This is a genomic window from Dactylosporangium aurantiacum (assembly GCF_000716715.1).
In the GTDB taxonomy this organism is placed as follows: Bacteria; Actinomycetota; Actinomycetes; order Mycobacteriales; family Micromonosporaceae; genus Dactylosporangium; species Dactylosporangium aurantiacum.
The window spans coordinates 56,379-114,049 of the sequence record NZ_JNYJ01000015.1 but is presented as its reverse complement, the minus strand read 5'-3'; the positions used below and the strand labels follow the sequence as shown (position 1 = coordinate 114,049).

Annotated in this window: 50 protein-coding genes and 1 pseudogene (2 of these 51 cut by a window edge); 26 read left to right on the top strand and 25 right to left on the bottom strand. The window is 72.7% G+C overall.

Annotation, left to right across the window (positions count from 1 at the left end):
• From OP18_RS19025 to OP18_RS19010, 4 genes are all read left to right on the top strand, one after another.
• A protein-coding gene (locus OP18_RS19025) for an AMP-binding protein (RefSeq protein WP_033360272.1) crosses the window boundary here: on the top strand, positions 1-944 show its 3' portion. 403 nt of this gene lie to the left of the window's left edge; only the last 944 of its 1,347 coding nucleotides appear in the window; its start codon lies beyond the left edge, outside the window; its stop codon occupies positions 942-944.
• Positions 945-990: 46 nt separating this feature from the next.
• Positions 991-1,422 carry a cold shock domain-containing protein gene (locus OP18_RS19020; protein WP_245635444.1) on the top strand — a complete coding sequence of 144 codons (432 nt, stop codon included), beginning with the start codon at positions 991-993 and terminating at the stop codon, positions 1,420-1,422.
• A gap of 1 nt (position 1,423) precedes the next feature.
• Entirely contained in the window at positions 1,424-2,404 is a 981-nt protein-coding gene (locus OP18_RS19015; RefSeq protein ID WP_033360271.1) for an SDR family oxidoreductase, read from the top strand.
• Between the two features lie 67 nt (positions 2,405-2,471).
• Positions 2,472-3,563, top strand: coding sequence for a phosphotransferase family protein (locus OP18_RS19010; RefSeq protein ID WP_033360270.1), 1,092 nt, complete (start codon positions 2,472-2,474; stop codon positions 3,561-3,563).
• Between the two features lie 68 nt (positions 3,564-3,631).
• Here the strand turns inward: OP18_RS19010 and OP18_RS19005 are convergent, their stop codons facing one another.
• The 3 genes from OP18_RS19005 to OP18_RS18995 form a co-directional block, all read right to left on the bottom strand.
• The gene (locus OP18_RS19005) at positions 3,632-5,653 is read right to left on the bottom strand and encodes a cell wall-binding repeat-containing protein (RefSeq protein ID WP_162189806.1); all 2,022 of its coding nucleotides are present in this window, start codon (positions 5,651-5,653) and stop codon (positions 3,632-3,634) included.
• 74 nt (positions 5,654-5,727) lie between these two features.
• Entirely contained in the window at positions 5,728-7,047 is a 1,320-nt protein-coding gene (locus tag OP18_RS19000; protein WP_033360268.1) for a sensor histidine kinase, read from the bottom strand.
• A complete protein-coding gene (locus OP18_RS18995) occupies positions 7,044-7,757 on the bottom strand; it encodes a response regulator transcription factor (RefSeq protein WP_033360267.1) in 714 nt (237 codons plus the stop codon). The genes OP18_RS19000 and OP18_RS18995 overlap by 4 nt, the downstream gene beginning before the upstream one ends.
• A gap of 284 nt (positions 7,758-8,041) precedes the next feature.
• Here OP18_RS18995 and OP18_RS18990 point away from each other — a divergent pair, with 284 nt between their 5' ends.
• The 3 genes from OP18_RS18990 (at position 8,042) to OP18_RS18980 (ending at position 11,652) form a co-directional block, all read left to right on the top strand.
• Positions 8,042-8,620, top strand: a complete 579-nt coding sequence (locus OP18_RS18990; RefSeq protein WP_033360266.1) for a hypothetical protein — start codon at positions 8,042-8,044, stop codon at positions 8,618-8,620.
• A 365-nt stretch (positions 8,621-8,985) separates the two neighbouring features.
• Entirely contained in the window at positions 8,986-9,885 is a 900-nt protein-coding gene (locus OP18_RS52725) for a DUF305 domain-containing protein (protein ID WP_052386946.1), read from the top strand.
• 150 nt (positions 9,886-10,035) lie between these two features.
• On the top strand, positions 10,036-11,652 hold the full coding sequence (locus tag OP18_RS18980; protein ID WP_389251877.1) for a cellulase family glycosylhydrolase: 1,617 nt from the start codon (positions 10,036-10,038) through the stop codon (positions 11,650-11,652).
• Positions 11,653-11,709: 57 nt separating this feature from the next.
• On the opposite strand, the gene OP18_RS18975 is transcribed toward OP18_RS18980, so the two are convergent.
• From OP18_RS18975 to OP18_RS18960, 4 genes are all read right to left on the bottom strand, one after another.
• Positions 11,710-12,306, bottom strand: a complete 597-nt coding sequence (locus tag OP18_RS18975) for a TetR family transcriptional regulator (protein ID WP_033360265.1) — start codon at positions 12,304-12,306, stop codon at positions 11,710-11,712.
• A 10-nt stretch (positions 12,307-12,316) separates the two neighbouring features.
• A complete protein-coding gene (locus tag OP18_RS18970; RefSeq protein ID WP_033360264.1) occupies positions 12,317-14,464 on the bottom strand; it encodes a YhgE/Pip domain-containing protein in 2,148 nt (715 codons plus the stop codon).
• Positions 14,461-15,033 carry an ATP-binding cassette domain-containing protein gene (locus OP18_RS18965; protein WP_245635438.1) on the bottom strand — a complete coding sequence of 191 codons (573 nt, stop codon included), beginning with the start codon at positions 15,031-15,033 and terminating at the stop codon, positions 14,461-14,463. The genes OP18_RS18970 and OP18_RS18965 overlap by 4 nt, the downstream gene beginning before the upstream one ends.
• 334 nt (positions 15,034-15,367) lie before the next feature.
• A complete protein-coding gene (locus tag OP18_RS18960) occupies positions 15,368-16,267 on the bottom strand; it encodes a LysR family transcriptional regulator (RefSeq protein ID WP_033360263.1) in 900 nt (299 codons plus the stop codon).
• 71 nt (positions 16,268-16,338) lie between these two features.
• Here OP18_RS18960 and OP18_RS18955 point away from each other — a divergent pair, with 71 nt between their 5' ends.
• Positions 16,339-17,562, top strand: coding sequence for an MFS transporter (locus tag OP18_RS18955; RefSeq protein ID WP_156089617.1), 1,224 nt, complete (start codon positions 16,339-16,341; stop codon positions 17,560-17,562).
• On the opposite strand, the gene OP18_RS18950 is transcribed toward OP18_RS18955, so the two are convergent.
• From OP18_RS18950 to OP18_RS18935, 4 genes are all read right to left on the bottom strand, one after another.
• A complete protein-coding gene (locus OP18_RS18950; protein ID WP_156089616.1) occupies positions 17,537-18,178 on the bottom strand; it encodes a DUF305 domain-containing protein in 642 nt (213 codons plus the stop codon). The genes OP18_RS18955 and OP18_RS18950 overlap by 26 nt on opposite strands.
• A 914-nt stretch (positions 18,179-19,092) precedes the next feature.
• Positions 19,093-19,980, bottom strand: coding sequence for an aminoglycoside phosphotransferase family protein (locus OP18_RS18945; protein WP_033360351.1), 888 nt, complete (start codon positions 19,978-19,980; stop codon positions 19,093-19,095).
• Between the two features lie 83 nt (positions 19,981-20,063).
• A complete protein-coding gene (locus OP18_RS18940) occupies positions 20,064-21,107 on the bottom strand; it encodes a LacI family DNA-binding transcriptional regulator (RefSeq protein WP_033360261.1) in 1,044 nt (347 codons plus the stop codon).
• A gap of 114 nt (positions 21,108-21,221) precedes the next feature.
• A complete protein-coding gene (locus OP18_RS18935) occupies positions 21,222-24,689 on the bottom strand; it encodes a galactose-binding domain-containing protein (protein WP_052386945.1) in 3,468 nt (1,155 codons plus the stop codon).
• A gap of 257 nt (positions 24,690-24,946) precedes the next feature.
• On the opposite strand from OP18_RS18935, the gene OP18_RS18930 reads away from it, so the two are divergent.
• Positions 24,947-26,350 (top strand): GH1 family beta-glucosidase, encoded by a 1,404-nt coding sequence (locus tag OP18_RS18930; protein WP_156089615.1) that lies wholly within the window; start codon positions 24,947-24,949, stop codon positions 26,348-26,350.
• Between the two features lie 109 nt (positions 26,351-26,459).
• Here the strand turns inward: OP18_RS18930 and OP18_RS18925 are convergent, their stop codons facing one another.
• Positions 26,460-26,915, bottom strand: a complete 456-nt coding sequence (locus tag OP18_RS18925; RefSeq protein WP_033360259.1) for a response regulator — start codon at positions 26,913-26,915, stop codon at positions 26,460-26,462.
• A gap of 99 nt (positions 26,916-27,014) precedes the next feature.
• Between OP18_RS18925 and OP18_RS18920 the strand changes: the two genes are divergently transcribed.
• The 5 genes from OP18_RS18920 to OP18_RS18900 all read left to right on the top strand — a co-directional run bounded on the left by OP18_RS18920 (position 27,015) and on the right by OP18_RS18900 (position 30,529).
• A complete protein-coding gene (locus OP18_RS18920; protein WP_033360258.1) occupies positions 27,015-27,350 on the top strand; it encodes an STAS domain-containing protein in 336 nt (111 codons plus the stop codon).
• Positions 27,351-27,434: 84 nt separating this feature from the next.
• A complete protein-coding gene (locus tag OP18_RS62330; protein WP_313900958.1) occupies positions 27,435-28,661 on the top strand; it encodes a zf-HC2 domain-containing protein in 1,227 nt (408 codons plus the stop codon).
• Between the two features lie 411 nt (positions 28,662-29,072).
• A complete protein-coding gene (locus OP18_RS18910) occupies positions 29,073-29,318 on the top strand; it encodes a hypothetical protein (RefSeq protein WP_033360257.1) in 246 nt (81 codons plus the stop codon).
• A 57-nt stretch (positions 29,319-29,375) separates the two neighbouring features.
• Positions 29,376-29,945, top strand: a complete 570-nt coding sequence (locus OP18_RS18905; protein ID WP_033360256.1) for a TetR/AcrR family transcriptional regulator — start codon at positions 29,376-29,378, stop codon at positions 29,943-29,945.
• A complete protein-coding gene (locus OP18_RS18900) occupies positions 29,945-30,529 on the top strand; it encodes a DUF4865 family protein (protein ID WP_033360255.1) in 585 nt (194 codons plus the stop codon). Before OP18_RS18905 ends, OP18_RS18900 begins: the two co-directional genes overlap by 1 nt.
• Here OP18_RS18900 and OP18_RS18895 read toward each other — a convergent pair.
• The gene (locus OP18_RS18895; RefSeq protein ID WP_052386942.1) at positions 30,526-30,972 is read right to left on the bottom strand and encodes a DUF309 domain-containing protein; all 447 of its coding nucleotides are present in this window, start codon (positions 30,970-30,972) and stop codon (positions 30,526-30,528) included. The two genes, OP18_RS18900 and OP18_RS18895, sit on opposite strands and share 4 nt — an antisense overlap.
• Before the next feature lie 56 nt (positions 30,973-31,028).
• On the opposite strand from OP18_RS18895, the gene OP18_RS18890 reads away from it, so the two are divergent.
• Together OP18_RS18890 and OP18_RS18885 are read left to right on the top strand one after the other, a co-directional pair.
• Positions 31,029-31,292 carry a hypothetical protein gene (locus OP18_RS18890; protein ID WP_033360254.1) on the top strand — a complete coding sequence of 88 codons (264 nt, stop codon included), beginning with the start codon at positions 31,029-31,031 and terminating at the stop codon, positions 31,290-31,292.
• A complete protein-coding gene (locus tag OP18_RS18885) occupies positions 31,292-32,110 on the top strand; it encodes a phosphotransferase enzyme family protein (protein WP_052386941.1) in 819 nt (272 codons plus the stop codon). Before OP18_RS18890 ends, OP18_RS18885 begins: the two co-directional genes overlap by 1 nt.
• A 1-nt stretch (position 32,111) precedes the next feature.
• On the opposite strand, the gene OP18_RS18880 is transcribed toward OP18_RS18885, so the two are convergent.
• Positions 32,112-35,855, bottom strand: coding sequence for a SpoIIE family protein phosphatase (locus OP18_RS18880; protein ID WP_033360253.1), 3,744 nt, complete (start codon positions 35,853-35,855; stop codon positions 32,112-32,114).
• A gap of 206 nt (positions 35,856-36,061) precedes the next feature.
• Here OP18_RS18880 and OP18_RS18875 point away from each other — a divergent pair, with 206 nt between their 5' ends.
• Positions 36,062-36,757, top strand: a complete 696-nt coding sequence (locus OP18_RS18875; RefSeq protein WP_052386939.1) for a GntR family transcriptional regulator — start codon at positions 36,062-36,064, stop codon at positions 36,755-36,757.
• A gap of 60 nt (positions 36,758-36,817) precedes the next feature.
• Here the strand turns inward: OP18_RS18875 and OP18_RS18870 are convergent, their stop codons facing one another.
• Both OP18_RS18870 and OP18_RS18865 read right to left on the bottom strand, forming a co-directional pair.
• Positions 36,818-37,669 (bottom strand): DUF2127 domain-containing protein, encoded by an 852-nt coding sequence (locus OP18_RS18870; RefSeq protein ID WP_063745540.1) that lies wholly within the window; start codon positions 37,667-37,669, stop codon positions 36,818-36,820.
• Positions 37,670-37,706: 37 nt separating this feature from the next.
• Positions 37,707-38,531 carry a phosphatase PAP2 family protein gene (locus tag OP18_RS18865; protein WP_052386938.1) on the bottom strand — a complete coding sequence of 275 codons (825 nt, stop codon included), beginning with the start codon at positions 38,529-38,531 and terminating at the stop codon, positions 37,707-37,709.
• A gap of 200 nt (positions 38,532-38,731) precedes the next feature.
• Here OP18_RS18865 and OP18_RS18860 point away from each other — a divergent pair, with 200 nt between their 5' ends.
• Positions 38,732-39,523, top strand: a complete 792-nt coding sequence (locus tag OP18_RS18860; protein ID WP_033360252.1) for a maleylpyruvate isomerase family mycothiol-dependent enzyme — start codon at positions 38,732-38,734, stop codon at positions 39,521-39,523.
• A 121-nt stretch (positions 39,524-39,644) separates the two neighbouring features.
• Here the strand turns inward: OP18_RS18860 and OP18_RS52715 are convergent, their stop codons facing one another.
• The 3 genes from OP18_RS52715 to OP18_RS18845 form a co-directional block, all read right to left on the bottom strand.
• Positions 39,645-39,977: an LppU/SCO3897 family protein gene (locus tag OP18_RS52715; protein ID WP_052386937.1), complete on the bottom strand. Its 333-nt coding sequence runs from the start codon at positions 39,975-39,977 to the stop codon at positions 39,645-39,647.
• Between the two features lie 143 nt (positions 39,978-40,120).
• Complete coding sequence (locus OP18_RS18850; protein WP_033360251.1) at positions 40,121-42,343, bottom strand: M4 family metallopeptidase; 2,223 nt, start codon at positions 42,341-42,343, stop codon at positions 40,121-40,123.
• Positions 42,344-42,477: 134 nt separating this feature from the next.
• Complete coding sequence (locus tag OP18_RS18845; protein WP_052386936.1) at positions 42,478-43,182, bottom strand: HAD family hydrolase; 705 nt, start codon at positions 43,180-43,182, stop codon at positions 42,478-42,480.
• A gap of 70 nt (positions 43,183-43,252) precedes the next feature.
• On the opposite strand from OP18_RS18845, the gene OP18_RS18840 reads away from it, so the two are divergent.
• Positions 43,253-43,654 carry a hypothetical protein gene (locus OP18_RS18840; RefSeq protein WP_156089614.1) on the top strand — a complete coding sequence of 134 codons (402 nt, stop codon included), beginning with the start codon at positions 43,253-43,255 and terminating at the stop codon, positions 43,652-43,654.
• 51 nt (positions 43,655-43,705) lie between these two features.
• Positions 43,706-44,839, top strand: coding sequence for a magnesium and cobalt transport protein CorA (locus OP18_RS18835; protein WP_245635437.1), 1,134 nt, complete (start codon positions 43,706-43,708; stop codon positions 44,837-44,839).
• A 17-nt stretch (positions 44,840-44,856) separates the two neighbouring features.
• On the opposite strand, the gene OP18_RS18830 is transcribed toward OP18_RS18835, so the two are convergent.
• Entirely contained in the window at positions 44,857-45,066 is a 210-nt protein-coding gene (locus OP18_RS18830) for a hypothetical protein (protein ID WP_033360249.1), read from the bottom strand.
• Positions 45,067-45,308: 242 nt separating this feature from the next.
• Here OP18_RS18830 and OP18_RS18825 point away from each other — a divergent pair, with 242 nt between their 5' ends.
• From OP18_RS18825 to OP18_RS60645, 4 genes and pseudogenes are all read left to right on the top strand, one after another.
• On the top strand, positions 45,309-45,800 hold the full coding sequence (locus OP18_RS18825; protein WP_033360248.1) for a hypothetical protein: 492 nt from the start codon (positions 45,309-45,311) through the stop codon (positions 45,798-45,800).
• 889 nt (positions 45,801-46,689) lie between these two features.
• Positions 46,690-47,502: an AraC family transcriptional regulator gene (locus tag OP18_RS52710; RefSeq protein WP_052386935.1), complete on the top strand. Its 813-nt coding sequence runs from the start codon at positions 46,690-46,692 to the stop codon at positions 47,500-47,502.
• 115 nt (positions 47,503-47,617) lie between these two features.
• Positions 47,618-48,241 carry a dihydrofolate reductase family protein gene (locus OP18_RS18810; RefSeq protein ID WP_245635436.1) on the top strand — a complete coding sequence of 208 codons (624 nt, stop codon included), beginning with the start codon at positions 47,618-47,620 and terminating at the stop codon, positions 48,239-48,241.
• 5 nt (positions 48,242-48,246) lie between these two features.
• A pseudogene (locus OP18_RS60645) lies at positions 48,247-48,702 on the top strand (dihydrofolate reductase family protein); the annotation flags it as partial.
• Here OP18_RS60645 and OP18_RS59680 read toward each other — a convergent pair.
• The 3 genes from OP18_RS59680 to OP18_RS18790 all read right to left on the bottom strand — a co-directional run bounded on the left by OP18_RS59680 (position 48,615) and on the right by OP18_RS18790 (position 54,387).
• Positions 48,615-49,157, bottom strand: coding sequence for a VOC family protein (locus OP18_RS59680; RefSeq protein ID WP_211273593.1), 543 nt, complete (start codon positions 49,155-49,157; stop codon positions 48,615-48,617). The pseudogene OP18_RS60645 and the gene OP18_RS59680 sit on opposite strands and share 88 nt — an antisense overlap.
• Before the next feature lie 662 nt (positions 49,158-49,819).
• Entirely contained in the window at positions 49,820-52,306 is a 2,487-nt protein-coding gene (locus OP18_RS18795; RefSeq protein WP_033360245.1) for a DNA gyrase/topoisomerase IV subunit A, read from the bottom strand.
• 23 nt (positions 52,307-52,329) lie between these two features.
• Positions 52,330-54,387 carry a DNA gyrase/topoisomerase IV subunit B gene (locus OP18_RS18790; protein WP_033360339.1) on the bottom strand — a complete coding sequence of 686 codons (2,058 nt, stop codon included), beginning with the start codon at positions 54,385-54,387 and terminating at the stop codon, positions 52,330-52,332.
• Between the two features lie 241 nt (positions 54,388-54,628).
• On the opposite strand from OP18_RS18790, the gene OP18_RS18785 reads away from it, so the two are divergent.
• Positions 54,629-56,269: a methyl-accepting chemotaxis protein gene (locus OP18_RS18785; protein ID WP_211273591.1), complete on the top strand. Its 1,641-nt coding sequence runs from the start codon at positions 54,629-54,631 to the stop codon at positions 56,267-56,269.
• Here the strand turns inward: OP18_RS18785 and OP18_RS57275 are convergent.
• Positions 56,252-56,428, bottom strand: coding sequence for a hypothetical protein (locus tag OP18_RS57275; protein ID WP_156089613.1), 177 nt, complete (start codon positions 56,426-56,428; stop codon positions 56,252-56,254). The two genes, OP18_RS18785 and OP18_RS57275, sit on opposite strands and share 18 nt — an antisense overlap.
• Entirely contained in the window at positions 56,404-56,952 is a 549-nt protein-coding gene (locus tag OP18_RS18780) for a hypothetical protein (RefSeq protein ID WP_156089612.1), read from the bottom strand. Before OP18_RS18780 ends, OP18_RS57275 begins: the two co-directional genes overlap by 25 nt.
• Positions 56,953-57,036: 84 nt before the next feature.
• Between OP18_RS18780 and OP18_RS18775 the strand changes: the two genes are divergently transcribed.
• Positions 57,037-57,671: the 5' portion of a sulfite exporter TauE/SafE family protein gene (locus OP18_RS18775; protein ID WP_081970879.1), read on the top strand. It continues 334 nt past the right edge of the window; the window shows 635 of its 969 coding nt (coding positions 1-635); the start codon lies at positions 57,037-57,039; its stop codon lies off the right edge, out of view.

Genomic DNA, 57,671 nt, shown 5'->3' with positions numbered 1-57,671 from the left:
CGAAGGGCGTCGTGCACACGCACGGGTCGCTGGAGGCCGGCGTCGACGCGGTCGCCGAGGCGTGGGACTGGACCGCCGGGGACCGTCTGGTGCACGGGCTGCCGCTGTTCCACGTGCACGGGCTCGTCCTCGGGGTGCTCGGTGCGCTGCGGGCCGGCTCGCCGCTGGTACACACGGCGAAACCACACCCCGAGCGCTACGCGGCCGCCGGCGGGACCCTCTACTTCGGGGTGCCGACCGTCTGGTCCCGCATCTGTGCGCAGCCCTCGGCCGCCCGGGCGCTGTCCCGCGCGCGGCTGCTCGTGTCCGGCAGCGCCGCGCTGCCCGTGCCGGTCTTCGAGCGGCTGTACGCGCTGACCGGGCACCGGCCCGTCGAGCGCTACGGCATGACCGAGACCCTGATCACGATCAGCAGCCGCGCCGACGGCCCCCGCCGCCCGGGCCACGTCGGCTTCCCCGTGCAGGGCGTGCAGACCCGCGTCGACGCCGAGGACGGCGGCATCGGCGAGCTGTGGGTGCGCGGCCCGATGTTGCTGCGAGGGTACGTGCACCAGCCCGCCGACCTCGTCGACGGCTGGTTCCGTACCGGCGACATCGCCCGCAAGGACCCCGACGGCTGGCACCGCATCGTCGGGCGGGCCTCGACCGACCTGATCAAGTCCGGCGGCTACCGCATCGGGGCCGGCGAGGTCGAGGACGCGCTGCTGGCCCACCCGGCGGTCCGCGAGGCGGCCGTCATCGGCACCCCGCACGCCGACCTCGGCGAGGCCGTCACCGCCTACGTCGTGGTCTCCGCCGGCGTCGGCGAACACGAGCTGCAGGACTTCGTCGCCCGTCACCTGTCCGTGCACAAACGCCCACGCGTCGTGCACCTCGTCGACGCACTGCCCCGCAACGCCATGGGCAAGGTGCAGAAGAAGCGACTCGGTGGTCCTATGCTCTGAGTGCCGGCCCAGCGGACGCCGGACGGTTCGATGGCTGGTGGTGGTCGTGGTGGAGACAGGAAGAATCCTGCGGTTCGACGAGGTGCGCGGATACGGGTTCATCGCCCCCAACGCGGGCGGCGAGGACGTGTTCGTCCATGCCAACGACTTCGGCGACCAGCGGCACCTCGTGCACCCCGGCATGCGCGTCGAGTACGAGGTCGAGGAGGGCGAGCGCGGCCTGAAGGTCGCCACCGTGCGCATCCTGGACGCCCCGGCCCGCCGCGAGCACGCCCGCCCCAGCCGCCCCGTGCACGACGACGACGCCGAGCCCGGCGAGGACGACGGCCTCTGCGACGTGCTGAGCAGTCGCGAGTTCTCCGCCGAGGTGACGGAGCTGCTCATCCAGCACGTCCCGTCGCTGACCGGCAGCCAGATCGCGCAGGCCCGCCAGCACCTGGTGAGCTTCGCACGTACGCACGGATGGGTGGAGAGCTGATTTGAAGGTCCTGTTCATCGGCGGCAGCGGCATCATCAGCTCCGCCTGCTCCGAGCTGGCCGTGCGGCGCGGTATCGACCTGCACGTGCTCAACCGGGGCACCAGCACCACCCGCCCGCTCCCCGACGGCGTCACGGTCCTGCGCGGCGACATCCGCGACCCCGACTCGGCCCGCGCCGCCCTGGCCGGCCACACCTTCGACGCCGTCGTGGACTGGGTCGCCTTCACCACCGACCACGTGCGGGCGGACATCGAGCTGTTCCGCGGCCGCACCGGGCAGTACGTGTTCATCAGCTCCGCCTCGGCGTACCAGACCCCGCCGGCCCGGCTGCCCGTCACCGAGTCCTCGCCGCTGCGCAACCCGTTCTGGCAGTACAGCCGCGACAAGATCGCCTGCGAGGACCTGCTCGTGCGGCAGTACCGCGACGAGGGCTTCCCCGCCACGATCGTGCGCCCGTCGCACACGTACGACCGGACCCTCGTGCCGTTCGACGGCGGCTGGACCGCCCTGGCCCGCATGCGCCAGGGCCGGGAGGTCGTCATCCACGGTGACGGCACCTCCCTGTGGACCCTCACCCACCACGAGGACTTCGCCAAGGGCTTCGTGCCGCTGCTCGGCCACCCCCGCGCCGTCGGCGACGTCTTCCAGATCACCAGCGACGACGTCCTGACCTGGAACCAGATCGCCGAGCACCTGGCCGCCGCCCTGGGCGTGCAGGCCAGGCTCGTGCACGTGCCCTCCGACGCGATCGCCGCCGCCGACCCCGAGTGGGGCGCCGGCCTCCTCGGCGACAAGGCCCACTCGATGGTCTTCGACAACAGCAAGCTGCGCGCCCTCGTCCCGGACTACGTCGCCACCATCCCGTTCCACGTGGGGGCGCGCGAGATCGTGGCGTGGTTCGACGAGGACCCGTCGCGCCAGGTCGTCGACGAACGCCTCGACAAGGTGATGGACGACCTGGTCGCCCGCTACCGCGTCTGACGACTCCCGCGGACCGGCGGAGCGGGCCGTCCGCCGGACCCGCGGCGCCTCGTGATCGGAGGACGGGATGGACGCGCTCGCGGCGGCCGGGCGGGCGATCGGGCGCGACCTGACACCGGTGGAGGAGCTGAAACGCAACGACCGCGCCCAGGTGCTGCGGGCCAGGGCGGACGGCGGCCCGGTCACGGTCATCGTCAAGACCTACGCGACCGGCTACGCCGAACGGTGGGCCCGTGAGTCGGCCGCGCTGACCGTGCTGCGGGGGCGGGGACTGCCCGTGCCGGAGCTGCTGGCCGTCGCCGACGATCCGATGCTGGTCGTGCTGGCCGACGCCGGCAGGGGCGGCAGCCTGGCCGACGCGTTCCTGGGCCGCGACGCGGCCGCCGCGGACGGCACGCTGGGCTCCTGGGCGGACGCGCTCGCGTCGCTGCACTCCGCCACCGCCGGCGACGCGGCACTGTTCGCCACGGCGCTCGGCGCGGCCCGCGTCGCGGGGTCCGGCGAGGGTCCCGCCGCCGACCCGATGCCGGGCCTGCTGGGCACCGCCGCGGACCTGCTCGCCACGCACCTGCCCGCCCTCGGGGTCACCCCGGGCGGGCGCGCGCTCGCGCGGCTGCGTTCGATGGCGGACGAGCTGAGCCCGGACGCCACCGCGCTCACCCCGGCCGACGCGTGCCCGGACAACAACCTGGCGACGCCATCGGGGCTGCTGCTGCTGCTCGACTTCGAACAGGCGGCGTTCCGGCACGTCGCCTGGGACGCGGCGTACCTGCTGGTGCCCTGGCCGACCTGCTGGTGCTCGTGGGGACTGCCGGACGTGGCGGCCGGCGCGGCACTGGCCCGCTGGCGCGGCGCGGTCGCCCCCAGCATCCCGGCGGCGGCGGCCCCCGCGTTCGAGCGGGACCTCGACATCGCGGTCGTGGCATGGTCGCTGCTCTCCGGCGCGTTCTTCCTCGCCGGCGTCCTCGATCGGGACGACACCCCGGGCGGTCCCGCCTTCAGCCCTTCCCGGCGCACGGTCATCCGGCACCGCATGGCGCTCGCCGCCCGCCGCCGGGCGGCCGCACCCGACCTCGCCGACCTGGCCGAGGAGGTGCTGACCGCCACCGCCCGGCACTGGGGCGAGCTGCCGTTGGCAATGGCACCCGCGTACCGCTGAGGCACCGGACGTGCCGGCGTTCGACGGTCGCGCGCGCCCGTAGCCGTCCATTGTGGACGGCCTGACGGTCAGGCCCGGCGGGGTTCCTGGCGCTTGATGCCCGGGATCTCCGGCGTCGTGTCCCGCACGCGGGCGGGCCGGGCGGTGAGCGACCTCGCCAGCGCCGGAGAGTAGGTCTCGGTGTACTGGTCGTACCGGTACTGACCGGGCAGCGAGATCGCCTCGCCCAGCGGTTCGACGAGCGAATCCTTCAACGCGAGCACGCCGCCGAGGAGGGTGGCGTACTTCAGGGACGCGGCGTTGCGGGCGAAGTAGTCGCGGGTCTGCGGGCTGAGCGCGCCCGGGGTGGACAGCAGCAGCGGACCGGAGCTGGCACCGACCATCGCACCGCCGGTGAGGGCGTCGTACCAGGTCGTCGCGGTGGCCACGGCGGCCATGCGGGGGCCGTCGAAGAAGAAGTCGGCGACGGCGACCGCGGTCTCGAACTCGGTGGCGCCGTACACCGGCCAGTACCAGAAGCTCTTCGGCCACGACGGCAGCTTGCCGGCCTTGGACGCGTTGAGCAGGGCGCGCACGCCGGGACCGCCGACGCCGATCATCCGGGAGCCGGTGTCCGGGTCCGGGTTGAGCGAGTTCAGGTACGCGGCGGTCGCGGCCGGCATGGTGTCGCCGGCGGTGAGCACGATGACGGTGCCGGGGTTGGCACCGGCGGCGGCGCCCGCGGCGAGCGCGTCGTAGTACTGCAGCGAGGTCGCGATGATGACCGCGGTCGGATGCGGCTCGATCTCCTTCGCGATGGCGATGGCGGTGTCGTACTCGGTGGCGCCCGACAGCCGCACGACCGTGTAGCCGAGGCTCTTCACCTGGCTCTCGACCTTGGCCGACAGCGCGACGGTGCCGCCGAGCAGGTACACCGTGCCGCCCGGGGCGAGGATGCGCTGCATCTCGGCCCTGGTCGAGGCGTGCAGCCCGCCGGGCGGCGTGATCAGCAGCGGGGCCTGCCGGCGCACCGCGAGGGCCGAACCGCCGAGCGCGTCGAGGTACACGTCGTCGCGGGACAGCACCACGGCCTGGGCCTGCGGGCGGATGCCGTCCTCGACGCCGTGGTCGGCCCAGTTGTACCGCGACGTGGCCACGGCGGTGTCCAGCGCGGTCGCGCCCCAGACCCGCTCGACGACGTTCTGGGTCACCGGCTGCCACTCCGCGTTCGTGGCCATCTCGACGACGGTGACGACGGCTTTCGTGGCCAGGTCGATGCGTTTGATCGTCGGGTTGCCGTGGTAGCTGGTGAAGAGGATGGCGTCGCCCTGCGGGGACCAGGCCGGCTCCCGGTTCATGCCGCCGCCCTCGTTGTCCTTGGTGGTCAGCTGTACCTGGTTGCCGCCGTCGGCATCGGCGAGCCAGATCTCGCTGCCGCCGCCCGAATCGCTGCGCACGAACGCGATCCGGCCGCTGTCCGGCGAGAAGTCGGCACCCCAGCCGTTCTCGATGATCTTGGTGACGACGCCGTACTTCTCGAACCGGTAGATGTCGGAGTTCGCGTAGTCGTTCCAGGCGTGATGCTCGAAGACGATCGTGCCGTCGCCCGCGGCCGCGGCGCCCATGCTGTGCTTGCCGTCACCGGGCGTGCCGAGGAACGGCTCACCGAACGACCAGTTGCCGCCGGAACTGGTGACGAACAGCGTGTCGTTGCCGTTGTCGAACATCCGGTAGACCACGTACCGGCCGCCGTAGACGTAGATCGGGTCCTCGCCGCCGGGGGCGACGCTGTTCGGGACCAGCTCGAAGAAGTCGCTGCCGTCGGCCCGCACGGACAGCGGGCAGTGGTGGCCGCCGTAGACGTACCGGCTGCCGTCGGGGGACCAGTTGCCGGTGGTGCCGCTCTGGGGCGCGACGAACGGGCGGGCATCGGTGCCGTCGGCGTTGGCGATCCAGACCCCACCGGCCGCCAGGTTGCGATACGTGATCTTCCCGGCCTGGCCCGGCAGCGACGCGCGGGCGGGCCGCTGCGAGCCCGCCGCGGCTGCGGAGGCGGTCGCCGCGGCGACGGCGCCGAGCATGGCTGAGCGGCGCGTGAGCTTGAAGGACACGGTTCCTCCCCCGGAAATGATCTCCGGGAGCATACGGAATACCCGTGACGACTGACAGGGCCGAACGGACGGCTTCAGCGCACGACGCGGCGCTGGGGGCGGGGTGGTGGGGCGGTGGCGGCCTGCGGCTCCAGGACGATGGCGACCCGGGCGCCGCGCAGCGGGCTGCGCTCCACGACGAGGCGGCCGCCGGCGGTCTCCGCGACGCGGCGCACGATGTCCAGGCCGAGGCCGGTGGAGCCGGCGCCGCTGGAGCCGCGGCGCAGAGCCTTGGCCGGGTCGGCGATGCCGGGGCCGGCGTCGTCGACGGTGAGGCCGCGCGGGGAGACGTACACCTCGAAGCCGGTGCCCTCCGGGGTGTGCTGGAAGACGTTGCCGAGCATGCAGTCGACGGCCGAGACGAGGTCGGACTCGGCGACCGGCACCCACACCGGCTCCTGGCCGCCGACGACGCGCCAGGGGCGTTGTTGGTCCTCGGCGAGCACCGACCAGAACGCGAGCCGGTCGGCGACGACCTCGACCAGGTCGGCGCTCTCGGGCACGCGGTCGGCCGCCGAGCGGCGGGCCGTGGTGATGATCTGCTCGATCTCGTCGTCGAGGGCGTCGAACGCCTGCCGCATGCGCTCGCCGATCGGGCCCGGCGGCATCGCGTCGGCGTCGAGGCGCAGCGCGGTCAGCGGGGTGCGCAGCCGGTGCGACAGGTCCGCGGCGAGCTCGCGTTCGGCGTCGGCGAAGGCCACCATCTGGTCCGCCATGCGGTTGAAGCTGCGGGCCGCGTCACGCAGCTCGGGCGGGCCGTCCGGCTCGACCCGGGCGTGCAGGTCGCCGTCGCCGAACGCCCGCGCGCCGTCGGCGAGGCGTTTCGTGGAGCGCACGATCTGCGCGCCGAGCCGGTCCGCGACGAGCGTCGAGCCGCCGACGAGGACGACGGCCAGGCCGGCGAGGGCGAGCCAGGCCGCGCCGACACCGCGGCTGAGGTCGGCGTCGGAGACGTACACCTCCACGACGGCGGTGCGGTCACCGTCCAGCACCACGGTCTGCAGGTACGCCACGCCGCCGGGTGCCGGCACGGTCAGTGACCGGCCCTGTGCGGCGGCCCGCTCGACGTCCGGGACCGGTGCGTGGCTGGTCCCCACGGTCGGCTCGCCCAGCAGGTGCACGGCGAGCCGCCCGCTCTGCCCGGCGGGCACGGTGGCCACCGCCCGGTCCAGGGCGCCCGACCCGTTGCCGGACGCGGAGGCGAGCGCGGCGACCATCGCGTCGGCCTGGTAGCGCGCCTCCGCCAGGGCCCGGTCGTGCGCGATCTCCTTGGTCACGTACGCCAGCGGCACGAGGAACGCCAGCGCGATCATCGAGGTGATCGCGAACGACAGGCGCATGAGCGCGTTTCTCATGGCTGTGCGGGGGGCTGCGCCGGGTCGACGAGCATGACCCCGACACCGCGGAAGGTGCGCAGGTACCGCGGTGCCGTCGCGCTCTCGCCGAGCTTGCGGCGCAGCCACGACACGTGCACGTCGATGGTCTGGTCCTCGCCGGAGCTGTCCGGCCGCTGCCACACCTCGGTGAGCAGCTCCCGGCGGCTGACCACCCGCCCGGCCCGCTGCGCCAGGTACGCCAACAGGTCGAACTCCTTCTTCGTCAGCTGCAGCGGCTGCCCGCCGATGGACGCGAAGCGCTGCTGCGGGTTGACGTGCAGCGCACCGACCGTCACGCCGGCGGGGGCCGCGGCGGGCCCGTGGGTGCCCTGCCCGCGGCGCAGGACCGCGTTGATCCGCGCCGACATCTGCGCGCTGGAGAACGGCTTCGTCACGTAGTCGTCGGCGCCGGCGTCGAGCAGCCGGATGATGTCGCGTTCGGAACGCCGGGCGGTGGCGACGATGACGGGGGCGTTGGAGATGCCGCGCAGCATCCGCAGCACGTCCAGGCCGTCCATGTCGGGCAGCCCGAGGTCGAGGATGACCAGGTCCGGCGGGTCGGTCGCGATGACCCGCAGCGCCGACCCGGCGTTGCCGACCGGGCGCACGACGTGACCGGCGTCGGTCAACGCCCGGGACAGGGCGCCGGAGACGGCGACATCGTCCTCGACGAGCAGGATCAACGGCATGGCAACACGGTAACCGCCGGGATTGCCGCCGGGGCGGCGCGGGTGAGGTCCGAGGGTGAGAGCATCTACGTCGTGCGGGTAAGACGGCCAGCGCAGCGGAGGTGACGACGTGAGCGGCCAGCGCAGCGGCTCGGGCCGCGAACCATCGGCTCAGGTGTGTGGCTCGCGGCGGCGCCGGAGCGCAGCGGAGGTGACGACGTGAGCGGCCAGCGCAGCGGCTCGGGCCGCGAACCATGGCTCAGTTATGGCTCACGGCGGCGCCGGAGCGCAGCGGAGGTGACGGCGTGAGACGGGCGGCGGTGCCGGTGCTGCTGTGGTGCCTGGCGACCGCGGCGAGCATCGCCGTGGCGTCGCTGGCGCTGCGCCCCGTGCTGCGCACGGCGGTGCCGTCGGACTCGCTGCCGGTCCCGGCCGCGGAGGCGCGCGGGCCCGGCGACCTGATCCCGCAGCCCGGCCTGCCCTCGCTGCCGTCCTCGCCCGCCGGGTCCTCCCCCGCGGCGAGCCCGTCGGCGGCCGCGCCGCGCACGTCGGCGGCGGCGCCACCACCCAGCGCGAAGGTCACCACCGCGGCCCCGGCCCGCGTCGTGGACGGCTGGACGGTGACGACCGGCGGCGACGGGGTCGACACGTACCTGCGCTCGTTTCGCTCCGAGGGCGGCGACGCGGTCATCCGCATCCGCGACGGCGTCGTCTCCGTCGTCACCGCGACGCCCCGTGACGGCTACTCAGTGTCCCGGGCGCAGACCGAGCCGACCCGCCTCGTCGTGCAGTTCATCTCCGCCGGCGGTGACGCCGCGTATCTCGTCGACGCCATGTGGTGGCAGGGCGCCCCGCACGGCACCGTGACCCGGATCGGCGCCTAGGGCCAGGTCCCAGCTGCGGCACAGATCGGCGAAAGGTGTTATCGGCGGCCGCGGAAAAACGTCAGGGCCGCCTGCGGGAATCTTAAAGTTCGTCTAATGCGCCGTGCAGGTCCGGACGCTTACCGTCGATGCGTGACCACCGCCCGGACGGTCGCGGGACCGCCCCCCGTCACCATGCTGCCGCTCCCCCACGGGGCGCGCAGCGCGGGCGTCGTGCGCACGGGTTCCCTTGGGGGTCAACCGCCCCACGGGGACCGCACCGCGGCTGCGCCCAGCGCCGCGGCGTCGTCGGCCGGGGCCGCCACCCCGTCCGCGGCGGACGGCGTCGCTCGGGCTGCCTGCGCCGCCCGAGGGGGTGGGCCGCGATGAGCGACGACAAGCCGGCCGCCACCGCCGAAACGCCGATCGAGACCCGGGAATCCGCCGAGACGTCGAAGGTCACCGAGATGCCCGAGACCACCGAGACCGTCGAGACCACCGAGACATCGGAGGCGACCGGGACGACAGAGGCGACCGGGACGCCGGAGACCGCGGCAGCGGCCACGGAACCGGCACCGGGCCAGACCCAGCCGCCCGCCAAGCCCCGCCGCAACGTCAAGCAGCGCAGCGAGGACCCTCCGTCGACGGCCGAGGCGACGGTGACGGACGGCGACGACGACGAGGAGGAGGAGCGCGGCCGGGATGTGTGGCGGCGGGTCGGCGCGGTCGCGATCGTGCTCGTCGCCGCGTTCGCCGTCGTCGTGCTGTGGGCCCGGCCGGCGCACGAGCCGGCGCCGCCCGCCGCGACCGGGGCGCAGGGCACGTCCGCGCCGCCGGCGGTCACGGTGCTCAACCCGACCGACATCGCGTACCTGCAGCTGATGATCTCGCTGGACACCAGCGCGGCGCAGCTGTTCGACCACATCATCGCCAGCGGCGATCCCGTGCTGGGGCCGATCGCCCGTACCGGCGCGGAAGGCCACAGGACCGAGCTCGCCGCGCTGCGCAGGGCGCTCAGTGACGGCGGGGCCGTCGAGGACTCCAGCATCCACGCGGGTCACGACCTGCCGGGCATGGTCGTCGACGCGGACATGGCCGCGATCCGGGCGCTGCCCCCGGCGCAGCAGCCGGCGAAGGCCCTCGAGGTGCTGCGCGACCACCTGACCGGCACGACCGCGCTGTGCGGCTCGGAGGCGAAGAACGGCGCGGACCCGGCGACGAAGGCCGCCGCCCAGCAGGTGCTCGACGCGCACAGCGCGCTCCTCGCGCAGCTGCCGGCGATGTAACTTTCGCCCGCAACAAGCGGTTGACCTGCGCGGATGCGCAACATCACGGCGGACGGTGGCCCGCGCCACAGCCCGCTCCTAGCGTCGGCTCGCACTCGCCGCCGCGCCACCGAAATCCACCGGCGGTCGCAGTGCACCGACAGGAGGGGTGTGGTGAGAAGACTTTGGGCCGCCGTCGCGGCCACCAGCTTGGCCGCGGTCGGCGCGGTCGCCGTGATCGGGCTCAACACGGCCGAGGCGGCCGTCAGCGGCACCGGCACGGGCTACCTCAGCACGCGCGGCAACCAGATCATCGACGCCGGCGGCAACCCGGTGCGGTTGACCGGCATCAACTGGTTCGGCATGGAGACCGACAACAAGACGTTCCACGGGCTGTGGGCCAGGCCATGGCGCGACCACATCGACCAGATGGCGAGCCTCGGCTACAACACGCTGCGCGTGCCGTACTCCGATGACGCCCTGAAGCCCGGCGCGACCGCCAACAGCGTCGACGGCTACACCAACCCGGACCTGCAGGGCCTGTCGCCGCTGCAGATCCTGGACAAGGTCGTCGCGTACGCCGGCACCAAGGGCATGCGCATCCTGCTGGACCGGCACCGCCCGACCAGCGCCGGCCAGAGCGCGCTGTGGTACGTCTCGGCAACGCCCGAGTCGACCTGGATCAGCAACTGGCGCTCGCTCGCCCAGCACTACGCGAACAACCCGACCGTCATCGGCGCGGACCTGCACAACGAGCCGCACGCCGACGGTACCGACCCCAACGGCACCGGCTCGTGCTGGGGCTGCGGCGACGTGAACCGGGACTGGCGGCTGGCGGCCGAGCGGGCCGGCAACGCGATCCTCGAGGTGAACCCGAACTGGCTCATCGTCGTGGAGGGCGTCAGCTGCCCGAGCGGCGGCAACGCCAACGCCTGGGACAACATCCCCGACGAGCCGTGCGGCTGGTGGGGCGGCAACCTGTCCAAGGCCGGGCAGTACCCGGTCCGGCTGAACAAGCCGAACAAGCTGGTCTACTCGGCGCACGAGTACGCCAACTCGGTGTACCACCAGGCGTGGTTCGACGACCCGTCGTTCCCGAACAACCTGCCCGCGATCTGGGACCAGTTCTGGGGCTACATCGAGAAGCAGAACATCGCGCCGGTCCTGGTCGGCGAGTTCGGCTCGACGCTGCAGAACCCGCAGGACGTCCTGTGGCTCAAGAAGCTCATGGAGTACATGGGCACCGGCGTCACCGGCATGGACTTCACGTACTGGTCGTGGAACCCGAACTCCGGTGACACGGGCGGCATCGTCGGCGACGACTGGAAGACCGTCAACCAGCAGAAGCAGTCGATCCTGCAGCCGTACCTGATCCCGCCGTCCGGCGGGACCAACCCGACCGGCTCGGCCTCGGTGTCGACCTCGGTGTCGGTGTCCGCTTCGGTCTCGACGTCCCCGTCGGGCAACACGGGCACCCACTCCTGCACCGCGACCGTGAAGATCGACAACTCGTGGCAGGGCGGCTACCAGGCGGCGGTCACGGTGAAGAACACCGGCAGCTCGGCCGCGAACCCGTTCTCCATCACCTGGACCGTGCCGTCCGGGGTGACGCTGAGCAGCGGCTGGAACGCCACCGTCACGCAGTCCGGCACGACCATCACCGCGGCCGGTCCGACCTGGGCACCGTCCCTGGCGGCGGGCGCGTCGGTGACGATCGGGTACACCGCGAACGGCCCGTCCTCGCCGGCGCCGAGCGCGGTCAAGCTCAACGGCACCGCCTGCTCGTAAACGCACACAGGGGGGAAGGCGCGCCCCGCGGGGGATCCACCGCGGGGCGCGCCGCTGTCAGACGCCGACGCGTGCGCGGATGACCGTGATCAGCGCGTCCTGCACGTCGGCGAGGGACCGGTCCGGTTCGAACACCAGCCAGTCGACGGCCACCACGAGGCAGACCCCGAACAGGGCGGCGGCCGCCATCCGTACGTCCAGCGCCGGGTCGAACTGGCCCTCCCGCACGCCGCGGCGCAGCACGTCGGCGATGACGTCGACGGCCTCGCTGCGCAGCAGCTGCAGCGTCTGGTGCCACTCGCGGTTGGTGCGCCACATCTCCGACAGCAGCAGCTGGGCGAAGGAGCGGTGCCGCTCGATGTACGCCAGCTCCGCCCGGATCAGCGCCAGCACCGCCTCCGGCGGCGCGACGCCCTCGACGGCGGCCCGGAAGTCGGCGGTGAGCAGCCCGACGCCGTGCCGCAGCAGCTGCTCGAACAGCGCGTTCTTCGACGGGAAGTTGTAGTAGACGGTGCCCTTGGCGACGCCGGCGCGCAGGGCGATGTCCTCGACGGTCGTGGCTGAGAACCCGTGCTCGGCGATGAGCTCCATCGCCGCGTCGTACAGCCGCTGCCGGGTGTCGGTGCGCCGGCGCGTTCGGCCGTCCTCAGCCACGTACCCCCCTCTACATCACCAGGTCCGGATGGAGCTTCGACGGCGTCAGCCGGCGCCCGCGCCAGGCGGCGAGGGTCGTCAGCGCGAACGCCGCGGCGGCGAACCCGGCCAGGACCAGGGCCCCGGTGACGACCGTACCGCCCGGCCCGCCGTTGACGAGGTGCCGGACCCCGGACACGACGTAGGTCATCGGCAGGAACGGGTGCACCGCCTGCAGCACGCCCGGGGTGGTCTGCACCGGGTACGTGCCGCCGGACGACGTGAGCTGCAGCATGAGCACGGCGAGCGCGGCGAGGCGGCCGGCCGCGCCGAGGCGGGCGCCGAACCACTGCACGATGGCGGTGAACGCGACCGCGGTGAGGCACAGGAACCCGTACATGGCCACGGGGTGCGCGGGGTGCAGGCCGAGCGCGAAGCGCACCACCAGGAACAGCGCCGTCGCCTGGACCACGCCGACGATGAGGCCAGGCAGCCAGCCGGCGAGGGCCGCGCGGTGGGCGGGCGCGCCGGAGACGAGGTGCCGGCGGGTCAGCGGCCGCAGCACCATGTAGCTGATCATCGCGCCGACCCAGAGGGCCAGGCCGAGGAAGTACGGCGCGAACCCGGCGCCGTACGTGGCGGCGGGGTGCTCGGTGTCGCGCCGCAGGGCGACGGGGTCGCCGAGGACGCCGGCGCGTTCGGCGCGGGTGTCGGGGTCGTAGCCGGGGATCTTCGCCGCGCCGTCGGCCAGGCCGCGGGCCAGCGTGCTGGCGCCGTCGGCGAGCTCGCCGAGCCCGCCGGCGAGCCGGTGCCCGCCGTCGGAGAGCGCGCCGAGCCCGTCGTCGAGCTGGCGGGCGCCGGTGGAGAGCCGGAACAGCCCGCCGGACAGGTCGCGGGCGCCGTCGCGGGCCTCGCCGGTGCCGGCGTGCAGCCTGGCGGCGCCCTCGGCGAGCCGGTTGAGCCCGTCGGCGAGCTGGTCGACCTGGGCGCGGGCGGCGGCGACGTCGTCGGCGAGGTGCGGTGCGGCGGCCGCGACCTGCCGGGCGAGCTTCGACGCACGGTCCAGGTCGGCGCGCACGGCGGCGAGGTCGCCGGTCTCCAGGCGGGTCTGGACCGCCCGGGCCGCGGTGACGGCGGCGTCCGCGGCGGCGACGGCCGCGCGGTACTCGGCGCTGTCGGTGATCTGCGGGTACCGCCGCCCGAGCTGCTCCAGGGACGCCCGGGTCGCGCCGGCCCGCTGCGTCGCGGTGGTGGCCAGGGCGGGCAGCGCGTCGAGGTGCTCGCGCAGCAGGTCGGCGCCGTCGGCGATGCTGGTCGCGGCCGCCTCGATCAGCGCGGCGTTGTCGCGCAGCGCCGGCTCGACCTTCCCGGCCGCGGCGTCGACCTTCCCGGCCAGCAGCTGCCCACCGGCGGCGGCCTGCGCGGTGCCGTCGGCGAGCTGCGCGGCGCCCTGGTCGAGGGCGACGAGCCCGTCGTACAGCTGCCGGGAGCCCTTGGTGGCCTCGTCGAGGCCGGCGGCGAGGTCACCGGCGCCGGTGCCGGCCCGGTCGAGGCCGGCGGCGAGGTCACCGGCGCCCGCCCCGGCCTGCCCGGCGCCACCGGCGATCCGGCCGGCGGCGTCGGCGGCCTGCGCGGTCTGCGACTTGAGGTCGGTGAAGCCGATGAGCATCCGGTCGAAGTAGCCACCGGCGACGGAGGCGGCGGCGCTGGCCCGAACCTCGGTGAAGACACTGCGGGACAGCTGGCCGGTGAGGTAGTTGGTGGCGTCGTCGTTGACCACGAGCAGCCGCCCGCCGGTCGGGTCGCGGTCCGGGTCGGGCGGGGTGACCAGCGACGCGGAGAAGTCGGCCGGGATCTCGAAGAGGATCTGGAACCGCCCGTCGGCGAGGCCCTCCCGGGCGGCCGCCTCGGTGGTCTGCTGCCAGCCGAACACGTCGCGGCGCAGCAGCCGGGCGGTGAGGTCGTCGCCGGCGTGCAGGGTGCTGCCGTCGGCGGCGGTCGCGGGCCGGTCGGCGTTGACCACGGCGACCGGGATGTGGCGCATGTTGCCGTACGGGTCCCAGAACGCCCACAGGTACAGCGCCCCGTACAGCAGCGGGATCAGCGCCAGGACGGCGAGCGCGGCGACGGTGATCGGCGCGCGGGTGAAGCGGCGCAGCTCGAACAGCGCGAGTCTCATCGGTGGCCCTCCAGGGCGTAGGTGCGGCCCGGGCCGCTGTCGCGGGCGGCGGCGATGACGGCGATCCCGTCGGCGTTGAGGGCCTCGAGGGCCTCGTCGAGGGCCGCCCGCTCCCGCGCGGACAGCCCGGTGTCGACGTCGTCGACGACGACGGCCGCGGGGCCGGCCATCCCGGCGAGGGTCAGGCCGAGCAGGTGCCGGCCGAGGGCGTCGAGGTCCCGGCCGAGCAGGCCCGGGTCCAGGGGCAGGTCGGGGACGGCCCGGCGGCGCCGGCGGCCCAGCAGGATGCGCCGCTCCTCGACGTGCTCGGCGACGGTCAGCGCCGGCTCTGGCTCGTGCACGCCCGGGACGTGCCCGAGCGCGACGACGCCGCGCCGCTGGACGGTGCCGGCGCTGGTGCTGAAGCAGCCGGCCAGGGCGAGCAGCAGCGACGTGCGCCCGCTGCCGGCCGGGCCGGTGACGGTGAGCCGCTCCCCCGGCGCGACGTCCAGGTCGACGTCGCGGAACACCCAGCCGCGCCGGGTCCGGGCGCCGAGCCCGCGGGCTGTCACCACCGCATCACTGGTCACGCTGTGCTCCCTGATTTGAACTGACCAGTCAGTCTAAAAACATGGGCACGCGGGGATGCAATCGGCGCGCGGTCGATGTGCCGGACCTCACCACCCGGCGGGGCGGGGGCGGATCACACCCGGAGGCCGGCCACCAGGGTCCGCACCTCGTGCGACCTGCGGGCCGGCTCGGCCGACGTGCGCCGCGACTCGGCCACGCCCTCCGTGGTGACCCGCGCGGCGGAGGCGCGGCCACCTCGTTGGCGTTCCGCGAGATCTCCCGGATCGACAGGCTCAGCTCCTGCGAGCACCCGCGGCCCGTTCGGCCCGAGCCCGGCGAACCCGAGAAAACCGGTTATCCGGGCATTTCGACCCGGTAGGCGTCGACCAGGTCGAGCAGCGCCCGGACCGCCGCGCTGGGCCGGCGCGCGGAGCCGGTCGCCACCCCGAACGTCCAGCGCAGCCGCGCCCCGGCGACGGGCAGCACGCGCACGCCGGGCGCCGCCCCGGCGGCCGCGAACCGCGGGATGAGGGCGACGCCGAGGCCGTTGCGCACGTAGTGGGCGACGGTGGCGATGTCGGCGACCTCCAACGCGACCCGCCGCCGCAGGCCCGCGGCGGCGAAGCCCCGGTCGACCTCGTTGCGGTTGCCGTACCCGGGTGGCGAGTCGACGAACGGCTCGTCGGCCAGGTCCTCGAGGGTCACCGCGTCCAGGCCGGCGAGCGGGTGCCCGGCCGGCAGCACCGCGAGGATCGGCTCGGCCGCCAGGACCCGCAGCGACAGTCCCGCCGGCGGCCGGCCGGCCAGCGACAGGAACGCGACGTCCAGCTCACCCTCCAGCAGCGACCTGGCCAGGCCCGCCGAGCCCGACGGGGCGGCCCGCAGCCGCAGGTCGACGGCCGGATGCTCGGCGCGGAAGTGCCCGAGCAGCCCCGGCAGGTCGACGAACCCGACCGAGATCAGCGTGCCGATGCGCAGCGTGCCCCGCAGCCCGCCCCGGACCTCGTCGACCACGTCCCGGGCGGCCTGGGCGGCGTCGATCGTGGCCCGGGCCGCCGGCAGCAGCGCCGTGCCGGCGTCGGTGAGCGCGACCCGCTGCGAGGTGCGCTCGAACAGCGGCACGCCCAGCTCCCGCTCCAGCGACCGGATCGCGGCCGAGACGCCGGACTGCACCACCCGCAGCCGCGCCGCCGCACGGGAGAAGTTGCGCTCCTCGGCGACCGTCACGAAGTACACCAGATGCCGCAGCTCCATCACGATTGATGATAGACATCAGCACGAACATTCGTCGCCGGTGCTGCTTCCCACCCGGCACAGTCGAGGACATGACCAGCGTGCTGACCCGCCCCGCGCCACGTCCGCAGGACGACCGCTCCGCCCGGCACGAGCGGGGGTTCTGGACGATCGCGGCCGCGTTCGCGGTGTCCCTGGCGTTCACCGTCGTGCCGACCCCGCTGTGGGCGATCTACCAGCGCCACGACGGCTACTCGACGATCGCGGTCACGGTGGCCTTCGCCGCGTACGCGGTCGGGGTCATCGTCAGCCTCTTCCTCGCCGGGCACCTGTCGGACCGCTGGGGCCGGCGGCGGGTGCTGCTGCCGGCCATCCTGCTCGAGGCGGCCGCCGCGGCCCTCTTCCTGACCTCCACGTCGCTCGGCGTGGTGATCGTCGCCCGGGTCCTGTCCGGCCTCGGCGTCGGCATGCTCACCGCGACCGCCACCGCGCACCTGTCGGAGCTGCACGCCGCCGCCCGTCCGGGCGCCGGCCGGAGCCGCGCCGACCTGGTGGCGACGGTGGCGAACCTCGGCGGCTTCGCGTTCGGCCCGCTCGCGGCCGGCCTGCTCGCCCAGTACGTCACGGCTCCGCTGCGCACCTCCTACGCCGTGTTCCTGGTGCTGCTGCTGGCGGCGGCCGCCGCGGTCGCCCGGGTCCCCGAGACCGTCACCGTGCGGCCACAGCGGCAGCGGTACCGCCCGCAGCGCGTCGCCGTGCCCGCCGCGGCCCGCCCCCGGTACTTCGCCGCCGGCGGTGGCGCGTTCGCCGCGCTGTCGGTGCTGGGGCTGTTCACGTCGCTCGCGCCGGCGTTCGTCGCCGGTACCCTGCACCACCCGTCCCGGGCCCTGGCCGGGCTGGTCGCCTCGATGGTGTTCGCCAGCGGCGCGGTCGCGCAGGTGCTGCTGCGCCGCGAGCCGGTCCGCCGCCAGGTGGCCGGCGGCCTGATCCTGATGACCGCGGGCCTGCTCACCCTGACCGCCGGGGTGTGGGCGGCGAGCCTGCCGGTGTTCCTGCTCGGCGGCGCGGTCGCCGGCGGCGGCGCGGGCGCGCTGCTCAAGGGTGCCGTGTCCACGGTGGTCGACCTGGCGCCCCCGGCCACCCGCGGCGAGGCCCTCGCCGGGGTGTTCCTCGGCGGGTACCTGGGGCTGGCCGTGCCGGTCCTCGGCCTGGGCGTGGCGACGCAGTACCTGCCGGCGAAGGTGGCGCTGCTCGGCTTCGCCGCCGCCGTGATCCTGGTGATCGGCGCGGTCAGCCGCCGCCTGCTGCGCCGCTAGCACCGGCCGGCAGGGCGGCCAGGCCGGCGCTGCGGGACTCCACGACCTGCCGGGCGAGGTCCTTCACCGACGCGCTGGTGCCGTTGCTCAGCTCCGAACGGGCCAGGCTCGCCAGCTGGTCGAGGTGCTCCCGCAGGCACGCGGCGGCCTTCCGGTCGAACTCCGCGCCCGCGGCCGCACCGATCCCGGCGAGGGTGTCGGCGTCGACCAGCCCCGGCATCCGGTGCCCGGCGTGCGGGTTCGCGCTGTCCAGGCCGGCCCTCGCCCGCAGCGCTCTGAGCTGCTCGATCTCGCTGGCGTACCGGGGGCGCAGCTGCGCGGCGAGCCGGGTCAGCGCGGGGTCGGCCGAGCGCTGCGCCACCAGGTCGAGCACGGGCAGCAGCTGCTCGTCCATCGGGATCATCAGCTGCACCCAGGCGATGTCGGTGCCGCCGAAGTCACCGGCGGTATTGCCGGTCGCGGCGGGGTTGCCCGGCGCGGCGGGTGGCGGGCCCGGGTCCGCCGGGCGTGCGGCACAGCCGGCGGCTGCGGCGGCGGCTGTAGCGAGGATGACGGCGGCCGCGAGCTGCGCCATCCTGGGGAGCCGCCTGGCGGGGCGGCGAGGTCTGTCGGGCACGGCTGCTGGCTCCTTCCGAGGGCACGTCCGGGTCGTGCCGTGCGGCGCTCCGGTCGTGCCGTGCGGCGCTCCGGTCGTGCCGTGCGGCGCCACGGTCCCGCAGTTGCGGCGGTCAGGGCGCCCAGAGCCCTCGGCGACCACCGCAACTGCGGCATCGGTGCACGGGACGGCCGCGGCCGCGATCGCCCCGCCGGCGGCGACCCCAACCTGGTCGCCGTCGGTACCTCCCGGCGGAGCCCCCGGACTTGTCCGGACGCCGTACCCGGCCGGCACCGCGGGCACGGTCCGCGGGCCGCGTCGAGCGGCCTCGGCGGACCCCGCGCCCGTCGGACGATCGTTTCGAGCAGCCCCCGCCTGGACGACCAACCCGAACGGCCGGTCCTACGGCGTCGGTCGGGTGACCCAGCCAACCCCCGTCGACCCGCGCGCGGATCGTGTGGCCGTCCACCCCGGCGCTGCTCCCCACCGGCACCCGACCCGGTTGGAGAGCGCTCTCCGTAAGGGAAGTTTCCCGCTCGCCCCCGCAGGTGTCAACACCCTCCCCGCCCCCGCCGCCCAGTTGACGAACCGCGCCGCAACGGGCAGACTCTCCCCGTCTGGGAGAGCGCTCTCCGAGCTGCACCGCCCCTCACCGTTCCGCCACCCGGCGCCTTCAGCCAGCGCCGTCGGGCCGGCCGCCGCGAGACTGCCGGCGCGCGTCACTGACTCCAGGTCGCGGCGCGCGCCGGTTCGCGCTGCCGGCCGCCCGCCATTTCCGCAGTCCGCGCCCACCGTCACGCGCCACCGCGCGCCACCACACCGCCCGTCATACGGCGGCCGCCGCGCACACAGGCCGCCATACGCATGCATCGCTACGGACGGGCCGCCGGGCGTGACGTCGAGGTGTCGCCGGCCGGGTCACCCTGGGTGGTGGTTCAGTCCGGAAGCAGCACCTGTTCCAAGGTGTGCGCGCCGATCGCCGCCATCGCCGGGTTGTCCGCGGAGCTGGCCGCGATCGCGGCGCCGATGCTCAGCGCCCATCCTCTCGCCCGCTGCCACGTCGCCGGATCCACCGGGACGAGCGCGGACAGCGCCGCACGGAACGCGGCGCGGGCGGGTGGGTCGAACACGGTCCAGGCGGCCGCGAGGTCGGTGGCGGGGTCGCCGGCGGTGAGGTCGCCGAAGTCGATGAGGGCGGCGAGGCGCCCGTCGTCGCCGACGAGGAGGTTCGCCGGGTGCGGGTCGGCGTGCAGCCACACCGGCGGGCCCGTCCAGGGCGGCGCGGCCAGGGCCTCCGACCAGACCCGGTGCAGCCCCGCCGGGTCCGGGGAGGCGAGGGTGGCGAGGCGGTCCCGCACCGCGGCCGCCCGGGCGGCCAAAGGCACCCCGCGGAACGCGTTGTCCGGCGCGGACGGCGGCGCCGGGACGTGCAGGGAGGCGAAGCACCGGGCGAGGTCGGCGGCGAAGGCACCGCGCCGCGCCACCGGCACCGTACCGGCGGGGTGGCCGGGCAGCCACGAGTTGATGCTCCACGGCCACGGGTACGCCCCGGCCGGCGCGCCCACCGCCACCGGGACCGGCACGGGCACCGGCAGCAGGGCCGCCAGCCGCGGCAGCCACCGCTGCTCGTTGACCAGCAGCGGCACCGCGACGGCGCGCCGGGGCAGGCGCACCGACCACGACGCGCCGAGCCGGAACACGGCGTTGTCCCAGCCGTTGGCGACCAGGCGCACCGGCCCGGCGTAGGTCGGATGCTGTGTCCGTACCAGCGACGACACCATCGACGCCGTGACCACCACCTCGGCGGGCGGGGTCGTGCTCACACCGTCACCTCCGCTGCGCTCCGGCGCCGCCGCGAGCCACACCTGAGCCCACGGATCGCGGCCCGAGCCGCTGCGCTGGCCGCTCACGCCGACTGGCGCACGACGAGCTTCGGGTCGAAGATGACCGACTCCACCCGCAGCGACGGGTCGTCGATGCGGGAAAGCACCAGCCGGGCCGCCTCCGCCGCCATGTCCTCCAGGGGATGCCGGACCGTGGTGAGCTGCGGGCGGGCGTCCAGCGCGGCGCTGCTGTCGTCGAAGCCGACGACCGCCACGTCGTCGGGCACCCGCAGCTCGCGGCCGCGCAGCGCCATCACGGCGGCCTGGGCCATGACGTCGTTGGCGACGAAGACGCCGTCGAGCTCCGGCTGGCGTTCGAGCAGCTCCAGCATCGCGGTCTCGCCCGACTCGTAGGTGAACCCGCCCTCGACCGTCGGGAACCAGGCGTGGCCGTGCCGGGCCAGGGCCTGCCGGAAGCCGGTGAGCCGGTCCTGGCTGGCGGGCACGTGCGCGGGGCCGGTGATCATGCCCAGGCGGCTGCAGCCGCGGCCGATGAGGTGCTCGGCGGCCAGCACGCCGCCGGCGTCGTTGGCGAGGTCCACGTAGCTGATCGGCACCGGCTGCGCCGGCCGGCCGACGAGCGCCGCGGCGATGCCACCCTCGTACAGCTGCTGCGGCAACGTGTCGTCGGGGTGCAGCGACAGCACGACCGCGCCGTCGGCCTGGCCCTGGCCGAGGTCGCCGACGAGCCGGGTCCGGGCCTCGTCGGTGCCGACGATCTGCAGCGCGAGCTGGATGCCCTTCGGGCGCAGCACCGACATGACGCCGCCGACGATGCGGCCGAAGAACGGGTCGGCGAAGAAGCGCCGCATGAAGGGGTCGTCGTCGTGGCTGACGGCGTCGGAGACGACGAGGGCCACCGTGCCGCTGCGGCGGGTCACGAGCGAGCGGGCCGCGCGGTTGGGCACGTAGCCGGTGGCGTCGACGGCCTGCCACACGATGGCGTGCAGCTTAGGGTCGACGTTGCGAACACCGTTGATGACGCGCGACACCGTGGCCCGGGAGACGCCGGCGGCTTCCGCGACGTCCTCAAGGGTGGGTTTGCGGGCCGAACGTGGATCGCTCATGGCCGGTTTTATAGCACGGAGCATGGAGAGCGCTCTCCACTACATAGCACGAAATTGGTTGAAAATACAGACGAAAGGGCGGGCGGCCGGAGCCGCCCGCCCGAGTCGCCGTACTTACCGGTAGACCCCGAACTCCCACAGCGAGTAGCCGTAGGTGGTGGCCCGGGCCGTGCCGTTCATCCGCACGTACCGGGCGTTGCCGTTGACGTTGATCTCGTCGAAGCCGCCGTTGCCGGTGGTCGTCGAGTAGATCGTCGTCCAGGTGTTGTTGTCGTCGGACGTCTGGATCTGGTAGCCGGTCGCGTACGCCGCCTCCCAGGCCAGGAAGACCTTGTTGAAGGTCTGCTTGCTGCCGAGGTCAACCGTGCACCACGCGGTGGCGACCCACTCCGACGCCCACCGGGTGCCGTAGTTGTTGTCGGTCGCGTAGGACGGCAGTTGCGGGCCGTTGGTGCCGGTCGGCTGGTACGTCGACGCGGTCACGGTCTTGCCCTGCGCGATGTTGGTCCCGGCGATGACCGGCGGCACGACCCGGAACGACTTCGTCTCGATGCCGACGTTGCCCTGGCCGTCGAAGGCGTAGACGTAGACCTTCCACACGCCCAGCGTCTCCGGGGCGGTCACCGTGAAGGTGGAGCCGTTCTCGGTGAACCGGACGTTGCGGAAGCCGGTGTTCCCCGTGATGTGCTTGTCGCTGATCATCACGTTGTACCGGATGGTGTCGTTGTTCGGGTCGGTCGCGGCGACGTTCACGGTGAACGTGCCACCGGCGGGCACGGCGGTCTGGTTGCCGACCGTCATGCTGGTGATCTCCGGTGCCGTGTTGGGCAGCGGCGTGCCGGTGTAGGCCTGCTTCAGCGCGCCGTACCCGAGCCGGCGCCAGCCGCCGCCGTACGTGTTGAGCCAGACTCCGCCGAAGTCGTTCTCCAGGCCGTAGTGGAACTCGGTCGCGCCGAGCGCCACGCCGGGGTGGCTCTTGATGGCGTTCCAGCTCGCCGTGTAGCCCGCCCGCTTCTGCAGGTCGGTCGGCTCGGTCGGCACGCCGTTGACGTCGTTGGGGACCTCCCACTCACCGGCCGGGCCGGCCTCGGTCACCACGTACGGCTTGGTGTAACCGCCGGCGATCCAGTCCGGCTTGATGTTGTTGATCGCGCCGTAGGAGTTCACCGCGAGCAGGTCCAGCGCCGGGGCGTTGTTCTTGTAGTAGGGCCAGGCGCCGGTGTACGCGTCGGTCGAGGTGACCGGGTGGTTCGGGTCGGCGGCGTGGATCGCGATCGCCAGCTCGTTGACGTACTTGGCGTACGCCACGCGGCGGGCCTCGACCTCGGCCGCGGACAGGCCGTGGTCCTGCATGGTCAGGATGACCTCGTTGCCGACGTCCCACATCAGCACGCCCGGGTTGTTCTTGAGCGCGTTGACCCGGTTCACGATCTCGGTCTTGGTGTTGTTCTTGTACGTGGTGTCGTTGACGTAGTCGGCGCCCTGGTTGAGCCAGTGCCCGACGATCACCTTGATGCCCTGCTGCGCGGCCCGGTTGAGCAGCGTCGGGGTGTTCGCGTCGTCCACGCCCCAGGTGCGGATCGTGTTGACGCCCATGTTCTTCAGGTCGCGCATGTACCCGTCGGCGGCGGCCTGCGGCGGGCCGTAGGTGAGGCCCTTGACCTCGTACGGCTGGCCGTTGACCTGCAGCTGCCAGTTGCCCTGCGAGCCGGTGACCTTGACGACGCTCGGGCCGGCCGGGGTGGCCGGGTCCGTCATCGCGGCCGGCGTGGTGCCGGTCTGCCTGGCCACGGTGACCGAGTCGACGGACAGGATGCCGCCGGACGTGGTCTGCGGGGTGGGCACGGTGTAGCCGGCCACGGCGTTCGGCCACGCGCCGCCGATGGCCAGGTCGAGGCGCAGGTAGAAGCCGTGCTGGACGGCCGCGTTCCACGCGGTGACGCCGACCTGGCTCTTGCGCACGATCCACGACTGCTTGCCGTCGAGGTAGAAGCGGATCTCCTCGTCGGTCTTCGTGCGGTCGATGACCTGGGTGTACTCGTGGTAGCCGGTCTGGCAGCCGACGCAGCTGGCCAGGCCGGAGGTGCGACCGTTGTACTCACCGCACGGCCCGTCCGGGGCGGTGCCGCAGTGCAGGGTCTGCGACAGCTGGCTGCGGCCGTTGGCGTCGGTCATGATGTCGGTCTCGCCGACACCCGGCCAGTTGGTGTAGTTGCCGCGGTAGGCGGCGCCGGTGGCCCGGAAGCCCGGCCAGTAGCCGTCGCCGTTGGCGACGTCCGGCTGCTTGAGCACGGCGGTGAACTTGACCTGCTCACCCGCGGCGGCCTGGAAGTCGGTCCGCTGGGTCTCGATGCGGCCCGACGTCCACGCGCCGGCGCCGTCCCGGATCGCCTTGATGTTGAGCTTGCCGGCGCCGTCGAGGTAGACGTTCGCGGTCGACGCGCTGGCCGTCTCGACCGAGCCGGTGCCCCAGTTCGCCGCGCCACCCGGGTACTGCGTGCCCGTGCGCAGCAGCCAGTTGGCCGCGTTCGGCGAGGTGTTGGCCGGGCCGTCGAACGTGTCGGTCCAGACGGTGGTCCAGTTGGGGTCCTGCGACGGCGACGTGCTCGTCGACGGGCTGGTGCTGATCGGCGGGGTGGTCGTGGTGCCGCCGCCGGTGGAGATCTTGAACTCCCACAGCGAGTACCCGTAGCCGCCGGGGCGGGCCGTGCCGTACATGCGCACGTACCGGCCGGCGCCCGTCACCGGGATGGTCTGGGTGCCGCCGGTGCCGGTGCTGGTGGCGTACACGTCGGTCCAGCTGGTGGCGTTGTCGGAGACCTGGATCTGGAAGGCCTTGCCGTAGGCGCCCTCCCACTGCAGCACGACCTGGCAGATGCTCTGCTTGCTGCCCAGGTCCACCTGCAGCCACTGCGGGTCGCTGAACTGGCTGCTCCACCGGGTGCCGGCGTCGCCGTCGACCGCGGCGGAGGCCGGCGTGCCGGCGCCCTCGACGCTGGAGGCGGTGGCGGTCTTGCCCTGCGCGGCGTTCGTCGCGGTGTTGCACGTGCCCGGGTTGGTGCTGCCGTCGAGGGAGCCGTACACCTTGAACTCGAACAGCGAGTAGCCGTAACCCGTGCCGCGCTCGGTGCCGCTCATGCGCACGTAGCGGCCGGAGCCGGAGACGTTGAGCGTCTGCGTGCCGCCGGCGCCCGTCGTGGTGGAGTAGATGTCGGTCCAGGTGGTGTCGTTCGTCGACGTCTGGATCTTGAAGGACTTGCCGTAGGCGCCCTCCCACTGCAGCACGACCTGGCTGATGGTGGCGGGACCACCCAGGTCGATGCGGATCCACTGCGGGTCACTCCACTGGCTGCTCCAGCGGGTGCCGGCGTTGCCGTCGTTGACGAAGCTGGCGGCCACGTCGGGCGCCTGGTCGGACGACGACGTGACGGGCTTGCCCTGCGAGATCAGGCTGTCCGCGGCGCGCGCGAACGGCGCGACGACGACAGCGATGGCGGCGACGACGGCGAGGACCAGGGCGATGCGCCATCGCGAACTGAGCAGTCTCCGCCAGGCGGGGGCGGAAGCGTGTGCCGGATGCACGTGAGCTCCTTGCTGAGGGGTGAGGAGGCGCGGCGGGCGGTTTTGGAGAGCGCTCTCCAATAGGTCGCAGTGTTGCCCCGCTGTTTCCCGCGTGTCAAGAGTGCGAGATTTCTTTGGTGGCTTTTTGTCCGGTACGCGCAGAAGCGCGCTCCGCGGCACCTTGACACCCGGACACGCCACGTCGCAGTCTGGTCACACGGCTTGGAGAGCGCTCTCCAAGCTCCTATCTGTTGACGCACGGGGAAGTGGTGGTGGGTGTGAGCACGACAGCGGTGCAGACCGCGAAGGATGTCCTGACGTTCCCCTCGGACTTCTGGTGGGGCGCGGCGACCGCCGCCTACCAGATCGAGGGCTCCGTGGACGCCGACGGCCGCACCCCGTCGATCTGGGACACCTTCGCCGCCCAGCCCGGCCGCATCGACAACGGCGACACCGGCGCCCACACCACGGGGCACTACCGGCGCTACCGCGACGACGTCGCACTGATGCGGCAGCTGGGGCTGTCGGCGTACCGGTTCTCCATCGCCTGGCCGCGGGTGCGCCCCGCCGGCGGCAACGGCGTCAACGAGGCCGGCCTCGGCTTCTACGACCGCCTCGTCGACGAGCTGCTCGCCGCCGGCGTGCGGCCGACCGCGACGCTGTACCACTGGGACCTGCCGCAGGAGCTCGAGGACGCGGGCGGCTGGACCAACCGGGACACCGCGCTGCGCTTCGGCGACTACGCGGCGGCCGTCGCGGCCCGGCTTGGCGACCGCGTCGCGCTGTGGAACACGCTGAACGAGCCCTGGTGCTCGGCGTTCCTCGGGTACGGCACCGGCGGGCACGCGCCCGGCCGGCGCGGCCACCTCAACGCCCTGGTCGCCACCCACCACCTGCTGCTGGCGCACGGCCTGGGCGTGGCGGCGCTGCGCTCGGCCGGGGTGACCGGCCAGGTGTCGGTCGCCCTGAACGCCGGCGCGGTGCGCCCCTGCACCGACGCCCCCGCCGACGTGGACGCGGCCCGGCGCATCGACGGCCTGCTCAACCGCATCTTCTTCGAGCCGGTGCTGCGCGGCACGTACCCGGCCGACACCGTCGCCGACATCGCCGGCATCACCGACATGTCGTACGTGCGGACCGGCGACCTGGACGTCGTCTCGCAGCCGATCGACGCGGTGTGCGTGAACTACTACCAGCCCGACCTGGTCAGCGCCGCGACCGACGGCACCCTCGACGAGGGCACCCCCTACCCGACGGCGCAGCACGTGCGCTTCCACCCCACCCCCGGGCCCGTCACGCACATGGGCTGGTCCGTGGACCCGACCGGGCTGCGCGACCTGCTGCTGCGCATCCGCCGCGACTACGGCGACCGCCCTGTCTACGTCACCGAGAACGGCGCCGCCTACGACGACCGCCCCACCGCCGACGGCGCGATCCACGACCCTGAGCGCATCGACTACCTGCGGGGGCACCTGGCCGCCGTCCACGAGGCGATCACCGCCGGGGTCGACCTGCGCGGGTACTTCGCCTGGTCACTGCTGGACAACTTCGAGTGGGCGTTCGGCTTCAGCCGCCGCTTCGGCCTCATCCACGTCGACTACGACACGCTCAACCGCACGGTGAAGTCCTCCGGGCACTGGTTCGCCGCGGCCATCGCCCGCAACGCCATCGACGCCCCGTAACCCGGCTCCCGCTGATCGGGCCCTGGCCGTCCCCGACGGTCGGGGCCCGGTCTTCATGCGGTGGCAGCCCGCCGCACGTCTTCATGCGGTGGCAGTCCGCCGCACCTCTTCATGCGGTGGCGGCCCGCCGGACGCTGATGAAGAACGTCTCGATCCGGCGCACCACGTGCATGAGGCTGTCGAAGTCGACGGGCTTGGTGATGTACGTGTCCACCCGCAGCTCACGGCTGCGCAGGTAGTCCTGCTCCGTCCGGGAGCTGGTGAGGACCACCACGGGGATGTCGTTGAGCGCCGGGTCGGCGTGGATCGCGGCGAGGACCGCCCGCCCGTCGATGCCGGGCAGGTTGAGGTCCAGCAGCACGATGTCGGGCCGGGCCGCGCCCACATACGCACCCTCACGGCGCAGGAACCGCAGCGCGTCCGCCCCGTCGGTGCACACCGTCAGCCGGTTGGACACCTTGTGCTCGGCGAACGCCTCCCGCGTGATGAGCACGTCTCCCGGGTCGTCCTCGACCAGCAGGATCTCGATCGGCACGCCCGACGGCGCGTCGTCTACGGTGCTCATCGAGCGTCCTCCCCAGCAGCGTGTTTCCGGCCCCACGATAACGCCTGCCGCAAGACCCGCTACGGTCATACCGCTACCCATGAAGTGGAGATTTGTCGGATGGCGTTCTCGATCTCGGCGTTCAGTGGGCACAGCGTGGTCCGGGCGGACGGCGAACTCGACGTCAGCACCGCACCGCAGCTGCGCCAGACGATCACCACCGCCCTCGACGAGGGCGACGGCAAGGTGATCATCGACCTGACGGCGGTCACCTTCATGGACTCCACGACCCTCGGCGTCCTCATCGGCGCCCACAACCGGGTCCGGGAGCTCGGCGGCGCCCTCGGCCTCGTCTGCCCCGACGACCGCGTCCGCCGGGTGTTCAGCATCACCGGCCTGGACAAGGTCTTCACCCTCCACGACACCGTCCCGGACGCGGCCGCCGCCCTCGCCTGACCGTTCCCCGGCCGCGCGCCTGCCGCGTGCGCCGGGTCCCGCGCGGATTCCCCCAGCAGGCGGCGCGTCTGGCACCATCGGAGCGTGGAGCGTTCACCAGCCGCCGGTTGCGAGGCCTTCCGTGAGGCGCTCTCGGCCCGCCTCGACGGTGAGCCCGAGCCGCTCGACGCCGCCCTGACCGACGCGCACCTGGCCCGCTGCGCCGGCTGCCGCGCCTGGCACGCCGACGCGATCACCGCCACCCGGCTGTTCCGCGTCCAGCAGGTGCCCACCCTGCCCACAGCCGGCGTCGACGACCTCCTCGCCACCCTCGACGCCCACGGCGTGCTGCCCCCGTCACCGACGCCCGCTCCGCAACCCACCGCGTCGACAGGTGCCCCGCGCCCCCTCGGGGTGACAGACGCCCCGCAGGCCGTGGAGGTGACAGCGGCACCACCACCCGCCAACGGTTCGCGGGCCGCGCTGGCCGCCGGCACGGCACCGGCATCGCCGCCCGCCAACGGTTCGCTGCCCCCCGACGGTCCGCCGCCCGGTCGACGGCTCGCCACCCGCACCGGGCTCGACGCCCTCACCCGTCTTGCCGGGCGTATTACCGACCGTGGCGCCGGGCGGGCCGCTGGACTGGCCGCCGGACGGGCTGCCGGGCAGGGTGCTGGACGGGCTGCCGGGCAGGGTGCTGGACGGGCTGCCGGGCAGGGTGCTGGAGCCGGTGCTGGGCGGGGTGCCGGGCGGGGTGCCGGGCGCGGGCGCTTCACCGGCGGCGCGGGCCGGCGGACCCTGGTCGTGGCGTTGCGGGTGCTGCTCGGCGCGTTCGGGGCGGCCCAGTTCGTGCTCGGCATCGCCCAGGTCACCAACGCCGCCACCGCCGCGCAGCTGCACGGTGAGGGCTCCGGGCACCTGTGGCACGAGTCAGCCGCCTGGAACGTCGCCATCGGCGCCGGCTTCGGCTGGATCGCCAGCCGCCGCGGACGCCCCGCCGGCGCGCTGCCGATGCTGACCGCGTTCGTGGCGCTGCTCGCCCTGCTCAGCGTCAACGACGTCCTCGCCGGCCGGGTCGAGACGGCACGGCTGCTCAGCCACGGTTTCGTCCTCGCCGGCTACGCGATCGTCATCGCCCTCACCCGCCCCGCCCTCGACCCCGGCCGCCCACCGTCCCGCCGGTCCACCGGCGGGCCCTCCTCGGGCCCCGCCGGCCCGTCACCGGACGCCGGCGACCCACCGCCGAGCCCTGGCAGCACTCCCCCGCAGCGCCGGCTCCGGCTGATCCCCGGCCAGGCGACCGCCGGCACCACCGGCCGCGAAGCCGCCTGACCCACCCGGCCCACCCGGCCCACTCCGAAAGCGCGGGCGGCCGCATCACCCCAGCCACGCCCCGCGCGGCAACTCGTCCGCGCTGACCTGACCACCCCAGCCACACCCCGACGCCGCGACGCCCCTATTCGCGGACCTGACCCACCCGGCCACACCACCGAAGCCGCGCTCCGCACCGTTCGAAGCGCCGTCGTCGATCGTGCACACGACGCACCACCCCCAAAGCGGTCACCCCCACCGCCCGAACCGTCCCCCGCAACCTACCGCCGGGGTACGACACTTTCGGCCGCCTCCCAACCGACCGCTGACAGCCATCCGACGCGTGTCGAGCCTCACCGCCGAACCAGCTGAGATGATCTTTCTGAATCGATACAGTAGACGCAGGAACCACACCGACGAAGGAGACACCTGATGGCCACCCAGACCACCGCGAGCCGGGTTCGCAACGCCGTGACCAGCCGGTTCGAGGCCCGTCGCGCCAAGCGCACGCTCGCCCGCGAGATCGCCGCGTACCGCACGCCGGCCGAGCGCCTCGAGCTCGACCTGATCCTCGGCCGGCACACCGCCGAGGAGACCCGGGAGATCGAGGCGATCCTGCGCGCCCAGGCCGTCGCCGAGCGCACGAGCTTCCAGGCCCTGCAGGTCGACCAGACCTAACCCGCACGGCGGGCACCGGCGAGCCGTCCATGGTTGTACCTACTAGTATGTACAACCATGGACACCGCCGAACGGCTCGTCGAGAGCACCCGTGAGCTGCTCTGGGAGCGGGGGTACACCGGCACCAGCCCGCGCGCCATCCAGGAACGCGCCGGCGCCGGGCAGGGCAGCATGTACCACCACTTCCGCGGCAAACAGGACCTGGCCGTCGCGGCGATCCGGCGCACCGCCGACGACCTGCGCACCAGGGCGGCCGCCGAGCTGGACGGCCCCGGCACCGGGGTCGAGCGCATCGCCGCGTATCTGCGACGCGACCGGGACGTGCTGCGCGGCTGCCCCGTCGGCAGGCTGACCCAGGACCCCGACGTGCTCGCCGACCCCGCGCTGCACGCGCCGGTCACGGAGACGTTCGACTGGCTGTGCGGGCGGCTGGCCTCGATCCTGGCCGAGAGCCGGGCGACCGGCGAGCTGCCCGCCGCGCTCGACCCCGACGACACCGCCGCCGCCGTCGTCGCCACCCTGCAGGGCGGTTACGTGCTGGCCCGCGCCGCCGGCTCCCGCGAGCCGTTCGACCGCGCGGTCCGCGGCGCGATCGGTCTGCTGAACGCCGCCAAGGGAGCCGCCTGATGCTCGCGATGCAGTACACGATGACCCTGCCCGCCGACTACGACATGCGGGTCATCCGCGAACGGGTCCGCCGCGCCGGCCACGCGCTGGACGACCGCGCCGGCCTGGCCCTGAAGGCGTACCTCATCCGCGAGCGCGGCGTCGAGGGCTCCCGGGTGAACCAGTACGCCCCCTTCTACGTGTGGAACGAGCCCGCCGCGATGACGCACTTCCTGATCGGCGGGGGCGGCTTCCAGAACATCGTCCGCGACTTCGGCCGGCCGCCGGTGGCGCAGTGGACAGGCGTCGCGGCCGTGCGGGGCGGGGCGGCGGGCGCGCCCACCGCCGCCGTCCGGCAGCTCGTCGCGCTCCCCCAGCCGGCCGAGGGCGACGCGCCCGTCGCGATCGACGACGCGTTGGCCGCGCTGCACGCGCTCGAAGGCCACCCCGACCTGCACACCGCGGCGCTCGCCTACGACCCCCGCGACTGGCAGCTGCTGCGCTTCACGCTGTGGCACCACCGGGTGCCGGCGGACCAGCCGGCCGGCGAGCGTTACGAGGTGCTGCACCTCTCGGCGCCGGAGCTGGACCGGCTGACGCGCTAGCCGACCCTCAGCCGCGGTGGGGCGGCGGCGCCGGACGCCCCGGCGGCGCGGGCCCAGGCGATCAGGCCCGGCCCGTCGATGCCGTACGGCGCGGGGCCGAAGTCGGCCAGCCGGTCGGCGGCGCGCGACAGCAGCCGCGCCGCGCCCGTCGGGTTGCCCCGGCGCAGGTGGGTCAGGCCGACCGCCAGCTGCGCCAGCCCCCGCCACAGCTCCCGTTCCTGCGGCGGCGCGCTCTTCCACGCCGCCTCCAGCACCTCGTGCGCGTGGAAGGGGCGGTCCGCGTCGAGCAGCGCCTGCGCCTGGGTCAACGCGCTGTCAGGCGTCACCCGCAGGTCGTCCGGCATCGTCGGTACGCCCACCGCACCCCGCGGCAGCGGGCGGCCCAGGCCGTCGCGCGGGCGGGCGTTGCGGGCCCGGCCGGCGTCGTCGCGATCGCGTTCCACGGCTCCAAGGTAGTACCAGGACACTGCGACCGTTCGATGTCCGGCATGATGGACGGGTGACGCAGTGGGAGTACGCACGACTGGAGTACCGGGCCGCCGGGACGCTGGGCACGGACAAGTTCGAGGACTGGGACGCGGTGTTCCACTACCCGGGTGGGGTGCAGCGGTGGGGCACCGACGAGCGGTACAACGACCTGCGGCACCTCAACCGGGCCGGGGCCGAGGGCTGGCAGGCGTATGACCGCGCCGCGCTGGTGATCGGGCAGCCGCACCGGTTGCACGCCGTCACGTACTCCCTGCGCCGGCCGATCCAGCGGTAGTGCCGTTCCCCGACGACGTCCTCGCCGGGCACTGGGGGCTGACCGGCGCGGACGTGCGCCCGCACCACGGCGGGATGAACTCGGCGACCTGGTTCGTCGGGCACGGCGGGCGCCGGTTCGTCGCGAAGGCCGCCGGCGGCTGGTTCCCCGGTGGCATCGCGGTCGCCGACGCCCTCGCCCGGTGCGGCTTCCCCAGCGGCGCCCCGGTGCGCACCCTCGACGGCCGGCTGACCGTCCAGGTGGGCCAGGACGAGCGGCTGGCGCTGCTCACGTTCGTGCCCGGCGCGCCGGCCGACGACCCGGCCACGATCGGCGCCACCCTCGCCGAGGTGCACCGGCTGCTGCGCGGCGTGACCGTCGACGGCGAGGTCGGCATGGACTGGGTCGACCCGGACGCCCCGCACCTCAACCTGCGGCCCTGGCTGCGCGACGCCGTCGCCGGTGCCGTCCGGGACCTCGCCGCCGCCGGCCCGCTCACCGAAGGGCTCCTGCACGCCGACCCGGCGCCGGAGGCGTTCATCGGCGGCGGTCTCATCGACTGGGGCGTGGCGATGCGGGGTCCGCTGCTCTACGACGTCGCCTCCGCCCTCATGTACCTCGGCGGGGACGGTGCCGCGTTGCTCGCCGCGTACCGGACGGCCGGGCTGATCCCGGCGGCGGAGCTGCGCACGGCCCTGCCGGTGCTGCGCCGGTTCCGCTACGCGGTGCAGGCCGACTACTTCGCCAGGCGGCTCGCGACCGGCGACCTGACCGGCATCGCCGGCGCCGAGGACAACGAGCGGGGCCTCGAGGACGCCCGGCGGGCGCTGCACCGGTAGGTCAGATCAGCCGCATGCACCACACGGCCTTGCCGTCGGCCGTGGGCCGGGTGCCCCAGCGGTCGCACAGCGAGGACACCAGCTGCAGGCCGCGGCCGTGTTCGTCGTCGGGGGTCGGGCGCTGCTTGCGGGGCAGGTACGTGGCGGTGTCGTGCAGCTCCAGCACCACGTGGGTGCCGCCGTTGCGCAGCCGCAGCTGGATCGGCGGGCGGCCGTGCATGACGGCGTTGGCGGCCAGCTCGCTCACCACGAGGACGAGGTCGTCGACGACCGGGCCGGGGACGTCCCACCGGCGCAGGGTGGTGCCGACGAACTGGCGGGCGGAGCGCACCGCCCGCTCCTCGGCGGGGATGTGGTGCACGACGGACTGCTCGTGTCCGGGTGCGGCGACGACCCGGGCGAGCAGCACGGTGATGTCGTCGTCGGGGCCGTCGGGCAGCAGCGCCGTGACGAGCCGGTCGGGGACGTCGGCGAGCGGCCCGCTGACGGTGCCGACGTGCGCGGCGAGCGCGTCGATGCCGGTGTCGAGGTCCCGGTCGCGGTGCTCGACGAGCCCGTCGGTGTACAGGGTGAGCAGCGCCCCGACGGGCAGCTCGACGCGCTCCTCGGCGAGGGTCAGCGGGCCGGTGCCCAGCGGCGGGCCGGAGACGCCGAGCGGGCGCACCGTGCCGCCGGGGAGCAGCAGCAGCGGCGGGAGGTGGCCGGCGTTGGCGTACGTGAGGCTGCGCTCGCCCGGGTCGTACACGGCGTAGACGACGGTGACGATCTGGTCCTCGCTCAGGTCCCGCACCACGCCGTCGAGGAACTCCAGCACGTCGGCGGGCGGCAGGTCCAGCCGCGCGTAGGCGCGCACCGCGGCCCGCAGCTGGCCCATGACGGCGGCGGCGGGGACACCGCGGCCCATGACGTCGCCCATGACGAGGGCGGTGCGGTCCGCGCCGAGCTCGATGACGTCGTACCAGTCGCCGCCGACCTGGGTGCCGGCGACGCCGGGCCGGTAGTAGGTGGCGACCTCCAGGTGCTCGGGGTTGAAGGTGAGCGGCGGCATGAGGCTGCGCTGCAGCTCGTCGGCGATGCGGTGCTCGCGGGCGGCGGCCTCCTGCAGGCCGCTGGCGGCGGCGAGCGCCTGCTCGGCGCGGCGCTGCTCGGTGATGTCCTGGTTGGAGCCGCGCATCCGGACCGGGGTGCCGGCGGCGTCGCGTTCCAGCTCGCCGATGGTGCGGAACGTGCGCAGCGAGCCGTCCGGGTGGTACACGCGGGCGTCGTACTCCAGCGGAGTGCCGTCGAGTGCCGCGGCCATGGCGGCGTCGACGTGGGCGCGGTCGTCGGGGTGGAGCCGCTGGTTGATGACCGCCCGGGCGTCGGCGTCGAGCAGTTCCTCGGCGGTCACGCCCAGCTGGCGCAGGAACTCGTCGGACCCGCGGATGTCACCGGTGGCGAGGTCCAGCTCCCAGCTGCCCACCGAGGCCAGCCGCTGCGCCTGGTCGAGCAGCTCCCGGCTGCGTTGCAATTCGTCGCGGGTACGGCGGACGCGCTCGAACTCGAGGTTGGCCCGCACCCTGGCGCGCAGCTCCCGCGGCGAGAACGGCTTGATGAGGTAGTCGTCGGCGCCGGCCTCGAGCCCTTCCACGGTCGCCTCGTCGCCGGCCCGCGCCGACAGCATGATGACCGGCAGCTGGGCGGTGGCGCCGTCGGCCCGCAGCGCGGCGACCAGCCCGAAGCCGTCGAGCTCCGGCATCATCACGTCGGTGAGCACGAGGTCGGGCTGGGTGCCGCGCAGCAGCCGCAGCGCGACCGCGCCGTCGGTGGCCTCCACGATCTGGTAGTCGGCCTCCAGGATGCTGCGGATGTACTCGCGCATGTCGGCGTTGTCGTCGACGACCAGGACCGTCGGCGCGGTGGACGGCGCGGCCGGCGTGGCCGGGGAGGTCGGGGTGATCCACCGTTCCACCTCGGCGAGGAACCCGGGCACGACCCGGCCGGCGGCGGTGACCCGGTCGGCGGGCTCGACGGCGTCGCCGCCCGGGACGGCCTGGTCCTCGCCGCTGAACGGCACCCGGACCGTGAACGTGCTGCCGGCGCCGGGCGCGCTGCACACGGTGGCCTCGCCGCCGTGCAGGGCGGCCAGCTCGGCGACGAGCGCCAGGCCGATGCCGGAGCCCTCGTGGGTGCGCGACCGGGTGCCCATGATGCGGTGGAATCGGTCGAACAGGTTGGCCTGGTCGGCCGGGTCGATGCCGACGCCGGTGTCGGTGACGCTGAGCTCGGCGGTGTCGCCGTCGGCCGCGACCCGCACCGTGATGGACCCGTCAAACGTGAACTTCAGCGCGTTGGACAGCAGGTTCAGCGTGATCTTCGCCCACATCTCGCGGTCGGCGAGGACCGGCCGGGGCAGCGGCGGGCAGTCCACGACGAGCCGCAGCCCGGCGCGCTGAACGGCCGGCCGGAACATGTCGGCCAGCTCGGCGGTGAGCGCGGCGAGGTCGAGCGGCTCGAACCGCGGCTCGACCTTGCCCGACTCCAGCTGGGAGAAGTCCAGCAGCGTGTTGACGAGCTTCAGCAGCCGCTCGGCGTTGCGGTGCACGACCTCGACCCGCTCCCGCTGGGCGGGCGGCAGCGGCGCGGCGTGGTCGGTGAGGGCGTCCTCGGCCGGGCCGAGCAGCAACGTCAGCGGGGTGCGGAACTCGTGGCTGACGTTGGTGAAGAACGCCGTCTTGGCCCGGTCGAGCTCGGCGAGGGACTCGGCGCGGCGGCGTTCGGCGGCGTAGGCGCGGGCGGTGCCGATCCTCGCCGCGAGCTGCCCGGCGATGAGGTCGATGAAGCCGGCGTACCCGGCGTCGAACGGCCGGTAGCGGTTGAGCCCGACGACGAGGAACCCGTAGGGCCGGCCGCCGCCAGGTGCCGGCAGCGGGACGAGCCGGACCTCGGTCGGCGGCTCCTGCCAGGCGCCGGCGGGCAGGTCGGCGTAGCCGCCGAGGGTGAGCGCCGCGCCCCGGGCAAGGTCGGCGACCGGCCAGAACGGCTCGTCCTCGGGGTCGAGGACCTCCGGCGCCACCGGTGCGCCGGCCGGCACGCCGGTGGCGCAGGCGAGGTGGGCGGTGTCGCGGTCGTCGTCGAAGAGGTAGGTGAGGGTGAACGGCAGGTCGTCGGCGCGGGCGCCGAGGTGCCGGGCGGCGGTGGCGAAGACGCTCTGCTCGGTGACCCGCCCCTGGTCACCGCCGTCGGGGTCGGCGCCGAGGTCGCGCAGGGTCGCCATCCGCCGCTCGCCGATGACCCGCTCGGTGTCCTCGCTGACCACGCAGAGCATGCCGGCGATGTCGCCGGCGTCGTCGGTGAGCGGGCTGTAGGAGAACGTGTGGTAGGTCTCCTCGGTGTAGCCGCTGCGGCCGAGGAAGAGCCGCAGCGCCTCGTCCCAGGTGGCGGTGCCGGTCGCCATGACCGCGTCGATGCGGGGGCCGATCTCAGGCCAGATCTCGGCCCACACCTCGCGGGCCGGCTTGCCCAGGGCCCACGGGTACTTCTTGCCGAGGGTGTCGCGACGGTAGGCGTCGTTGCAGAAGAACGTGAGGTCGGGGCCCCACGCCATCCACATCGAGAACCGGGACCCGAGCAGGATCCGCACGACCGAGCGCAGGCTCTGCGGCCAGTCGGCGGGCGGGCCGAGCGGGGTGGCCGACCAGTCGACCGTGCCGAGGTCGCGACTCACCTCGGAGTCGTCGGTCATCGACCAGGCAACCTCACCCATCCGACCAGCCTACGCAGTCGGTCGGGTTTGCGGCGAAGTCACGACGGTGCGCTCCAGTGCGCCACCGGCGGTCCGGCCGCCCCCGTCAGCATCAGCCGCACCGCCGATGGCGAACCAGCTGCGGGAATGTGAGGATGACCCTGCCCTCCATCCGATCGTATATGATTGTGTGGGCACCCGGCCCCTGTCAAGACTGGAACTCGCACGTGCAGCCTGAGCACAGCAGCACCGAGCCGTCCGGGCTGTCGAAGCACGAGCTCGCCTACCGGTGCATCCGTGAGCGCATCCTCGACGGTCGATACCAGCCGGGGCGCCGGCTGGTGCTGAGCACCCTCGCCCGGGACCTGGACGTAAGCCCGGTGCCGGTGCGGGAGGCGATCCGGCGGCTGGAGGCCGAGGGCCTCGTCAGCTTCGAGCGCAATGTCGGCGCCCGGGTGGCGACGCTCGGCGACGACGACTGGGTGCAGCTGGTCGAGATGCTGGCACTGCTGGACGGGTACGCGTTCGCGGCGGCGGCGCCGCGGATGACCGCGGAGCGGATCGCGGTCGCCAGGGCGCTCAACGCCCAGTTGCGGCAGGAACAGGCGCACGAGCGGGTGATGGCGCTGCACCGGCAGTTCCACCGCGCGATCTACGGCTGGTGCGGCAACCGGCACGTTATCGAGGCGCTGGACTGGATCTGGGACCGCATCGACGCGTCGCGGGTGCTGGCGTCGATGTACCCGCGGCTGCGGGTGCGGGCCGCCGTGGACGAGCACGACGCGCTGCTGGACCGGCTGGCGCGGGGGGACGACGACGCGGCGACGCTGGAGTCGTGCGCGCGGGAGCACAACCTGAACACCATCCGGGCGATCCGGTCGGCGGCGGCGCAGGCGCCGGCCCAACGGGAGCCCGGCGGGTGAGAAGCCCCGGACATTAAGAAGACCGGCATCCACGGGGGAAGATGCCGGTCTCGCGTTCAACTATACGACGCCTACCCGTTTCCCGCCAGTAGGCAGTTCCGCGGGAGGTTCGCCGGGCGGGGCCGGGGCCTTGGGGTTGCGCAGCCCGTGCGGCAGGGTCGGCTCGCTGGCCGCGATCTCGACCTCGATGAGGCTGGTCTCGTGCCGCTCCGCGGCGTAGGCGGCGTGGCCGCCGCGCAGCCCGAAGAGCCGCTTGGACAGCAGGATGTAGAGCACCGCGACGATATTGACGACGAGCGCGCCGATGCGCAGCCAGGTCACCTTCTCCGACAGCTCGTAGATCTCCACGGGCAGGCCGAGGGAGGTGGCCACGACGGCGAAGTACTCGCCCCAGCGCTTGAGCATCCACAGGCCGATGCCCTCCACGACCTGCAGGACGCCATAGACCGCCAGGCCGACAGCGACCCACAGCAGCGTCTTGGACTCCGCCTCGATGACGGTCCGGATCGTGTGGATCATCGCGGAGTCCTCGAACTTCCACCCGATCCGGTCCGCGAACGGCCGCAGCAGCGGCAGGTCCTCGTTGAAGGCGCGCTCGACGCCGTCGCGGTGGGTGCGGAAGCGGTACACGCCGTAGCCGGCGAGCAGCACGATGACACCCTTGATGAACCGCTCGAGCGACAGCAGCCGCAGCACGAGCGCGTCGCGCAGGGCCCGGCCGCGCAGCACGATCGGGGCGCTCTCGGCGGGGCCGGCCGACTGCGGCTCGCCGATGACGAAGTCACCGCAGCGCAGGCAGCGCCACGCCGCCCCGACGGGGGTCATGGCGTGCAGCCGCTCCCGGTAGGGGGTCTCGTCGGGCGCGTACGTGACGTGGCCGCGCCGCGCGCAGGTGCGTAGGTTCCAGTCCACGCGCTATTGGTACCGCAGCCGCGCCAACCTGCGGGGGTCAGGTCGGCTTTCCAACCTTCTGCGGCTGGCCGCCGGCGTCGGTGATCGTGTCGCCGAGGGTGGTCAGGTAGGCGGCCTCACCGACGGCGAGGTACTCCAGGTTGCGCCGCAGCTGCACGGGGATCGCCACCGGCGGCGCCTCCGCGGGCGCGCGGGTGCGGCCGACGGCCAGCAGCAGCCCGCCGACCAGGGCCGAGGCGATGATGCCGTCCAGCCAGTAGTGGTTGGCGGTGCCCACCACGACGATCATGGTGATCACCGGGTGGGCGAGCCACAGCCAGCGCCAGCGGGTGCGGGTGGCGACGATCAGCCCGCACGCGACCACGAGCGCCCAGCCGACGTGCAGCGACGGCATCGCCGCGTACTGGTTGCTCAGCGTGTCGGTCTGCGGCGGCCCGTACACCGACGGTCCGTACTTCGCGGCGGTGTCGATCATCCCGATGCCGGCCAGCATCCGGGGCGGCGCGAGCGGGAACGCGAAGTGCATCGCCAGCCCCGCCGCGGTCAGCCAGGCGAGGATGCGCCGGAACCGCAGGTAGTGCGCGGGCCGGAAGATGTACATGAACAGCAGGAAGGCGACCGTCGCCGGGAAGTGCACCACGGCGTAGTAGACGTTGGCGGCGCGGATGAGGGCCTCGGAGGTGAGCAGCAGGTGCTGCAGGTCCATCTCGTCGGGCAGCCAGAGGGCCCGCTCGGCGTGCCAGACCAGCTTCGCGTTCGCGTACGCCTGCCCGACCTTGCCGTCGACGAGCAGCCGGCCCATCTTGTACGCCAGGAACAGGCCGACGACGAGCAGCAGCTCGGCCCATGCGCGGGGACGCACCCGCGGGCGGTGTTGGGACCCGGTTCGGGTGGCGGCGTTGTCCCGTTCACGTACCCCCGGCCCCGTGTTCACGATCGACAACGTACCTGATGTTGCCAACCCGGCAATATTGCACTTCCGACGGGGCCTGCCATGTCCTGCGTCACAAACTTGTTTATCCTTCAAGAAAATAGTCGATGTTCAAGGGTTGAGGGAGCACGATGACCAGCCGAGCCGACCAGGCGATCGCCGCCCTGCGCAAGGGGCACGAGGACCTCACCGCCGTCGTCCGCGGGCTCACGTCCGAGCAGCTCACCGGCCCTTCCGCGGCCAGCGAGTGGGACATTTCCCAGGTGGTCAGCCACCTGGGCAGCGGCGCCGAGATCAATCTGGAGGCGGTCCGCGCCTCCCTCGAGGGGCGCCCCGCGCCGGAGTTCGAGTTCAACAAGGGCGTGTGGGCCCGCTGGGACGCGATGACCCCGCAGGAGCGCGCTGTCGAGTTTCCGATCGCGAACGAGCGGCTCGTCGCGGCGTACGAGGCCTTCGACGCCACGCAGCGCGCCGAGCACCGCATCGACGTCGGCTGGATGCCCGAGCCGGTCGACGTGGCGACGTCGGCGGTGCTGCGGCTGACCGAGTTCGGCTACCACGACTGGGACATCCGGGTCGCCCTGGACCCGTCGGCGACGCTCGCCCCCGAGGCCGCCGTGCTCATCGACGAACGGGTCGAGGGCCTGTTCGGCTGGATCGCGAAGCCGGCGTACCTCGACGGCCGCACCGCCGACCTGCTCGTCACGCTCACCGATCTCGGCGAGCAGCGCGGCCTGCGACTGGCCGACCCGGTGACCCTGACCGGCGCGCCCGCCTCCCCGGACGGCGAGCTGAGCCTGACCCTGGAGGCGTTCCTGCGCCTCGCCGCCGGCCGCCTCGGGCCGCGGCACACCCCGGCCGACGTGAAGATCACCGGCCCGATCACCCTGGACGACCTGCGCGCCGTCTTCCCCGGGTACTGACAGACACAGAGCGACCCCGGCACCGCTGCCGCGGCGCCGGGGTCGCATGGGGGACGAACATCGAGGGTGGAACCGTGCTCGGCGGCGCCGTCGTGCCGGACGTCGCCGCCGCGTCAGCGGGTCAGGCGGCCTTGATCTCCTTGAAGCAGAGCACGTCGCCCTTCTTGCCGGACTCGCCCCACCAGTAGAGGCCGGTCGCCTCCGGGAACGCCTGGCAGACGGTCGTGTTGGGGTCACGGGCGACGGACGCGTCCTGGTTGCCGACCTTGCCCACCACGCTGTACTGAGCGTCAGCGCCGCCACACTCGACGATCTTCAGCTCGTTCGCCTTCACCTCGTGCAGGCAGTCACCGACCTTGGCGTTCTCCGCCGAGTCGCGGTTGAGGTACCAGCCGATGCCGGCGAGGACGAGCAGGACGACGATGGAAATACCGAATCTGACAACCTTGGACATGCGGAAGTTTCTACAGGTCACCGAGCGTGAGCGTTGTCCCGTGGACGTATCGAATGCATCTCGGCGAGGTCACACATTGGCGCAGGCGGGACCGATCGGTGCCCGCCTGCGCCGTAGTGGGGTTTTTGTGCTCCGTCACCGGCCTACAGGGTGAGGCTCCAGGTGTCGATCCGGCCCGTGTCGAGGCTGGCCGCGTCCCGGACCCGCAGGGTCCACGTGCCGTTGGCGGCCTCGCTGGACAGGTTGACGGTGAAGGTCTGGATGATGTTGTCGGCGCTGCCGCCGGCCCGGTTCGACAGGTTGTAGACCGAGCCGTCGGGGGCGACGAGATCGACGACCAGGTCACCCTTGTACGTGTGGTAGATCGTCACCGGCACGGAGCTGGTGGCCGACGCGTTGCGGTTGCAGCCACTGATGGTGATCGTGCTGGTGACCGTCGTGTTGTCGGGGATCGCCACGTCGTTGCCGTTGGTGCCGGTGCAGCCGGGCGGGCCGTTGACGGTCAGGGTGAACGTGACGGTCCGGGTCGAGCTGGCGCCGGTGCCGGTCACGGTGACCGGGTACGTGCCGGCCGGGGTCGACGCCGAGGTGGTGATCGTCAGCGTGGCCTGGCCGTTGCCCGAGCTGATCGAGGACGGGCTGAAGCCGGCGGTCGCACCCGACGGCAGGCCGGACGCGGTGAGCGCCACCGTCTGCGCGGAGCCGTTGGTGACGGTCGCGGAGATCAGGCTCGTCACCGAGCCGCCCGGATCGACCGACCCACTCGCCGGCGTGGCGGCGAGGGAGAAGTCGTTGCCGGTCGGGCAGGCGGCGTCGTTGCCGGCGACGTTGACCGCGGTCCACGCGGCCTGGACCGCCTTGTACTCGGCGGAGCAGGTGCCGTGCAGGTCGGTCGCGGCGCGCAGCGTGTACGCCCGCGCCGTGTTGGCGGGGTTGCTGGTGTTCACGTATGACGTGTTCGACGTGAAGTACACGTCGAGCGCGCGGTACCAGATCTTCTCCGCCTTGGCCCGGCCGATGCCGACGACCGCGGGGGCGGAGCCGCAGACCGGCGAGGTGCCGTACGCGGTGGCGCCGGTGCCCTCGGCGAGGTTGAAGAAGAAGTGGTTCGCCACGCCGGAGCTGTAGTGCACGTCGACGTTCTTCGTGCTGGTCGACCAGCAGCCGTGCGACGAGCCGTCCAGCGTCGGGTTGTACATGTACCGCAGCGGCGTGTTGTTGCCGTTGATGTTGATCTTCTCGCCGATCTGGTAGTCGCCAGGGTCGCTGGGCGCGGCGGCGTAAAACTCGACCATCGAGCCGAAGATGTCGCTGGTGGCCTCGTTGAGACCGCCGGACTCGCCGGAGTAGACCAGGCCGGCCAGGGCCTCGGTGACGCCGTGGCTCATCTCGTGGCCGGCCACGTCGAGCGCGACGAGGGGCCGGCTGTTGCTGGAGCCGTCGCCGTAGGTCATCTGCGCGCCGTCCCAGAACGCGTTGACGTAGTTGTTGCCGTAGTGCACCCGGCTCGGCACACCGTTACCGTTGCCGAAGATGCCGTTGCGGCCGTGCACGTTCTTGAAGTAGTCGAACGTCTTCGCCGCGCCGAAGTGCGCGTCGACGCCCGCGGACTGCCGGTTGGAGTTGGCGCCGGTGCCCCACGTGTTGTCCGCGTCCGTGAACGTGGTGCACGTGCTGGTGCCGTTGTTCATGTCGCAGGTGCGGCCGTTGCCGTGCGAAGGGTCGATCATCTGGTAGGTCGAGCCGGACAGCGTCGTGTCGATCGTGACCGTGCCCGAGTAGATGCTGTTGCCGGTGCCGTTGACCGTCTCGATCTCGTCGAAGGCGCCGCGCACCGCGTTGCTGTTGGCGTCGGTGATGACGTGCAGCTTCGACGGGGTCTGACCGTCCGTCTGCCAGCCACTGACGACGGTCTCGTACGCGAGGACGCCGGTGCCGCCGCTGGCGTCGACGAACAGCTCCGGGCTGCCGACGGCGGTGACCGTGCCGCTGAACGCCGACTTCGCCTTCGCGCCCGCGGCGGACCTGGCGACCGCGGCGGTGGTGCCGATCGTCAGCGGTGCGTGCAGGCCGACGGAGGTCCCGGCGAACGTGCCGTCCGGCGCCGCGTGCACGACGAAGTCGCCGCCGTAGACCCGCAGGCCGTGGTACGTGCGCGTGTAGCGGGTGTGGGTGGCGCCGTTGGCGTCCTTCTTGGTGCTGGAGACCGCGTAGGCCTCGCTGTCGGCGGCGCGGATGTCGGCGCGGTGGGCCTGCAGGTTCGACGGGGTCGGTGTGCTGGGCGACGCGCCGGCCGGCGACGCGCCGGCGGCGAGCACGCCCCCGGCGAGTAGCAGTGCGCTGGCGGCGGCGATCGATCGTTTCACTCGGCCTCCCTGGCAGCAGATACTTCGTGGCGGTAGCCACGCATGTACATATAGCAATGGGTTTGCACGGCCGTTTCATATCACTTCGTCCATACCACCGGCGCCGTCACCCGTTGGGGTGCGCGGTGTCGCGGCTACCGCACGGCGGCCCGCAGCACCCCCGGCAGGTCGAGCACCGAGCGCAGCCGGCGGTCCCCGGGGACGTCGGCGCGCCCGGCCGGGTCGATGAGGTACGCGGTCATCCCGAAGCGCTCGGGGCCGGCGAAGTCGGCGGCGTACGTGTCACCGACGAAGACCGCCGCGCCGGGCTCGATGCCGAGCCGCTCGACGGTCGCGGCGTAGACGGCCGGATGGGGCTTGCGCCGGCCGACCTCCACCGACGTCACCACGGCGTCCATCACGTCCAGGATGCCCATGGCGGCGAGATGGCCGGGGACCAGGTCCGGCTGGTGCGTGTTGGTGACGACGGCGAGCCGGTACACCCGCGACAACGACCGCACCAAGGAAACGACCCCTTCGGGGTAGGAGACGCCGGCGTTCCACTCGGCCAGGTAACCGCCGATGAACGCGTCCACCTCGCCGGCGCCGGGCCGCCGCCCGAGGACCTCGGCCAGGTAGGCGGTGCCGACCTGGGTCATCGAGAACTCGCGGTCCTCGGCCTCGCTGCCCGCGTCGAACCCGGCGAACGTGCGGTCCCACCCCTCGAGGAACTGCGCGTAGGAGACCCCGGCGCCGAGCCGCGTGAGCGCCGCGTACGTGCGCGGGTACCCCTGCGCGGTGCGCCGCGCGTCGTAGTCCACGAGCGTGCCGAAGAAGTCGAACAGGATGTGCGTGCGCATCCCGCACCTTAACGGCGGCGCGTATCGACGGGTCTTGAAGCCCCGGGCTACCCGGGAGTAACTTGACCGGATGCGAATGGTGGCACAGGTCATCGCGGCGGTCGGGATCCTCGTCGAGGGCGTGGTCGTCGGCGCCGCCCTGTTCGTGGTGGGCGGGGTGATCGGGGCGTACTCGATGTCGCTCAACGGCGCCGACCCGGGCCACGCGCAGGTGGCGATCCGCGTCGCGGCCGTCGCGCTCGGGGTGCTGCTGGTCGCCCTGGCCGTGCGGCTGTTCGTCGCCGCGCTGCGGCAGCGGGCGGCCCGCCGGTGGACGGTCGTGGCGCTGGTCGTGCAGTGCGTGGTCGTGACGATCGCCGGGGTGGCGCTCGGCTGGGAGGTGTTCGCCGGCACGCTGCTCGTGCTGGGCACCCTCCTCTATGTGGTGCTGGACGAAAGCGACCAGCCCGCCCGCGCACTGTCCGGCAGCTGACCACCCGCCTCGGCTCCCCACGACGATCAACGCGGTAGCGTGGCGCGCAGCGTGACGCTCGGCGTGAAGGGGCCAGGGGTGCAGCAGGTCAAGGTGGGCCGGCGGGTCGGCCGGATGATCGGCCGGATGATGCGCCACCTGCAGCCGGAGGAGCCGCTGCCGCACCTGCTCGCCGGCGCCGCCGAGGACGACGCGGTGGTCGACTGCGCGCTGTACGTGCGCGGCGCGCGCCAGCCCGGACGGCCCACCTTCCACGACGCCTACGCGGCGGCCCGGCGCCGGCGCAACGGGTTCGTCTGGCTGGGGCTCTTCCAGCCGACGTGGGCGCAGTTCGCGGCGGTCGCCGAGGAGCTCGGCCTGGACGACCTGACCACCGAGAAGGCCCTCGCGCCGGAGCGCCGGCCCACCGTCGAGCGCCGCGGCGACGTGACGATGCTCATCGTGCGCACCGCCCGCTACGTCGAGCACGCCGAGCTGACCGCCACCTCCGAGGTCGTCGACACCGGCGCGGTGACGCTGCTCATCGGCGCGCATTTCGTGGTGTCCGTCCGCCACGGCGGCGCCGGCGCCCTGGCCGACGTCCGCCAGCGGCTCGAGCAGCGCCCCGCCATGCTCGGCAACGGCCCCTGGGCGGTCGCCTACGCGGTGTGCGACCGGATGGTCGACGTCTACCACGAGGTCGCCGCCGACGTGGAGCAGGACGTGGAGCAGCTGGAGCAGACCGCGTTCCTGCGGGTCGGCGGCTGCGACGTGCAGCAGATCTACCAGCTGAAGCGGGAGCTGGTCGAGTTCAAGCGGGCGGTGCTGCCGCTGCAGGCGCCGTTACGGCGGATGAACGACCCGGCCGTGGTGGAGCTGCCGCCGCAGCTGCGGCAGTACTTCGCCGACATGCACGGCCGGCTCACCCAGGTCGTAGAACAGGTCGCCTCCGACAACGAGCTGCTCGACTCGATCCTGCAGGCCCGCCTCGCCCAGGTCGGCCTGGACCAGAACAACGACATGCGCAAAATCGCCTCCTGGGCCGCGATCGCCGCGCTGCAGACCGCGATCGCCGGGATCTACGGGATGAACTTCGAGCGCATCCCGGGACTGCAGTGGCAGTACGGGTTCTACCTGATCCTGCTGATCATGGCCGTCGGCTCGGTGATCCTGTACCGCTTGTTCCGGCGGTCCGGCTGGCTGTGACGCTTGTCGTCCCCGGCTCAGTCCCAGTCGCGCTGGATCTCGTCGTGCATCACCCGCATGACCGGCCACAGGACACCGCGCGGGAGGCCGGCGACGGCGACGTGCTCGCGGACGACGGCGGTGGCCGCCGCGGTCCACGGCGCGACCAGCTGACCCGGCGGCACCGCCCAGGCCATCAGGCAGCCCACCTCGACCAGCGCGCCGAGCACCGCGTCGCGGGCCGGCACGGTGCTCGCCGGCGTCTGCGGCAGGCCGTCGTGCAGGCGACGCTGCGCGGCGACCCGCCCGGCGTGGTCGAGCAGGAGGTCCTTGCGCTCCCGCGGGATGAAGCCCCGGTACCGCGGCGCCGACCGGCCCTGGGCCGTCAGCCGGTCCAGCCACGGCTGCAGCGTGTGGAACGACTTGCGGATGCTCTTGCGCAGCTCCTTCTCCCCCGGAACCCGCCGCCACGGTCACGACTCGGGGATGCGTGAGACTTCTCGTGCTGCTGCCGGCCGTCATGCTGCTGTCCGCCGGGTGTACGTCGTCACCTCCACCCCGGGCGGCGCCGCAGGCCACGTCGCCGGGCGCCCCGGCGACCGCGGCCCGCACCGGCTGCGGGTCCGTGGTCGAGACCGGGCCCCTGCCCGAGTGGGCCCGCGCCGGCTTCTCCGGCGACGCCCGCATGCCCCACGTCATGGGCGACCGCGGCGACATCGTGGCCGCCATCTTCGGCCACCCGTTGGCACTCACCAGACCCGACGGCTCGTCCAACAAGATCCTGTGGGTCTCCAAACCGTCCGACCCACCGGGCGACCTGCAGATCACCGCCACCCGCGACGGCACCACCGACCCGGTACGGCGCACCGTGCCCGGCGGCCCCGGCCCGTCCATCATCGACCTGCCGCAGGCGGGCTGCTGGCGGCTCACCCTCACCTGGTCCGGCCACTCGGACACCATGGACCTCGTGTACCTGCCGTGACCTCCGGTCGCGCCGCGCCGCACCGCACCGCGCAGCCGCCGCCGACGTGGTGGTCAGCGGCAGAGGTCTGCGGCTGTGGGCTCATCGGGACCGGACGTCGCCGCGATGTGGCAACGGTGGTCGCCTTCCTCTTGCAACGTCGCGGATCCTGGCGACCTGCGTGGAGAACCTCGACACGGTGCTCGGAGTGTTCAACCGGTGGCGAGGAGCGGTACTACCTCCAGCAGTCGCGCATCACGGCTGCTGCCGTGCTCGCCACGACGGATGCGTGAGAGCGCAGGTCGTCGCACGACGCGGCGAGGTGAGCACGACCAGGTTGTCGTCGCATACCTCGACGCTGCCTCGGAAGCCGCCGCCGCGGAGCGTCTCCCGGAGGTAATCGACGAAATACTCGCCGAACAGGCCCTGCTCGGATATCCGGGGCCAGGAACCAGGACCGCTTCCCGTGATCCGCATCCCAGGTCGCGTACTTGCAGATCAGCGGCTCGATCATCAGAGGGTCGTACTCGCCCAAAGAGTCCACGGGATCGGTCGGCGTCGTACGTTGCTCGCGTTCGTGCCAGTTGACCAATTGGTAGCCGATGTCGTTAGGTCGACGACGTAGCACCTCGACGTTGTGGCGCACCCGGCGCATCGTCTCCACTGCCACGCTCTTGGCGTCGGTGAGAACCTCTCCGCGGACCGCCGAGCCCAGGTCCCGCAGGTCGGCCCAGATTTGTTCGTGCTCACCACGGACAACGCTGAAGGTAACGCACCGAGCGATCTTCCGGCCCGGCGTTGGTGGCCGCAAGGCGGGCAATCATGGGCGCCGAGCAACCGTTCGCTCAGCAAGATCTGCGCCGACGCAGGAGTGCGCCGATGATGGAGGAGGCCGTCCGAAGGGATCTTCATGAGCGAACATGGAACGTACGTCTTCCAGTCCGACATGGTCACCGTGATCGCCGCACGGTGGATGGGTGATCCCGGTCCGGTGCAGGTCCACGATTGGGATGCTGTCGAGCTGGCGTTACCGCGGCAGGGGTGCCTGTCGTACCGGGACCGGCGGGGTCGGGCGTTGGTGGATCCGACTCACTGCCTGCTCATCCCGCCGCTGCAGGAGGCCCGGACCGCACATCTGACCCCCGATGGCGTTCTGGAGTCGATGCTGTTCTTCGGCCGGCCGGTGCTGGAGGCGCTGGGCGTGGACAGCACCGTCGTCCCGCTGTCGGCCGTCGTGACCCCGGTCATGCAGGTGCAGCACCGGCGGCTGCTGGTCGCGGCGTCGCAGCTGGCCGATCCGGTGACACTGCAGGAGATCGCGATCGGGCTGCTCGCCGACGCTGTTGCGCAACAACGCCCCCGCCAAGTTGCCGGGGGCAGACCGGCCGCCGCTCGAGTCCGGCGGGCACTCGTGGACAACGCGCGGGCCCTGCTGAACGCAGAGCCGCAGCTGGACAGCATCGTCGTGCTCGCCGACCGCCTTGAGACCTCGCCGCACCATCTCAGTCGGGTCTTTCACGAACAGACCGGGAGCACACTCGGCGAGTACCGCACCCGCCTGCGGGTCAACCTCGTCCTCGATCACCTCTGCGCGGATACGGATCGTCGGAGTCTGGCCGACATCGCCGCTGTCTGCGGATTCGCCGACCATGCGCATATGACCCGCACCGTCCGGCGATACACCGGTCATACCCCCTCCGCACTTCGCACCACGCTGGGCTGAGCCGCCCCCGAGCGGCGGAGCGAAGCGCCGATCTGCTCGTGGACACCGATGTTCAAGACAGCGCCGCCGAGGTGGTCGAGGCTACAAGAGTCGGGCCGCCGGCCCAATGAGCCCGGTGTCGGTGGCGAGGGTCTGGATCAACGGGCCGGGTCGGGTAAGGGAGTTAGAAGAATTCATGCGTAACGTGGTCTTGTACATGTCGATGTCGCTGGACGGGTTCGTCGGCAGCGATCGTGAGCACCCCGGGATGGCGATCCCGGAGGGCGCCGAGCTGCGGCAATGGAAGCTGCAGCGCATCAGCAACGCCGGCGCTCACCTCATGGGCCGGGTGACGTATGAGGAGATGTCGTCGTTCTGGCCGCAGTCGCAGGACGATTACGCCGCGCCGATGAACGGCATTCCCAAGTTGGTGTTCTCGCGGACACTCAGCGACGCCGAGGCCGCCTGGCCGGTGACCCGGGTCGCACGCGGTGACCTCCGGACCGAGATCGCCGCGATCAAGGCTGAGCCCGGCCCGGACGTCATCGTCTGGGGCGGGGGTCGGCTGGCCGGCGCGCTGATCGCGGCAGATCTGATCGACGAGTACCGCCTGCTGGTCCAGCCGCTGGTCCTGGGCCGCGGTCAGGCGCTGTTCGACCAGCTCCCAGCGTCGCGGCACCTGCACCTCGTCGAGGCGGTGCCGTTCCCCAGCGGAATCGTCGTGCACGTCTACGGCCGCAGCGCGGCAGACGAAGGCTGACCAACATGGGCAAGGTACAAGCGCAGGCGATCATGTCGCTCGACGGGTATATCGCCAAGCAGGACAACACCATCGGCCGGTTGTTCGACTGGCTGCGGAACGGCGAGGTCGCCCTGCAGACCCCCGCCGGAGACTTCGAGGTCCACCTCAGCCCGCCCAGCGCGGCGTATTGGCAGCAGTGGTACTCCTCGTTGGGGGTCCTGGTCTGCGGTCGCAACCTTTTCGACGTGGCCGGCGGCTGGCAGGGCCGGCACACCCTCGACGTCCCCGTTGTCGTGGTCACCCACCACGTCCCGACGGATTGGGTGCTGGCTCATCCCGACGCCCCGTTCACGTTTGTGACCGAAGGTGTCGAGACTGCCATCGCCCGCGCTCAGGGGATCGCCGGCGACCGCATCGTCTCTGTCACCGGCGGGACCATCGCCCGGCAGTGTCTCGAGCTGGGGCTGCTCGACGAGGTGGCTGTCGATCTCGTACCGGTCGTCATGGGCGAGGGCAACCGGCCCTTTTCGGCCAGCTCGCCTCCGACGACGTGGAGCTCGGCAACCCGACGATCTGCGTTCAGGGGGATCGGGTCACTCACCTCGTCTTTCCCATCGTCCGATAACACCTTCTTCGGAGTTGGGCTGCAATCCAAGCGGGTGGCTCCTGCGGCGAGGACGCGCGCCCCGGTTGTTGCGAAGTCGTCGACGAAGGAATCGAGATGCATCTGCATCGGTACCGCGCCCGCCGGCCATACCGGCCGGCGGAAGTTGTCGACCTGCTGCAACGCGATGTCGGCGTGGGGTCCGGTCGCGGTTGCCCAGCGCGAGTTTCCCCTCTCCACGCCACCGGTGACTACGGCGTAGAACCTGGCTAACGCGACAGCGTCGGGCGCGTTGACCGTGACACCGCTGAGCCTGATCGTATCGGACATCAGTCAGTGGCCATCTGCTCGCAGGTCGATGTGAGCTCTGCCCAACGTGCGCGCCAGCCCGGCTCCGGCCGCCTGTTCGGTCCGGGATTCGGGACAGGCCGTAGCCTCGTCCCGGAGCGACCGCCCGAGGTCCTCAAGGTGGGCCTGCCGTCCGGCGTCGTGGGAGTAGAGGCGTTCCAGTGGCAGGCCACACTCCTCGACGACCAGGCGTGTCCTACGGCCCTCCGGCCATGAGCGCGCCGGCCGCTTGGCCGGGCACCCTCTACACAGCGTGATCGCGGCGAGAGTGGGTTCGGTCATGCTGGGGCCAAATGTGACCGTCTCGATGGGGCCAGTCCTGTGGTCCGTCACAGCCAGCCGCCCCGAAGCGGCGAGCACGACGCGGACGACACGACGCAAGAAGCAGCACGGCGCGAGGAACACCGGACGGAAAGCACGGCAGGCGGCGCAGAACGGCGTGGCCACTGCGGGCGGGCACGGCATATTTCTCCGTGCCCGCGTGGCGAACGACGCCGCCCGACCGGCGAGCGAGGCCGCCGTATGCCGCACACCAGGCCCGCACACCAGGCCCGCGGCCCGGTCACCGCAGCACTACGGCTGGGCGGCCCGGACAGCGCGGAACGCTACCCGGGCCGGTGCCGGCAGTGGGGCGGAGGCGGCGGTCAGCCGCGCTCGACCAGGTGGCCGACGATCTCCGGGGCGCGCAGCTGGGCGCCCGAACCGTCGCGGCGCTGGTCGGGGGCGGGCAGGTCGCGCGGCTCGCCCTTGGCGGACGAGGCGGCCGGGCGGGGGCCGACCCAGGCGAGCACCAGGTGGCTCTCGCCCTTGAGGAAGCGCTGCGCGCGCACGCCGCCGGTGGCTCGGCCCTTCGGGGGGTACAGCCGCAGCGGGGTCACCTTGGCGTTGCCGATGGTGGCGGTGACGACCATGGGCTCGCCGTGCTGCGGGTCCTGGGTGTCGACGGCGCCGAAGAAGAGGACCTGGGCGCCGGCGGACAGGGCGATGCCGGCCATGCCGCCGCCCTTGAGGCCCTGGGGCCGCACGAGCTTGGCGGGGAAGCGCAGCAGCGACGCGTCGGAGGAGACGAACGCGAGGGTCTCGGCGCCGTCGGTGAGCCACGTGCCGCCGACGACCTCGTCGCCGTCGCGCAGGCCGATGACCTCGAACTCGTCGGCGCGGACGGGCCACTCGGGGGCGCAGATCTTCACCGCGCCGTTGCGGGTGCCCAGGGCGAGGCCGGGTGAGCCCTCGGCGCCGGGTCCGCCGAGCGGGGCGAGGGCGACGACGGTCTCGCCGGCCTGCAGGGGCACGAGCTCGGCGGTGGACATGCCGCCGCGCAGCGAGACGGTGCCGGCCTGCTCGGGCAGGACGGGCAGCGGCAGCACGTCGACCTTGAACGCCCGGCCGAGGCTGGTGACGAGCAGGACCTGACCGCGGGCCGTGGTGTGCACGACGGCGCGGACGGTGTCGTGCTTGTCGCGGCCGGCCTTGCGGCTGCCCTCGGGGGCCTCCTCCGACTCGGCGGCGGTGCGGGCGACCAGGCCGGTCGCGGACAGCAGCACCTGGCACGGATCGTCGGACACCTCGAGCGGCCCGGCGGGGACCGATGCGGCGAGGACCTCCTTGAGGTCGCCGTCGATGAGCGTGGTGCGGCGCGGCTGCGCGAACTCCTTGACGACGGCGGCGAGCTCGTCGGAGACGACCTTCTTGAGGACCTTCTCGTCGTCGAGGATCTGGCTGAGCGCGGCGATCTCCTCGTTGAGCCGGGCCTGCTCGGCCTCCAGCTCGATGCGGTCGTAGCGGGTGAGGCGCCGCAGCGGGGTGTCCAGGATGTAGCTGGCCTGGATGTCGCTGAGGCCGAACTCGCTCATCAGTGACGCCTTCGCGGCGGCGGCGTTCTCGCTGGCGCGGATGAGGGCGACGACCCGGTCGATGTCCAGCAGCGCGACGAGCAGGCCGTCGACGAGGTGCAGCCGGTCGAGGCGCTTCTTGCGGCGGAACTCGGTGCGCCGGGTCACGACCTCGTAGCGGTGGGCGAGGAACACCTCGAGCAGCGGCTTGAGGCCGAGGGTCTGCGGCTGGCCGTCGACGAGGACGAGGTTGTTGACGCCGAAGGACTGCTCGAGGGGGGTCAGCCGGTACAGGTCGGCGAGCAGCGCCTGCGGGTTGACGCCGACCTTGCACTCGATGACGAGGCGGGTGCCGTTCTCCCGGTCGGTGAGGTCCTTGACGTCGGCGATGCCCTGCAGCCGCTTGGTCTTGTTGACCTCATCGGTGATCTTCTCGATGACCTTCTCGGCGCCGATGCCGTACGGCAGCTCGGTGACGGTGATCGCCTGCCGACCGCGGCTGCCCTCGAGCAGGCCGATCTCGACCCGGCCGCGCATGCGCACGACGCCGCGGCCGGTCTCGTACGCGCGGCGGACCTCGTCGAGGCCGAGCAGCAGCCCGCCGGTCGGCAGGTCGGGGCCCGGGACGAACTCCATGAGCTTGTCGAGGCTGGCGCCGGGGTGGTTGATGAGCCAGCGCGCGGCGGCGACGACCTCGCCGAGGTTGTGCGGGATCATGTTGGTGGCCATGCCGACGGCGATGCCGGAGGAGCCGTTGACCAGCAGGTTGGGGAACGCGGCCGGCAGCACCGACGGCTCGTCGAGGGAGCCGTCGTAGTTGGGCCGGAAGTCCACGGTGCCCTCGTCGAGCTCCCCGACGAGCAGCATCGCCTCGCGGGACATCCTCGCCTCGGTGTACCGGGAGGCGGCGGGGCCGTCGTCCGGGGAGCCGAAGTTGCCGTGGCCGTCGATGAGCGGCACGTTGAGCGAGAAGTCCTGCGCCATGCGGACCATCGCGTCGTAGATCGCGCTGTCGCCGTGGGGGTGGTACTTACCCATGACGTCACCGACGACGCGGGACGACTTGACGTGGCCACGGTCGGGGCGGTGCCCCTGCTCGCTCATCGAGAACAGGATGCGGCGGTGCACCGGCTTGAGGCCGTCGCGCGCGTCGGGCAACGCGCGGGAGTGGATGACCGAATACGCATACTCCAGGTAGGAGTCCTCGACCTCGGTGACGAGCGGGTTGTTGAGCACCCGCGCGCCCGCCTGGTCGAAGGCGGACAGGTCGGCCCTCGCTGGTTTGGCCTTGCGTGCCATGTCGGCGGACTACCCTTCCTGACTCAGGCGTCGATGTTGTCTTGGTCGACCCGCGGCGCGGCGTCGATGAGCCAGTTGCGGCGGGGCTCGACCCGCTCCCCCATGAGCAGCTCGAGGACCTCTTCGGCCGCTTCGACGTCGTCGAGGGTGATGCGCCGCACGGCCCTGGTCGCCGGGTTCATCGTGGTGTCCCACAGCTCGTCGGCGTCCATCTCGCCGAGACCCTTGAACCGCGGGATCGGCGTGACGACCTGCTTGCCGGCCTTCTCCAGCCGGGCGACGGTGCTCTCCATCTCGGCCTGGGTGTACGTGTAGATCGTCTCCGGGTTGCGCCCCTTGGTGACGATCTTGTGCAGGGGCGGGACGGCGGCGAAGAGCCGTCCGTCGGCGATCGCCGGGCGCATGTACTTGGCGAACAGCGTGATGAGCAGGGTGCGGATGTGCGAGCCGTCGACGTCGGCGTCGGCCATGATCAGGATCCGCCCGTAGCGCATCGCCTCCAGGTCGAAGGTGCGGCCGGAGCCGGCGCCGAGGACCTGCACGATCGCGGAGCACTCCGCGTTGTCCAGCACCTGCTGGATGTTGGCCTTCTGCACGTTGAGGATCTTGCCGCGGATCGGCAGGAGTGCCTGATACTCCGAGGAGCGGGCCATGCGGGCGGTGCCGAGCGCGCTGTCACCCTCGACGATGAACAGCTCGCTGCGCTGCACCCCGGTGGAGCGGCAGTCGACGAGCTTCGCGGGCATCGACGCGCCCTCGAGGGCGGTCTTGCGCCGGGCGGCGTCCTTCTGCTGCTTCTGGGTGAGGCGCACCCGCGCCGCGTCGACGATCTTCTGCAGGACGGTGCGGGCCTCGACCTTGGTCTTGCGCGCCTCGACCCACGCCTTGATCTGCTGCTCGACGATGCCCTGCACGACCCGGGTGACCGGCGCCGTGGACAGCTCGTCCTTGGTCTGCGAGGTGAACTGCGGCTCGGGGATGCGCACGTGGATGACCGCGGTCATGCCCTCGAGCACGTCGTCGATCGTCGGCAGGTCCTCCTTGGGCCGCAGCAGGCCGCGGGTGTTGCGGATGGCGTCGGCGAGGGCCCGCAGCGCGCCGCGCTCGAAGCCGCGCCGGTGCGTGCCGCCGTGCACGTTGCGGATCGTGTTGGTGAACGACTCCACGACCCGCTCGTAGCCGGTGCCCCAGCGCAGCGCGATCTCGATCTCGGCGCGGCGCTCGACGTTGGCCTTCATGACGCCGTTCTCGTCGGCGGCATTCTCCTTGTAGGTGCCCTCGCCGGTGATGTGCAGCAGCCCGCAGACCGCGCGGTCGCCGGACGGCGCCAGGAACTCCACCATGTCGGCCAGGCCGTTGGGGTAGTGGAACGTCTCGGTCGAGATCTGCCCGCCGGTCGCGTCCTTGAGCACATAGGCGACGCCGGGGACCAGGAACGCGGTGTTGCGCAGCTTGGCGCGGACCGTCTCGACGTCGAGCGCGGCGCCGGTCTCGAAGTAGCGGGCGTCGTGCCAGTAGCGGATCGAGGTGCCGGTGGACGAGCCGCGCTTCATCCGGCCGGTGACGCTGAGCCCCGAGCGGCGGGTGAACGGCGCCGACGGTCCGTTGCCGTCGAAGTCGCCGGGCACGCCGTGCTGGAACGACATGTGGTGGACCTTGCCGTCGCGGCGCACGGTGACGTCGAAGCGGTGCGACAGCGCGTTGACCGCGGAGGCGCCGACGCCGTGCAGACCGCCGGAGGTCTTGTAGCCGGAGCCGCCGAACTTGCCGCCGGCGTGCAGCCGCGTCAGCACCAGCTCGACGCCGGACATCCCCGACTTGGCGTGCACGTCGACGGGGATGCCGCGGCCGTCGTCGTCGACCTGGACGGAACCGTCGGCGTGCAGGGTCACCTCGACGCGGGTCGCGTGGCCGGCGATGCCCTCGTCGGTGGAGTTGTCGACGATCTCGTTGAACAGGTGAGCGACGCCGCGGCTGTCGGTCGAGCCGATGTACATGCCGGGCCGCTTACGGACAGCGTCCAGCCCTTCGAGGAGCGTGAGGTCGTCAGCTCCGTACAAGGTCTCGGGTTGTGCGGTCAACTCGATGCTCTCCAATGATCCTGGTGCGCTGCTGCCCGCGAGCGTAGCCGCAGGGTCTGACAATTCCGTGGCACCCTCGCCGGTTGTGGTGCCCGACGCGTCCCGGAACGCAAACCCGCACGTCCCCGAACGCGAACCCGCGCGTCCCCCACCGGCGCCCGGCAGGTTGCTCCTCAGGTGCGGCCGTGGGCCGCCGATGTGCCGGTCGAACGCCGATCAGGCCGAATGAGGTGCACTTTCCGTGACTGCTCCCACCGCCACGCCGCGTCCCGGTCCGCTCCGCGCCTTTCACGACATGCGGGTCGGCGGCAAGATCTATGTCGCCGTCGTCCTGGTCATCCTGGTGGCGGTCGGGGTCGGCGCCCTGTCGATCGCCCGGATGCGCACGCTCAACGAGCGGCTCACCACGATCAAACGCGAGAACGTCGACGGTCTGCGCTACGCGGACGCGGCCCGCGGCGGGATCGAGAAGATGTATTCGGACCTGGCATTCTACTTCGCCGTCGAGGTCAACAACCCGCAGGGACCGGATGTCGCGAAGTATCTGGCCATGGTGCACGGCGCGGACAAGGTCGTCGACGACGCGGTCGCCGCCTACCGGGCCGCCAAGAACGGCGCCAACGAGGCGCCGCTGCGCGCGTTCGAGGAGGCCACCAGGCAGTACCGGGCGCTGCGCGACACCGTGGTGTTCCGCCAGCCGCCGCCGGCCGGGGTGACCATCCCGACCGGCCAGGCCGAGGTGATCCAGGCGTTCAACAGCGGCCAGCAGCAGATGGACGCGCGGCTGCAGCAGCTCGTCGACGCCGAGGTGGCCAGCGCCGAGGCGCAGGTCACGGCGACCACGGACACGTACCACGCGGCGGTGCGCACGATCGTCGTGGTGATCGTCGTGGGCCTGCTGCTGGCGGTGCTGCTGGCCGCGGCGATCACCCGGCGGATCGTGCGGCCGCTGCGGGAGGTGTCGCAGTCGCTGGCGAAGGTGGCCGCCGGCGATCTGACCCACACCGTGGCGGTCACCTCCCGCGACGAGGTCGGGCAGATGGCCGCGTCGCTCAACCAGGCCACCGAGTCGGTGCGCGAGACGGTGCGGGCGCTGCGCAGCAGCGCCGACACGCTGTCGGCGAACTCCTCGCAGCTCACCTCGCTCAGCGACCGTATCGCGGTGAACGCCGACTCGGCCAGCACCCAGGCCAGCTCCGCCGCGCACAGCGCGGACCAGGTGTCGCGCAACATGCAGACGGTGTCCACGGGCGCCGACGAGATGGGCTCGTCGATCCGCGAGATCTCCGCCAGTGCCAACGAGGGTGCCCGGGTGGCCGCGCAGGCCGTGTCGGTGGCGCAGTCGACGAACGCGACGATCGCGAGCCTCGGCGAGTCCTCGGCGCGGATCGGCTCGGTCATCAAGGCGATCACGTCGATCGCGGAGCAGACGAACCTGCTCGCGCTCAACGCCACCATCGAGGCCGCCCGGGCCGGCGAGGCCGGCAAGGGCTTCGCCGTCGTCGCCGGCGAGGTGAAGGACCTGGCGCAGGAGACGGCGAAGGCGACGGAGGACATCTCCCGCCGGGTGGAGGCGATCCAGGCCGACACGGGCCGGGCGGTCGAGGCGATCAGCGAGATCGGCGACATCATCGCCCGGATCAACGACTACCAGGTGACGATCGCCAGCGCCGTGGAGGAGCAGACCGCGACGACGAACGAGATGCACCGCAACGTCGGCGAGGCCGCCGACCTGGGCACGCAGATCGCCGCGCACATCGGCGGCGTCGCCACGGCCGCGCAGGCCACGGCGCAGAGCACGGCGGAGAGCCGGCGGGCCGCCGCGGACCTGGCCGCCCTGTCCGAGCAGCTGCGCGGCCTGGTGTCACGGTTCCAGTACTGAGCCGCCGCCGAACCGGCCGACGGCCGCCACGATCTCCGGGTCGGTGCGGTCGTTGAGCCGCAGCGGCACCAGGTGCCGCACGCCGCCCGCGGTGACGACCAGCATCCGGAACACGACCACCCGCCGCCGGCCGCTCACGTGCTCGTGCGGTCGATCCACGACCGGTAGCTGTCCCCGGTGCCGTGCGACTCCAGGTAGTACTCGCGCAGGTCGCCGCGGGTGGCGAAGGCGGCGACGAAGAACAGCAGGCAGGCGGCGCAGAACCCGGCGATGCCGTGCACCCACAGATACCATTCCGGCACCGCGCGTGCGTACTCCTGCCGCAGCAGCTCGGGCTCCTCGCCGGTCGGCGCGACGGCCCATTCGGGCCCGCCGACGAGCCCGCACAACAGGGCCAGCCCGAGCAGCGGGCCGATGATCCACAGCGCGGCCCTGACCTTCGGGTTGTGCCGGCGCACGACCAGCGTCAACGCCGCGAGCAGCACCGCGCCGACGGCCGCGACCAGCAGGTTGTTGTGGTAGTCGGCCTCGACCTGCTGCAGCGACCGGGGCGACATGAGCCTGGTGTGCAGCGCGGCGAGGTCGCGCAGCACCGTCGCGGTCACCGCGGCGTCCAGCACCAGCAGCGCGGCGGCCGTCAGGACGGACCAGAAGACCAGCCGGATCTGGGTATCCACCCGCATCGGCACACGCTATCGGGGTGATCCCGCTCGCCGCAGCCCGGTTTAGTATCTACAAAGACGACCGACTTAGTGCACAATTCTCGGATGGACCCAGTGATGGCCCTGGCAGGGCTCGGCGTCGGCATCGTCGTCGGGCTCACCGGCATGGGCGGCGGCGCACTCATGACCCCGATCCTGGTGTTGTTCTTCGGGGTCCCACCGCTCGCCGCGGTCTCCAGCGACCTGGCGGCGAGCGCGGTGATGAAGCCGTTCGGCGGCTGGGTGCACGCCCGCCGCGGCACGGTCAACTGGGCGCTCGTGCGGTGGCTGTGCCTGGGCAGCGTGCCGTCGGCGTTCCTCGGCGTGCTGCTCATGCGGGCACTCGGCGACGGCGAGTCGGTGCAGGACGCCGTCCGGGTCGCGCTCGGCGTGGCGCTGCTGCTCGCGGTCGCCGGGCTGCTGCTCAAGGCGTACAACAGCCGCAAAGCAGGCACATCGGAGGGGACGCCGCACATCACCGTCCGCCCGGTGCCCACGGTGCTGCTCGGCGCGGTCGGCGGTCTGGTCGTCGGCATGACCTCCGTCGGGTCCGGCTCGCTCATCATTGTGATCCTGCTCGCCCTGTACCCGATGCTGCGCCCGAACGATCTCGTCGGCACCGACCTCATCCAGGCCATCCCCCTCGTCGCCGCCGCGGCCCTGGGCCATGCCTTCTTCGGCGACCTGAAGCTCGACCTCGC

What these genes read in the sequence shown, in the direction of transcription:
- OP18_RS19010 (WP_033360270.1), top strand. Translation starts at nt 2,472, where the DNA reads ATGGACGCGCTCGCGGCGGCCGGGCGGGCGATCGGGCGCGACCTGACA.
- OP18_RS19000 (WP_033360268.1), bottom strand. Translation starts at nt 7,047, where the DNA reads ATGAGAAACGCGCTCATGCGCCTGTCGTTCGCGATCACCTCGATGATC.
- OP18_RS18995 (WP_033360267.1), bottom strand. Translation starts at nt 7,757, where the DNA reads ATGCCGTTGATCCTGCTCGTCGAGGACGATGTCGCCGTCTCCGGCGCC.
- OP18_RS52725 (WP_052386946.1), top strand. Translation starts at nt 8,986, where the DNA reads ATGAGCGACGACAAGCCGGCCGCCACCGCCGAAACGCCGATCGAGACC.
- OP18_RS18970 (WP_033360264.1), bottom strand. Translation starts at nt 14,464, where the DNA reads ATGAGACTCGCGCTGTTCGAGCTGCGCCGCTTCACCCGCGCGCCGATC.
- OP18_RS18960 (WP_033360263.1), bottom strand. Translation starts at nt 16,267, where the DNA reads ATGGAGCTGCGGCATCTGGTGTACTTCGTGACGGTCGCCGAGGAGCGC.
- OP18_RS18955 (WP_156089617.1), top strand. Translation starts at nt 16,339, where the DNA reads ATGACCAGCGTGCTGACCCGCCCCGCGCCACGTCCGCAGGACGACCGC.
- OP18_RS18940 (WP_033360261.1), bottom strand. Translation starts at nt 21,107, where the DNA reads ATGAGCGATCCACGTTCGGCCCGCAAACCCACCCTTGAGGACGTCGCG.
- OP18_RS18925 (WP_033360259.1), bottom strand. Translation starts at nt 26,915, where the DNA reads ATGAGCACCGTAGACGACGCGCCGTCGGGCGTGCCGATCGAGATCCTG.
- OP18_RS18920 (WP_033360258.1), top strand. Translation starts at nt 27,015, where the DNA reads ATGGCGTTCTCGATCTCGGCGTTCAGTGGGCACAGCGTGGTCCGGGCG.
- OP18_RS18910 (WP_033360257.1), top strand. Translation starts at nt 29,073, where the DNA reads ATGGCCACCCAGACCACCGCGAGCCGGGTTCGCAACGCCGTGACCAGC.
- OP18_RS18905 (WP_033360256.1), top strand. Translation starts at nt 29,376, where the DNA reads ATGGACACCGCCGAACGGCTCGTCGAGAGCACCCGTGAGCTGCTCTGG.
- OP18_RS18900 (WP_033360255.1), top strand. Translation starts at nt 29,945, where the DNA reads ATGCTCGCGATGCAGTACACGATGACCCTGCCCGCCGACTACGACATG.
- OP18_RS18880 (WP_033360253.1), bottom strand. Translation starts at nt 35,855, where the DNA reads ATGGGTGAGGTTGCCTGGTCGATGACCGACGACTCCGAGGTGAGTCGC.
- OP18_RS18860 (WP_033360252.1), top strand. Translation starts at nt 38,732, where the DNA reads ATGACCAGCCGAGCCGACCAGGCGATCGCCGCCCTGCGCAAGGGGCAC.
- OP18_RS52715 (WP_052386937.1), bottom strand. Translation starts at nt 39,977, where the DNA reads ATGTCCAAGGTTGTCAGATTCGGTATTTCCATCGTCGTCCTGCTCGTC.
- OP18_RS18845 (WP_052386936.1), bottom strand. Translation starts at nt 43,182, where the DNA reads ATGCGCACGCACATCCTGTTCGACTTCTTCGGCACGCTCGTGGACTAC.
- OP18_RS18840 (WP_156089614.1), top strand. Translation starts at nt 43,253, where the DNA reads ATGCGAATGGTGGCACAGGTCATCGCGGCGGTCGGGATCCTCGTCGAG.
- OP18_RS52710 (WP_052386935.1), top strand. Translation starts at nt 46,690, where the DNA reads ATGAGCGAACATGGAACGTACGTCTTCCAGTCCGACATGGTCACCGTG.
- OP18_RS59680 (WP_211273593.1), bottom strand. Translation starts at nt 49,157, where the DNA reads ATGTCCGATACGATCAGGCTCAGCGGTGTCACGGTCAACGCGCCCGAC.
- OP18_RS18795 (WP_033360245.1), bottom strand. Translation starts at nt 52,306, where the DNA reads ATGGCACGCAAGGCCAAACCAGCGAGGGCCGACCTGTCCGCCTTCGAC.
- OP18_RS18780 (WP_156089612.1), bottom strand. Translation starts at nt 56,952, where the DNA reads ATGCGGGTGGATACCCAGATCCGGCTGGTCTTCTGGTCCGTCCTGACG.